The organism is Pantoea sp. B9002, from assembly GCF_013385945.1.
Classification (GTDB): Bacteria; Pseudomonadota; Gammaproteobacteria; order Enterobacterales; family Enterobacteriaceae; genus Pantoea.
The window spans coordinates 57,082-113,852 of the sequence record NZ_JACAPA010000017.1; the positions used below are offsets into that span (position 1 = coordinate 57,082).

At 54.9% G+C, this 56,771-nt stretch carries 57 protein-coding genes (2 of these 57 only partly in view); 21 read left to right on the top strand and 36 right to left on the bottom strand.

Features of this window, described 5'->3' with window-relative positions:
- Positions 1-1,806: the 5' portion of a threonine--tRNA ligase gene (gene thrS, locus HX773_RS11290; RefSeq protein WP_007892653.1), read on the bottom strand. 132 nt of this gene lie to the left of the window's left edge; the window shows 1,806 of its 1,938 coding nt (coding positions 1-1,806); the start codon lies at positions 1,804-1,806; its stop codon lies beyond the left edge, outside the window.
- A 246-nt stretch (positions 1,807-2,052) separates the two neighbouring features.
- Positions 2,053-2,814 carry a YdiY family protein gene (locus HX773_RS11295; protein ID WP_176971565.1) on the bottom strand — a complete coding sequence of 254 codons (762 nt, stop codon included), beginning with the start codon at positions 2,812-2,814 and terminating at the stop codon, positions 2,053-2,055.
- Between the two features lie 331 nt (positions 2,815-3,145).
- Here HX773_RS11295 and ghoS point away from each other — a divergent pair, with 331 nt between their 5' ends.
- Positions 3,146-3,436 carry a type V toxin-antitoxin system endoribonuclease antitoxin GhoS gene (gene ghoS, locus HX773_RS11300; protein WP_176971566.1) on the top strand — a complete coding sequence of 97 codons (291 nt, stop codon included), beginning with the start codon at positions 3,146-3,148 and terminating at the stop codon, positions 3,434-3,436.
- 89 nt (positions 3,437-3,525) lie between these two features.
- Complete coding sequence (locus HX773_RS11305) at positions 3,526-4,419, top strand: fructosamine kinase family protein (RefSeq protein WP_176971567.1); 894 nt, start codon at positions 3,526-3,528, stop codon at positions 4,417-4,419.
- 4 nt (positions 4,420-4,423) lie between these two features.
- Here HX773_RS11305 and HX773_RS11310 read toward each other — a convergent pair whose 3' ends face one another.
- Positions 4,424-4,960, bottom strand: coding sequence for a YniB family protein (locus tag HX773_RS11310; RefSeq protein ID WP_110866012.1), 537 nt, complete (start codon positions 4,958-4,960; stop codon positions 4,424-4,426).
- A gap of 142 nt (positions 4,961-5,102) precedes the next feature.
- Here HX773_RS11310 and hxpB point away from each other — a divergent pair, with 142 nt between their 5' ends.
- From hxpB to HX773_RS11340, 6 genes are all read left to right on the top strand, one after another.
- Positions 5,103-5,771: a hexitol phosphatase HxpB gene (hxpB, locus tag HX773_RS11315; RefSeq protein ID WP_176971568.1), complete on the top strand. Its 669-nt coding sequence runs from the start codon at positions 5,103-5,105 to the stop codon at positions 5,769-5,771.
- A gap of 157 nt (positions 5,772-5,928) precedes the next feature.
- On the top strand, positions 5,929-6,765 hold the full coding sequence (kduI, locus tag HX773_RS11320) for a 5-dehydro-4-deoxy-D-glucuronate isomerase (RefSeq protein WP_176971569.1): 837 nt from the start codon (positions 5,929-5,931) through the stop codon (positions 6,763-6,765).
- A 13-nt stretch (positions 6,766-6,778) separates the two neighbouring features.
- Entirely contained in the window at positions 6,779-7,540 is a 762-nt protein-coding gene (gene kduD / locus HX773_RS11325; protein ID WP_176971570.1) for a 2-dehydro-3-deoxy-D-gluconate 5-dehydrogenase KduD, read from the top strand.
- Between the two features lie 140 nt (positions 7,541-7,680).
- Complete coding sequence (locus HX773_RS11330) at positions 7,681-8,271, top strand: metal-dependent hydrolase (protein WP_154152509.1); 591 nt, start codon at positions 7,681-7,683, stop codon at positions 8,269-8,271.
- A gap of 153 nt (positions 8,272-8,424) precedes the next feature.
- Positions 8,425-9,816 carry an L-cystine transporter gene (locus tag HX773_RS11335; RefSeq protein ID WP_176971571.1) on the top strand — a complete coding sequence of 464 codons (1,392 nt, stop codon included), beginning with the start codon at positions 8,425-8,427 and terminating at the stop codon, positions 9,814-9,816.
- A gap of 381 nt (positions 9,817-10,197) precedes the next feature.
- The gene (locus tag HX773_RS11340; protein WP_064741014.1) at positions 10,198-10,581 is read left to right on the top strand and encodes a DUF6515 family protein; all 384 of its coding nucleotides are present in this window, start codon (positions 10,198-10,200) and stop codon (positions 10,579-10,581) included.
- Between the two features lie 55 nt (positions 10,582-10,636).
- On the opposite strand, the gene osmE is transcribed toward HX773_RS11340, so the two are convergent.
- Positions 10,637-10,972, bottom strand: coding sequence for an osmotically-inducible lipoprotein OsmE (gene osmE, locus HX773_RS11345; protein ID WP_007892614.1), 336 nt, complete (start codon positions 10,970-10,972; stop codon positions 10,637-10,639).
- Between the two features lie 192 nt (positions 10,973-11,164).
- On the opposite strand from osmE, the gene HX773_RS11350 reads away from it, so the two are divergent.
- From HX773_RS11350 to cho, 3 genes are all read left to right on the top strand, one after another.
- On the top strand, positions 11,165-12,355 hold the full coding sequence (locus HX773_RS11350; RefSeq protein WP_176971572.1) for a multidrug effflux MFS transporter: 1,191 nt from the start codon (positions 11,165-11,167) through the stop codon (positions 12,353-12,355).
- A gap of 117 nt (positions 12,356-12,472) precedes the next feature.
- Positions 12,473-13,300, top strand: a complete 828-nt coding sequence (gene nadE / locus HX773_RS11355; protein ID WP_008102906.1) for an ammonia-dependent NAD(+) synthetase — start codon at positions 12,473-12,475, stop codon at positions 13,298-13,300.
- 153 nt (positions 13,301-13,453) lie between these two features.
- Positions 13,454-14,314, top strand: coding sequence for an excinuclease Cho (gene cho / locus HX773_RS11360; RefSeq protein WP_176971573.1), 861 nt, complete (start codon positions 13,454-13,456; stop codon positions 14,312-14,314).
- Between the two features lie 79 nt (positions 14,315-14,393).
- On the opposite strand, the gene spy is transcribed toward cho, so the two are convergent.
- From spy to HX773_RS11390, 6 genes are all read right to left on the bottom strand, one after another.
- The gene (gene spy / locus HX773_RS11365; RefSeq protein ID WP_137385657.1) at positions 14,394-14,891 is read right to left on the bottom strand and encodes an ATP-independent periplasmic protein-refolding chaperone Spy; all 498 of its coding nucleotides are present in this window, start codon (positions 14,889-14,891) and stop codon (positions 14,394-14,396) included.
- A gap of 385 nt (positions 14,892-15,276) precedes the next feature.
- On the bottom strand, positions 15,277-16,272 hold the full coding sequence (gene astE, locus HX773_RS11370) for a succinylglutamate desuccinylase (RefSeq protein ID WP_176971574.1): 996 nt from the start codon (positions 16,270-16,272) through the stop codon (positions 15,277-15,279).
- Between the two features lie 45 nt (positions 16,273-16,317).
- Positions 16,318-17,646 (bottom strand): N-succinylarginine dihydrolase, encoded by a 1,329-nt coding sequence (astB, locus tag HX773_RS11375; RefSeq protein WP_176971575.1) that lies wholly within the window; start codon positions 17,644-17,646, stop codon positions 16,318-16,320.
- The gene (astD, locus tag HX773_RS11380) at positions 17,646-19,112 is read right to left on the bottom strand and encodes a succinylglutamate-semialdehyde dehydrogenase (protein WP_176971576.1); all 1,467 of its coding nucleotides are present in this window, start codon (positions 19,110-19,112) and stop codon (positions 17,646-17,648) included. Before astD ends, astB begins: the two co-directional genes overlap by 1 nt.
- Entirely contained in the window at positions 19,109-20,140 is a 1,032-nt protein-coding gene (gene astA, locus HX773_RS11385) for an arginine N-succinyltransferase (RefSeq protein WP_176971577.1), read from the bottom strand. The genes astD and astA overlap by 4 nt, the downstream gene beginning before the upstream one ends.
- Entirely contained in the window at positions 20,137-21,357 is a 1,221-nt protein-coding gene (locus tag HX773_RS11390; RefSeq protein ID WP_176971578.1) for an aspartate aminotransferase family protein, read from the bottom strand. The genes astA and HX773_RS11390 overlap by 4 nt, the downstream gene beginning before the upstream one ends.
- A gap of 876 nt (positions 21,358-22,233) precedes the next feature.
- Here HX773_RS11390 and HX773_RS11395 point away from each other — a divergent pair.
- Positions 22,234-23,307, top strand: a complete 1,074-nt coding sequence (locus HX773_RS11395; protein WP_277975544.1) for a porin — start codon at positions 22,234-22,236, stop codon at positions 23,305-23,307.
- A 90-nt stretch (positions 23,308-23,397) separates the two neighbouring features.
- On the opposite strand, the gene HX773_RS11400 is transcribed toward HX773_RS11395, so the two are convergent.
- The 7 genes from HX773_RS11400 to HX773_RS11430 all read right to left on the bottom strand — a co-directional run bounded on the left by HX773_RS11400 (position 23,398) and on the right by HX773_RS11430 (position 30,912).
- On the bottom strand, positions 23,398-24,834 hold the full coding sequence (locus HX773_RS11400; RefSeq protein WP_176971579.1) for a YchO/YchP family invasin: 1,437 nt from the start codon (positions 24,832-24,834) through the stop codon (positions 23,398-23,400).
- 187 nt (positions 24,835-25,021) lie between these two features.
- A complete protein-coding gene (locus HX773_RS11405; RefSeq protein WP_176971580.1) occupies positions 25,022-25,819 on the bottom strand; it encodes a glucose 1-dehydrogenase in 798 nt (265 codons plus the stop codon).
- Between the two features lie 11 nt (positions 25,820-25,830).
- The gene (locus HX773_RS11410) at positions 25,831-26,898 is read right to left on the bottom strand and encodes an ABC transporter permease (protein ID WP_101764597.1); all 1,068 of its coding nucleotides are present in this window, start codon (positions 26,896-26,898) and stop codon (positions 25,831-25,833) included.
- A gap of 20 nt (positions 26,899-26,918) precedes the next feature.
- Positions 26,919-28,451, bottom strand: coding sequence for a sugar ABC transporter ATP-binding protein (locus HX773_RS11415; RefSeq protein ID WP_176971581.1), 1,533 nt, complete (start codon positions 28,449-28,451; stop codon positions 26,919-26,921).
- Positions 28,452-28,461: 10 nt separating this feature from the next.
- Entirely contained in the window at positions 28,462-29,073 is a 612-nt protein-coding gene (locus tag HX773_RS11420) for a DUF2291 family protein (protein ID WP_176971582.1), read from the bottom strand.
- Positions 29,074-29,115: 42 nt separating this feature from the next.
- Positions 29,116-30,051: a D-ribose ABC transporter substrate-binding protein gene (locus HX773_RS11425; protein ID WP_101764600.1), complete on the bottom strand. Its 936-nt coding sequence runs from the start codon at positions 30,049-30,051 to the stop codon at positions 29,116-29,118.
- A 63-nt stretch (positions 30,052-30,114) separates the two neighbouring features.
- Positions 30,115-30,912, bottom strand: a complete 798-nt coding sequence (locus tag HX773_RS11430) for a GolD/DthD family dehydrogenase (RefSeq protein ID WP_176971583.1) — start codon at positions 30,910-30,912, stop codon at positions 30,115-30,117.
- Positions 30,913-31,288: 376 nt separating this feature from the next.
- Between HX773_RS11430 and HX773_RS11435 the strand changes: the two genes are divergently transcribed.
- Entirely contained in the window at positions 31,289-32,107 is an 819-nt protein-coding gene (locus tag HX773_RS11435) for a DeoR/GlpR family DNA-binding transcription regulator (RefSeq protein ID WP_176971584.1), read from the top strand.
- A gap of 135 nt (positions 32,108-32,242) precedes the next feature.
- Here HX773_RS11435 and cheZ read toward each other — a convergent pair whose 3' ends face one another.
- The 15 genes from cheZ to otsB all read right to left on the bottom strand — a co-directional run bounded on the left by cheZ (position 32,243) and on the right by otsB (position 49,839).
- The gene (gene cheZ / locus HX773_RS11440; RefSeq protein ID WP_008102872.1) at positions 32,243-32,884 is read right to left on the bottom strand and encodes a protein phosphatase CheZ; all 642 of its coding nucleotides are present in this window, start codon (positions 32,882-32,884) and stop codon (positions 32,243-32,245) included.
- A 9-nt stretch (positions 32,885-32,893) separates the two neighbouring features.
- The gene (gene cheY / locus HX773_RS11445; protein WP_008102871.1) at positions 32,894-33,283 is read right to left on the bottom strand and encodes a chemotaxis response regulator CheY; all 390 of its coding nucleotides are present in this window, start codon (positions 33,281-33,283) and stop codon (positions 32,894-32,896) included.
- Between the two features lie 39 nt (positions 33,284-33,322).
- Positions 33,323-34,372 carry a chemotaxis response regulator protein-glutamate methylesterase gene (locus tag HX773_RS11450; protein WP_008102868.1) on the bottom strand — a complete coding sequence of 350 codons (1,050 nt, stop codon included), beginning with the start codon at positions 34,370-34,372 and terminating at the stop codon, positions 33,323-33,325.
- Positions 34,369-35,244 (bottom strand): protein-glutamate O-methyltransferase CheR, encoded by an 876-nt coding sequence (gene cheR / locus HX773_RS11455; protein WP_008102867.1) that lies wholly within the window; start codon positions 35,242-35,244, stop codon positions 34,369-34,371. The genes HX773_RS11450 and cheR overlap by 4 nt, the downstream gene beginning before the upstream one ends.
- Before the next feature lie 103 nt (positions 35,245-35,347).
- Complete coding sequence (locus HX773_RS11460; RefSeq protein WP_176971585.1) at positions 35,348-37,024, bottom strand: methyl-accepting chemotaxis protein; 1,677 nt, start codon at positions 37,022-37,024, stop codon at positions 35,348-35,350.
- Between the two features lie 226 nt (positions 37,025-37,250).
- Positions 37,251-38,912 carry a methyl-accepting chemotaxis protein gene (locus HX773_RS11465; RefSeq protein WP_176971586.1) on the bottom strand — a complete coding sequence of 554 codons (1,662 nt, stop codon included), beginning with the start codon at positions 38,910-38,912 and terminating at the stop codon, positions 37,251-37,253.
- Between the two features lie 317 nt (positions 38,913-39,229).
- Positions 39,230-40,909, bottom strand: a complete 1,680-nt coding sequence (locus tag HX773_RS11470; protein ID WP_176971587.1) for a methyl-accepting chemotaxis protein — start codon at positions 40,907-40,909, stop codon at positions 39,230-39,232.
- Between the two features lie 169 nt (positions 40,910-41,078).
- On the bottom strand, positions 41,079-41,576 hold the full coding sequence (gene cheW, locus HX773_RS11475; RefSeq protein ID WP_008102858.1) for a chemotaxis protein CheW: 498 nt from the start codon (positions 41,574-41,576) through the stop codon (positions 41,079-41,081).
- Positions 41,577-41,598: 22 nt separating this feature from the next.
- Positions 41,599-43,569, bottom strand: a complete 1,971-nt coding sequence (gene cheA, locus HX773_RS11480) for a chemotaxis protein CheA (protein ID WP_176971588.1) — start codon at positions 43,567-43,569, stop codon at positions 41,599-41,601.
- Between the two features lie 10 nt (positions 43,570-43,579).
- Positions 43,580-44,611 (bottom strand): flagellar motor protein MotB, encoded by a 1,032-nt coding sequence (gene motB / locus HX773_RS11485; protein ID WP_176971589.1) that lies wholly within the window; start codon positions 44,609-44,611, stop codon positions 43,580-43,582.
- Positions 44,608-45,495 carry a flagellar motor stator protein MotA gene (gene motA, locus HX773_RS11490; RefSeq protein WP_007891047.1) on the bottom strand — a complete coding sequence of 296 codons (888 nt, stop codon included), beginning with the start codon at positions 45,493-45,495 and terminating at the stop codon, positions 44,608-44,610. The genes motB and motA overlap by 4 nt, the downstream gene beginning before the upstream one ends.
- A gap of 132 nt (positions 45,496-45,627) precedes the next feature.
- Positions 45,628-46,206 (bottom strand): flagellar transcriptional regulator FlhC, encoded by a 579-nt coding sequence (flhC, locus tag HX773_RS11495; protein ID WP_008102852.1) that lies wholly within the window; start codon positions 46,204-46,206, stop codon positions 45,628-45,630.
- Complete coding sequence (gene flhD / locus HX773_RS11500) at positions 46,206-46,556, bottom strand: flagellar transcriptional regulator FlhD (RefSeq protein WP_008102850.1); 351 nt, start codon at positions 46,554-46,556, stop codon at positions 46,206-46,208. The genes flhC and flhD overlap by 1 nt, the downstream gene beginning before the upstream one ends.
- A 1,058-nt stretch (positions 46,557-47,614) precedes the next feature.
- Positions 47,615-49,054 (bottom strand): alpha,alpha-trehalose-phosphate synthase, encoded by a 1,440-nt coding sequence (otsA, locus tag HX773_RS11505; RefSeq protein ID WP_176971590.1) that lies wholly within the window; start codon positions 49,052-49,054, stop codon positions 47,615-47,617.
- A complete protein-coding gene (otsB, locus tag HX773_RS11510) occupies positions 49,051-49,839 on the bottom strand; it encodes a trehalose-phosphatase (RefSeq protein WP_176971591.1) in 789 nt (262 codons plus the stop codon). The genes otsA and otsB overlap by 4 nt, the downstream gene beginning before the upstream one ends.
- A 537-nt stretch (positions 49,840-50,376) precedes the next feature.
- On the opposite strand from otsB, the gene HX773_RS11515 reads away from it, so the two are divergent.
- From HX773_RS11515 to HX773_RS11540, 6 genes are all read left to right on the top strand, one after another.
- Positions 50,377-50,670 (top strand): hypothetical protein, encoded by a 294-nt coding sequence (locus HX773_RS11515; protein ID WP_218168224.1) that lies wholly within the window; start codon positions 50,377-50,379, stop codon positions 50,668-50,670.
- A 153-nt stretch (positions 50,671-50,823) separates the two neighbouring features.
- Positions 50,824-51,507 carry an outer membrane protein gene (locus HX773_RS11520; RefSeq protein ID WP_176971592.1) on the top strand — a complete coding sequence of 228 codons (684 nt, stop codon included), beginning with the start codon at positions 50,824-50,826 and terminating at the stop codon, positions 51,505-51,507.
- Positions 51,508-51,712: 205 nt separating this feature from the next.
- Positions 51,713-52,864, top strand: coding sequence for a lactaldehyde reductase (gene fucO, locus HX773_RS11525; protein ID WP_176971593.1), 1,152 nt, complete (start codon positions 51,713-51,715; stop codon positions 52,862-52,864).
- Positions 52,865-53,016: 152 nt separating this feature from the next.
- Positions 53,017-53,214 (top strand): hypothetical protein, encoded by a 198-nt coding sequence (locus HX773_RS11530; protein ID WP_101761030.1) that lies wholly within the window; start codon positions 53,017-53,019, stop codon positions 53,212-53,214.
- Positions 53,215-54,024, top strand: coding sequence for a hypothetical protein (locus HX773_RS11535; protein ID WP_176971594.1), 810 nt, complete (start codon positions 53,215-53,217; stop codon positions 54,022-54,024).
- 26 nt (positions 54,025-54,050) lie between these two features.
- On the top strand, positions 54,051-54,380 hold the full coding sequence (locus tag HX773_RS11540) for a hypothetical protein (RefSeq protein WP_255433206.1): 330 nt from the start codon (positions 54,051-54,053) through the stop codon (positions 54,378-54,380).
- Positions 54,381-54,414: 34 nt separating this feature from the next.
- Here HX773_RS11540 and HX773_RS11545 read toward each other — a convergent pair whose 3' ends face one another.
- From HX773_RS11545 to HX773_RS11560, 4 genes are all read right to left on the bottom strand, one after another.
- The gene (locus HX773_RS11545) at positions 54,415-54,681 is read right to left on the bottom strand and encodes a biofilm development regulator YmgB/AriR family protein (RefSeq protein ID WP_176971595.1); all 267 of its coding nucleotides are present in this window, start codon (positions 54,679-54,681) and stop codon (positions 54,415-54,417) included.
- Positions 54,682-54,743: 62 nt separating this feature from the next.
- Positions 54,744-55,034 carry a hypothetical protein gene (locus HX773_RS11550; protein WP_176971596.1) on the bottom strand — a complete coding sequence of 97 codons (291 nt, stop codon included), beginning with the start codon at positions 55,032-55,034 and terminating at the stop codon, positions 54,744-54,746.
- A gap of 120 nt (positions 55,035-55,154) precedes the next feature.
- Positions 55,155-55,400, bottom strand: coding sequence for a regulatory protein YcgZ (ycgZ, locus tag HX773_RS11555; protein WP_007891089.1), 246 nt, complete (start codon positions 55,398-55,400; stop codon positions 55,155-55,157).
- Between the two features lie 213 nt (positions 55,401-55,613).
- Entirely contained in the window at positions 55,614-55,892 is a 279-nt protein-coding gene (locus HX773_RS11560; protein WP_176971597.1) for a hypothetical protein, read from the bottom strand.
- Between the two features lie 194 nt (positions 55,893-56,086).
- Between HX773_RS11560 and HX773_RS11565 the strand changes: the two genes are divergently transcribed.
- Positions 56,087-56,599, top strand: coding sequence for a GNAT family N-acetyltransferase (locus HX773_RS11565; protein ID WP_176971598.1), 513 nt, complete (start codon positions 56,087-56,089; stop codon positions 56,597-56,599).
- 140 nt (positions 56,600-56,739) lie between these two features.
- On the top strand, positions 56,740-56,771 hold the beginning of the coding sequence (gene umuD / locus HX773_RS11570; protein ID WP_061716746.1) for a translesion error-prone DNA polymerase V autoproteolytic subunit. It continues 391 nt past the right edge of the window; 32 of the gene's 423 nt are visible here — the first part of the coding sequence; it begins with the start codon at positions 56,740-56,742; its stop codon lies off the right edge, out of view.

Genomic DNA, 56,771 nt, shown 5'->3' on the forward strand with positions numbered 1-56,771 from the left:
TTCCACCTCTTTGTCACCGCAAACCAGCATATAAGGGACGCGACGTAATGTGTGCTCGCGGATTTTAAAGCCTATCTTCTCGTTTCTCAAGTCTGCTTTGACACGAATGCCAGCATTCTGCAATTTCTTCGTCAATTCACTGACGTATTCTGACTGACTGTCGGTGATATTCATCACCACAGCCTGCACCGGCGCCAACCAACTCGGGAAGAATCCAGCGAACTCTTCGGTCAGGATGCCGATAAAGCGCTCCATTGAACCGAGAATTGCGCGGTGGATCATTACCGGTGTCTGGCGGTCGTTGTTTTCACCGACAAAAGTCGCGTCCAGACGCTTCGGCAGGGAGAAGTCTAGCTGAACGGTACCACACTGCCAGGCGCGGTCGAGACAATCGTACAGGGTAAACTCAATTTTAGGGCCGTAGAAGGCACCTTCTCCCGGCTGATATTCGAATGGAATGTCATTCTCTTTCAGCGCTTCTGCCAAATCCACTTCCGCACGATCCCACATTTCGTCGGTACCGATACGTTTTTCCGGACGGGTCGACAGTTTCACCACGATTTTTTCAAAACCGAAGGTGCTGTACATGTCGTATACCATGCGGATACAGCTGTTCACCTCATCACGTACCTGATCTTCGGTACAGAAGACGTGAGCATCATCCTGGGTAAAGCCGCGCACGCGCATCAGACCATGCAAGGCACCTGATGGCTCGTTACGATGGCAGCTACCAAACTCTGCCATACGCAGCGGCAGGTCGCGGTAGGATTTCAGACCCTGATTAAAGATCTGAACGTGGCCTGGGCAGTTCATCGGCTTGATGCAATATTCACGGTTCTCTGAAGAAGTGGTGAACATCGCTTCTTTATAGTTCTCCCAGTGCCCGGTTTTCTCCCACAGCACACGGTCCATCATGAACGGACCTTTCACTTCCTGATAGTCGTACTCTTTCAGCTTGGTACGCACAAACACTTCCAGCTCGCGGAAGATGGTCCAGCCGTCATTGTGCCAGAACACCATGCCCGGTGCTTCTTCCTGCATGTGGTAGAGATCAAGCTGCTTACCGATTTTACGGTGATCGCGCTTCGCCGCTTCTTCCAGACGCTGCAGATAGGCAGCCAGCTGCTTTTTATCCGCCCAGGCCGTACCGTAAATACGCTGCAGCATTTTGTTATCGCTGTTGCCGCGCCAGTAAGCCCCGGAGATTTTCTGCAGTTTGAAGTGATGGCAGAAACGCATATTCGGCACGTGCGGACCGCGGCACATGTCGATGTATTCTTCATGGTGATACAGGCCAGGACGATCGTCGTGGCTGATGTTCTCGTCAAGAATGGTGGTTTTGTAGCTTTCGCCACGCTCAGCAAACACGTCACGTGCTTCCTGCCAGCTCACCTTTTTCTTCACCACATCGTAATTGCTTTCAGCCAGCTGGTGCATACGCTTTTCCAGCAGCTCAAGATCTTCCTGGGTTAAGGTATGTTCCAGGTCAACGTCATAATAGAAACCGTTATCAATCACCGGGCCGATAGCCATCTTGGTGTTTGGCCACAGCTGCTTAATCGCATGCCCTAACAGGTGCGCGCAAGAGTGACGAATGATTTCTAAACCGGCGTCGTCTTTAGCGGTAATAATCGCGACCTGAGCGTCTTCGGTGATCGGATCAACCGCATCAACCAACTCGCCATTCACGCGACCCGCGATACAGGCTTTCGCCAAACCCGGTCCAATATCCAACGCAATATCCATCACGCTGACCGGACGGTCAAAGCTGCGCTGGCTGCCATCAGGAAGAGTAATTACTGGCATTTCATATCCTTAATTGCAGTGGTAAGCCACACGAAAGCCTACATGCAAAAATGAGTTTCGTAGTGTGTAACCCGGCGTGATGTCAGACCCACGTTGTCGGAATGACGCCAGGAATGTAAAGCGGCGATGATAATAGCAGCTTTCGCCGCCGATCAAAACCCGTGCAGAGATTCGCTAAGCTAAAGAGAAATAAAAAAAACCGCTGCGAGGCACAGGCCTGGCAGCGGTGATTCACATCCGTCTCGCTTACATTGAGTATGAGAGCTGGATCGTGGTTTTAGTATCGGTACGATCCGGCGCAGATTCTGGCGGATTGTTGTTCCAGGTCACGTTGTAGCCCAGCTTCAGCGCGAAGTGGGCATTGATGGCCACCTGCAGCGCGGTTTCTGAGTTCAGCGTAGTGTCTTCACCGAAGCTGCTCAGCACTGAAACACCCTGGATAAATTTGGTGGTATCTGTCAGCTGCCATTGATAGCTCACTGCACCATAACCCAATGCTTTGGTTTCATGGCCGCCATCATGGAAATCGTCGTAACGCACACCCGGACCGACTTCAGCACGCAGTGAGTGAACGGGACCGTTGAGGAGCTGACGACCGTAACCGGCGGTCAGCACATCGCGTGAGTCATAACCGTTGAAACGGTCGCTCAACCAGCTCGCCTGACCAAACAGGTAATCGGCGCTGTTGAGGTTATAACGGCTACGGCCACCGATGTTGTAAGTCTCAGATGAACGCTCATCGTTTGAGGAGTTGTTTGCGGCGTTGCCCCACAGACTCAATGCGGTATTGGTTTGATACCACGTCATATTGGTAGACGCACTCAGCGAAGAACTGGTGGTGTTACCGGTTTGAGCCAGGTAACCCGCTGACGCACTGCCTTCAAACGGTTTTTTCGCCGTTGAAGGGTCATCCATGGAGGTAAAAACGGCGTTATCTGCAAATGCCTGGTGACAAAATGCTCCAGCAGAGAGCAATAAAACAGCGGACAGCTTGTTAAAGGCTTTCATTAAAAGTAACCCGTACGACAGTTTAAAAAACGAAGAGTCTGAAGCGTTTCTCCGGCCAATCAATGCAATTTACCGTAAGTTTTGTAAAAAAGTATGTACCCGAAAAAAAAGCCAGGAAAGTCGCTGGACCGCTCTTTTAATGGGACTTTTCCCATTTTCGCTGCGCATTATAGGGGGCAATTACTCAAATAGCAGCCCAAAGGCTACAAGAATTTTCTGAACTTTTTTGACACGGCTTTACCTGCCAATTCTACTGATAGACTGCCTAAAATTCGCTCTATCCTGCCCGCTGGTCTACGCTGAAATCTGTTCGATAACAATGAGGTGAATAATGAGTGACCACGATGTCAAACGTTACATTGTCACGTTAAAGTATCAGGAAAATGGACTCGGTGACTTGCAGTCAGTTAACAGCGCCATGATCAATGGCGGATACAGCACCACGTTAAGCGATGATGAAGGTCATCCGCATGAGCTGGGCACCAATAGCTTCGGCATTGTCAGCGCGTTAGAGGAGCATGAAGTGGCGGAGCAAGCCGCGGGATATGCCCAAATCGCGCTCGATCATAAACCTGAAGTCACCGTCATCACGCTAGAGGCATTTCTGAAACAACAATCCTGACGCAGTGCAAAAAACGGCATCGACGCCAGGTTTGCTCAGGTTTTGCGCGTTACAATCGAACTTACGCAGCGAACAAAGAGGATTACCCGATGTGGTCAGCCATTAGTCGTCTGTTAAGCGAGTACGCCGGTGATGCTGAAATCACCGACCGTCAGGAACTTCCCGGTGGCGATGTCCATCCCGCCTGGCGCATCCGCTATGGGGAGTTAGATGTGTTCGTCAAATGTAACACCCGCGACATGCTCACCTTGTTCAGCTGGGAAGCCGATCAACTCGACCTGCTGGCGCGCACGCAAACCGTTCGCGTACCGAAAGTGTATGGCGTCGGCAACGATCGTGATACCAGCTTCCTGCTGCTGGAGTATATTCCGCCTCAACCCTTTACCGCACAGAGTGCTTTCCAGCTCGGTCAGCAGTTAGCGCATCTGCACCAATGGAGCGAGCAACCGCAATTTGGTCTCGATTTCGACAACAACATCACCACCTCACCTCAGCCGAATAGCTGGTTACGCCGCTGGTCGGTGTTCTTCGCTGAGCAGCGCATCGGCTGGCAGCTGCAACTGGCCACGGAAAAAGGCGTGCATTATGGCGATACCGAATTGATTGTCGATTGTGTGCAGCGCACGTTAGCCAACCACCATCCGCAACCTTCTTTATTACACGGCGATTTGTGGCCCGCCAACTGCGCTGGCAGCGCAACCGGTCCGTGGCTGTTCGATCCCGCTTGCTATTGGGGCGACCGCGAATGCGATCTGGCGATGCTGAGTTACTACGCCGATTTACCGCGCCAGATCTATGATGGCTACCATGCGGTTTGGCCACTGGAAGACGGATTCTCGCAGCGTCAGCCGGTCTATCAGCTCTATTACTTACTCAATCGCGCCAATGTTTTCGGTGGCAACTGGACGGGCGAAGCACAGTTCGCCATCGGCCAGTTGTTAGATGAAGATGTATTGGGAGAACGTCAGGCCAGACCGGCCTGACGCTTTACAGCATGCCGAGCAGCTTCAGCACAAAGTAGCCCGCGATAGCGATAATGATCGGCAGGATATAGAGCGGGAAAATCTGCAAGAAAATGGTGTGACGCGGGATGTGGATTTTCTCTTCCAGCTGCGCTCGCGTGCGCCCTTCACTGCCTTTCGCCTGTTCCATGATCAGCTGATCTTCAATGCCCTCTTTAATATGCCGCGACTGACGCCACATGCGCGCACCCGAAGCCTGCAGCGCAATGCCGACAAAAATCAGGATGTAGATCAGCCAAAAGCCGATATTCGCGCCGCCGTTGAATTCCGGCACCGGAGAGTTCTGCCAAAACACATTGAGGAACGGCGTATTGAACTTGACCATGTCGACCATGACATGCACAAAATCGAGCATCACGGCATCAATGCCCGGCTGCTTTTCACTGTGCTTAAACATAAAGCCCAGCAGCGAAATAATCGTGGATAACAATGCTGGTATAAAAATCACCCAGCCAGCCACTCGCTTAAGGATGGCGATGCGGCCAGCCTGTTGGTAAGTCATGGTGTCTCCCTGAACCAAAAATAGTTTTGCCTAAGTCTACCTGCACTACTGCAATTTTTCCTGAAAAATGCGTGGCCTGCCGCAAGTCGGCTTTATCCGGCTCTCGTGCTATGGTAAGCCAAATTTCTAAGGGAGCAGTTGTATGTCATATCGTCGTCCTGTATTGGCCGCCATCTTTGATATGGACGGATTGTTGATCGACTCAGAACCGCTGTGGGATCGCGCGGAACTGGATATTTTCGCCAGCCTTGGCGTGGACATCACCCGTCGTCACGAATTGCCCGATACGCTGGGTCTGCGCATCGATCAAACCGTGCGCATGTGGTTTGAAGCGCTGCCGTGGAGCGGCCCGGATCAGCAGGAAGTGACGCAACGCATCATCGCCCGCGCGCTGGCGCTGGTAGAAGAGACGCGTCCGCTGCTGCCTGGCGTGGAGCAGGCGCTGCAACTGTGCCAGCAGCAAGGTTTAAAAATCGGCCTCGCCTCCGCCTCACCGCTGCACATGCTGGAGCGCGTGCTGGAGATGTTTGACCTGCGCAAATACTTTGATGTGCTGGCGTCTGCGGAAGCGCTGCCGTACAGCAAACCGCACCCGCAGGTTTATCTCGACGCCGCAGCCAAACTGGGCATCGATCCGCTTAACTGCGTCACGCTGGAAGATTCATTTAACGGCATGATTGCCACTAAAGCCGCACGCATGCGCTCGATTGTGGTGCCGGCGGCCGACCATCGCGATGATGCGAGTTGGGCGCTAGCCAATGTGATTCTTGATGATTTAACCCAGCTCAAACCCGAACATCTGCACGGTTAACCGCAGCCCGCTTATCGCGGGCTTTTTTATGCAACTTGATCGCGCACACAAATAAATAAAACATTGTTTCATTTTTATTGAATTCACATCCCATCCTGCCTAAGATGCCCAAAGACCCGCATCGGGACCACTTCCTTTGACTCTTGAGAGGCCTGAGATGGACATTCGTCAAAGCATTCATAGCGAGCATGCCAAAACCCTGGACACTGACGGTTTACGCCGTGAGTTTCTGATCGACAAGATTTTCGACCCCGATAATTACACCCTCACTTACAGCCATATCGATCGCATCATTATCGGTGGCGTGATGCCGGTGCAGAAATCGGTGACCATCGGCCATGAAGTGGGTAAGCAACTGGGCGTCAGTTACTTCCTCGAACGCCGCGAGCTCGGCGTGATCAACATCGGTGGGCCGGGACTGATTGAAGTGGATGGCAAAACCTGGGAGATCGGTCAGCAGGAAGCGTTGTATGTCGGACAAGGCGCGCAGAGCGTGATTTTCCGCAGTAGCGATGCCAGCCGCCCAGCGAAGTTTTACTACAACAGTGCGCCGGCACACACCCATTATCCGGACAAAAAAATCACCCTCGACGAAGCAGTGAAAGCCACGCTCGGCGATGCCGCCACCTCGAACCGCCGCACCATCAACAAATTCATCGTGCCCGACGTGTTGCCAACCTGCCAGTTAACCATGGGATTAACCCGCCTCGATGACGGCAACTTGTGGAACACCATGCCGTGTCACACCCACGAACGCCGCATGGAAGTCTATTTCTACTTCGATATGGCCGACGACAGCGCCGTGTTCCACATGATGGGCCAGCCGCAGGAGACGCGTCATCTATTGGTACATAACGAGCAGGCGGTGATTTCACCGAGCTGGTCGATTCACGCGGGCGTGGGAACGCAACGCTATACCTTTATCTGGGGCATGGTGGGCGAAAACCAGGTATTTGATGACATGGACCACGTCAACATCAGCGCGCTGCGCTAACAAGGAGCGAATCATGATTCTCAACGCATTTAATCTTGAAGGCAAAATCGCGCTGGTCACCGGCTGCAATACCGGTTTAGGACAAGGCATGGCGCTGGGTCTGGCGCAGGCAGGATGTGACATTATTGGCGTCAATCGCGCCGGACCGGACGATACGCAGGCCAAAGTGGAGGCGTTAGGCCGCCGTTTTTGGTCGATACAGGCCGATCTGACCAAACCGTCCATCGTGCCGCAAATTGTTGAACAGGCGGTGGCGCATGCCGGTCGCATCGACATTCTGGTGAATAACGCCGGCATCATTCGCCGCGAGGATGCGCTCAACTTCAGCGAGCAGGATTGGGATGATGTGATGAACATCAACAGCAAAAGCCTGTTCTTCCTGTCACAGCAGGTTGCGCGGCAGTTTATCGCGCAAGGCAATGGCGGCAAGATCATCAATATCGCCTCGATGCTGTCGTTCCAGGGCGGCATTCGCGTGCCTTCTTATACCGCGTCAAAAAGCGCGGTGATGGGGTTAACCCGCTTGATGGCCAACGAATGGGCGAAGCACGGCATCAACGTTAACGCCATTGCGCCGGGCTACATGGCCACCAATAACACGGAACAGCTGCGCAGCGATGAGTCACGCAACGAAGAGATTTTAGGCCGCATTCCATCGGGTCGCTGGGGCATTCCGGACGACATGATGGGCCCGATCGTGTTCCTCGCCTCCAGCGCCTCCGATTATGTACAAGGCTATACATTGGCCGTCGATGGCGGATGGTTAGCGCGCTAAGCTAACCCGTTCTTTTCCCGCGTCATTGTGACGCGGGAAAGTGAAAAATATTAACGCTTCGTTACAGCGTCACCATTCTCATTCACTGGATAAATCCCTATACTGGATGCATCGACAGTTTTATGCAGCCAGGTTTCATCATGACGGCCGAAGGCCATATCATTTTTGCCATTGCCAGCGCCATTTTTGCCAAGCGCGCGGAGCTGACGCCAGTCCTGGCCAGCGCCGACTGGTGGCATTTAGTGCCTGCTGCGCTGTTAACCTGCCTGCTGCCCGATATCGATCACCCTAAATCCGTGTTAGGCCAGCGCTTAAGGTGGCTGTCGCATCCCATCGCCCGCGCCTTTGGTCATCGCGGTTTTACCCACAGTTTGCTGGCGGTGGCGGTAAGTTTGTGGCTATTCCAGATCAATGTGCCCGCCGACTGGTTTCTTCCCGCCGATGTGCTGCAAGGCATGACGCTCGGCTATCTCAGCCATATTGTCGCCGATATGCTAACACCCGCCGGCGTGCCGCTGCTGTGGCCGTGCCGCTGGCGCTTCCGCTTGCCGATCCTGAATAGTCAGAAAGGTAACCAGCTGGAACGAGCACTTTGCCTGGCGCTGGTCGGTTATGCGTTGTGGTTTCCGCCCGGCATGCCCTCTTTTGGTGCCAACGGCTGGCCGGAACAACTGTTTAATACGCTACAAAATGGCGTCGGTCGGTTGGTTAATGGTCAAAACGGTCAATAACCGGTCGAATCAAGCGATAAAGTTATAAAACATTCTTTTTGGGTATAAGCCCGCCCCACGCTGAACTGATAACATTCCAAATATTCCCTAACGGGGACTTACTGTTTTTCGTGCCATCCCAAGACGATGGCGCGTCACACTCTGGAGTTGAGCATGGATTTTCCCCTAATCATTAATATCGTGGCGTTTATTGCGCTGCTGATTCTGCTGAATCGCATTGGCAACCAAAGCTGGAGCCTGTCTAAGCGCGTGCTGACCGGTTTGGTTCTCGGTGTGGCCTTTGGTCTGGCGCTGCAAACCATCTATGGCGAAAACAGCCCAACCGTGAAAGCGTCGATTGGCTGGTTCAACATTGTCGGTAACGGCTACGTGCAACTGTTGCAGATGATCGTGATGCCGCTGGTGTTCGCCTCGATCCTGAGCGCGGTCGCGCGTCTGCACAATGCCTCATCGCTGGGTAAAATCAGCGTGCTGACCATTGGCGTGCTGCTGTTTACCACCGCAATCTCCGCGCTGGTCGGCGTGCTGGTGACCGGCCTGTTTGGCCTGAGCGCTGAAGGTCTGGTGCAAGGTGCGCAGGAAACCGCACGTCTGAGCGCGATTCAGAGCAACTACGTGGGCAAAGTGGCTGATCTCAGCACGCCGCAGCTGCTGCTCTCCTTCATTCCGAAAAACCCGTTTGCCGATCTGGCGGGCGCCAATCCAACCTCGATCATCAGCGTAGTGATTTTCGCCGCCTTCCTCGGCGTGGCGGCGCTGCAACTGCTAAAAGATGACAAGGTAAAAGGCGAGCGCGTACTGGTGGCGATCGATACCCTGCAATCCTGGGTGATGAAGCTGGTACGTTTAATCATGAAGCTGACGCCGTACGGTGTGCTGGCGCTGATGACCAAAGTGGTGGCCGGTTCCAACCTGCAGGACATCATCAAGCTGGGTGGCTTCGTGGTGGCCTCTTATCTCGGTCTGGCGATCATGTTTGCCGTGCACGCGCTGCTGCTGTCGGTTAACGGTATCAACCCAATGCGCTTCTTCCGTAAAGTGTGGCCGGTAATTACCTTCGCCTTCACCAGCCGCTCCAGCGCGGCCAGTATTCCACTGAACGTGGAAACCCAAACGCGTCGCCTGGGCGTGCCGGAATCGATCGCCAGCTTCTCAGCATCGTTTGGTGCCACCATCGGTCAGAACGGCTGTGCCGGTCTCTATCCCACCATGCTGGCGGTGATGGTTGCGCCAACCGTGGGCATCAATCCGTTTGATCCAATGTGGATTGCGACGCTGGTGGGTATCGTGACGCTGAGTTCTGCCGGTGTAGCTGGCGTTGGCGGCGGTGCTACCTTCGCCGCGCTGATTGTGCTGCCGGCGATGGGCCTGCCGGTGACATTGGTCGCGCTGCTGATCTCCATCGAACCGCTGATCGATATGGGCCGTACCGCACTCAACGTAAATGGTTCAATGACCGCCGGTTCACTCACCAGCCGCTGGCTCGGATTGACCGATAAGAAAGTGCTGGAGAGCGACGAGCACGCCGAACTGGCACACCGCTAAATTAATGAGTTCCAATAACGGCAGATCGCAAGGTCTGCCGTTTTTTTATGCCTGTAGGGTCGCCATTTATGACGTAATGCTCGTCAGTTAAGACATGAATCCCCTCATAACCGAGAGCATACATTGTAGCGGCGCAATTCATTGCGCGATAAATCGCGCCGCTACGGAAGGTGCGGTGATTTGATACGGCGCTTAACTGATCGGCATTACGCCATTCATGGCGACCTTCCCCCCCGCTTTCCTCCCCAATTCCACCCAATCATGGCGCTAGCGTCAGGAAAGCGTTAAGCATGGTAAACAGAGGAAAAATCAGCCGCTTTTCGCTTGAGTTTTCGCTCAGGAAGGCCAATTCTGCTGTTAATCACAGCAGGAGAATCACCGATGAAAACAGTTATCGCCTCGGTGCTGGCGTTAACCTTATTGACACCAGCCATCAGTTTCGCCCATCCCGGCGGTTGGGGCCCCGGTCCAGGCCCGCATTGGGGTGGCGGTCCACATTGGGGCGGTCCCGGCCCGCTGCGTTTCTTGCCAGAAGCGGCAACCGCAGTTTTGCTGGGCGGCCTGACTTATTACATGCTGAACGGCAACTACTATCAGCGCCAGGGCGACACATATGTGGTGGTGCAGCCGCCTGAAGCCCCGCCGGGCGGCGGTATGCGCGTGCTGGATTTCAACGGCAAGCGCTATTACGTGCAGGAAGGTCACTACTACCAGCGCGAGATCGGCGGCGAGTATATCGAAGTGCCGCGCCCTTACGGTTTATAAACGCCACAACGAAAAACGGCCCGTCAATGACGGGCCGTTTCTTATTCTGCTGCGATTACTGAGCCGCTTGCGGATCGGTATCGTAGTCTTTACAGCTCTGGAAACCGTAGTTCATCACGCGACCGGTATCGTTATAGCTCACGAAGTAAGTCTGCGGTTTACCGTCGCGCTCGCCAATCACGTAAGTCTGGCAAGTACCGCGGGCGTGAACCATAGTGATTTCAGTAGAAGCTGGGCCGGCAATCTGGCGAACCTGATCGCGCGTCATGCCTTTCTTCACATCCTTCACGACCGGCTTGGTTACGTAGCTTTCAGCTTTGTCATAAGTCGTACAACCAGACAGGGCTGCCAGCGTCATAGCGGCAGCGATACATCCCATCACTTTATTCATGTTGTTGTTCCTCGTTTTTTTGTCCATGTGGAGTAAGCCTGGAACATAAACCCAGATTTATCAACTTTATGGGATAAATTTAGCCAAATTCCGAAGCGTTAGGATTTGGTAAAAATGCTGTGTTGATGCGCGACGGTTCGTATAATCACCCGCGAAAAAATACCTATAGCAATGAATAAAGACAGAGGATTAATGACACCTGCACCTTCTAATCGGCTGGTTTATGCCATCACGCTGGGCCTGCTCGCTGCGCTCGGGCCACTTTGTATCGATCTTTACCTGCCGGCACTGCCAGAACTGGCGCGCGATCTGCACACCGAAACCGCCACGGCGCAGTTGAGCCTCACCGCTGGCTTACTGGGTTTAGGCGCGGGTCAGTTGCTGTTTGGGCCAATGAGCGACAAGTTTGGTCGCCTCCGTCCGCTGCTGTTATCGCTGGTGCTGCTGTTTATTGCCTCGATTGGCTGTGCGCTGGCAAAAGATATCAACTCGCTGCTGGTGGCGCGTCTGTTTGAAGGCCTGGCGGGCGCCGGCGGCGCGGTGCTGTCGCGTGCGATTGCCCGTGATATGTATAGCGGCCATGAACTGACGCGTTTCTTTGCACTGCTGATGCTGGTCAACGGTTTAGCGCCGATTGGTGCGCCGGTGCTGGGCGGCGCCTTGATGACGGTGCTCAACTGGCGCGGCATTTTCGTGGTGCTCGGCTGCATCGCCGTCGTGCTGATCTTCCTTGCCCGCTGGAAATTGCATGAAACCTTACCGCCAGAGCGCCGCAGTCAGGGCTCGATTTTTTCCGCCTGGGCGGCGCTCGGCCAGGTCGTCACGCATCGGCAGTTTATGGGCTTCTGCCTGACGCAAGGTTTTATGATGTCCGGCATGTTTGCCTACATCGGTGCCTCGCCGTTTGTGCTGCAACAGCTGTATGGCCTGACGCCGCAAGCCTTCAGCTTCTGCTTCGCTGCCAACGGGCTCGGCCTGATTATTGCATCACAAACCAGTGCGCGCCTCTGTCCGCTATGGGGTGAATACCGCGTACTGAAAGGTGGCCTGACGCTGGCGTTTGTTGCGTCGAGCTGTTTGCTACTGGCGGGACTTACCGGCGCTGCGCTGCCCATTCTGCTGGTCGCGCTGTTCTTCACCATTGCCAGCAACGGCGTGATCGCCACCACCGCCTCTTCGCTAGCGATGCAAAGCCAGGGCCAGCGCGCGGGCAGCGCCTCGGCGGTGATTGGCGTCGGCATGTTCACCTTTGGTGCCATCAGCGTGCCGATCACCGGCCTGGGTGGCACCTCGGTGGCGAGCATGACTGGCACCATCTTTGGCTGCTTTATGCTGGCGATTGTGTCGTTCAATCTGCTGGTGCAGAAGGCAAAAAACGTCTGATTTGCCAGCAAATAACCTGAACAACCAGCCGTGCGGCTTGTTGTTTGTGGGGAGAGGCGTTAGCTTTAGCAGATGATTCGCATTGTGCCGTCAGGCTACTGACTTGAGGAGAGGTTCATGTCATTGCAACAGGAAATCATTGAAGCCCTTGGTGTAAAACCGGTTATCGACCCGCAGCAGGAGATCCGCGTCAGCGTTGATTTTTTGAAGTCTTACCTGAAAGCCCATCCCTTTTTGAAAACGCTGGTGCTCGGCATCAGCGGCGGCCAGGATTCAACGCTGACCGGCATTTTGTCGCAAACCGCGATTCGCGAACTGCGTGAAGAGAGCGGCGATAACGATTACACCTTTATCGCCGTGCGCTTGCCGTATGGCGTGCAGGCCGATGAGCAGGATTGTCAGGATGCGCTGGCGTTTATCCAGCCGGACCGCACGCTGGTGGTGAACATCAAAGAAGCGATTCTGGCCAGCGAACGTGCGTTGAAAGACGCGGGTATCACGGTGTCGGATTTCGTGCGCGGCAATGAAAAAGCGCGCGAGCGCATGAAAGCACAGTACAGCATCGCCGGCATGACCAAAGGCGTGGTGGTCGGTACTGACCATGCGGCAGAAGCGATCACCGGATTCTTCACCAAGTACGGTGACGGCGGCAGCGACATCAATCCCATCTTCCGTCTGCACAAAGGCCAGGGCAAACAACTGCTGAAAACGCTGGGCTGCCCGGAGCACCTCTATCTCAAGCATCCCACCGCCGATTTGGAAGATGATCGTCCCGGCTTGCAGGATGAAGTGGCGCTCGGTGTGACTTATCAGCAAATCGATGCCTATCTGGAAGGCAAAACCATCGATGCCGCCGCGGCGAAAACCATCGAAGGCTGGTATCTGAAAACCGAGCACAAACGCCGCCCGCCGATCACCGTGTTCGACGACTTCTGGAAACCGTAATTTGCCTGTAAGTTAAGCAGGTGCGCATAAATGCGTCCCGCCAAATCACCGTAGGGTCGCCATTCATGGCGACCGATGCAAATCACAACCTGAAGTGGCGAGAAAAAGCACAGTTTGATACACTGGATGGACAACCAGTAATTGGAGTGTGCTTTGGTCAGACGTGCAGCCAGCCATCGCCTCGATTTCGATGCGGCAGCTATCTATCAATATCCCGAACATTTACGTCAGTGGCTGGAAGGTTTACCCAACCAGCCGGGCGTCTATACCTTTCACGGTGAAAGCGAAAATCTGCCGCTGTATATCGGCAAAAGCGTCAACCTGCGCAGTCGGGTGATGGCGCATTTCCGTGCGCCGGATGAAGCCAAAATGCTGCGTCAGGCGCGGCGCGTCACCTGGATCCCCACCGCTGGCGACGTCGGCGCGCAGCTGCTGGAAGCGCAGATGATCAAAACGCAACAGCCGCTGTTTAACAAGCGCCTGCGTAAGAACCGCCAGCTCTGTTCTCTGCAGCTCGGAGACGGTGCGCCGCAGGTGGTGTATGCAAAGGATCTCGACTTCTCCCGCTCGCCCAATCTTTATGGCTTGTTTCGCAGTCGCTTTGCCGCGCTAGAGAAGCTAAAAGCCATCGCCGATGAGCAGCGCCTATGCCACGGCTTGCTTGGGCTGGAGTCATTGCGCCCGGGACGCGGCTGTTTTCGCGCCGCACTAAAACGCTGCGCCGGTGCCTGCTGCGGCAACGAATCGGTTGCTGAGCATCAGCAGCGCTTGCATGCGGCATTAGAGCAGATGCGCATCCAGTGCTGGCCGTGGCAAGGCCCGGTTGGCATGGTGGAAACGGGCACAGAGATTACGCAAATCCATGTGATCGATCACTGGTTCTGGCTGGGATCGGTCAGCAGCGAAGCCGAAGCGCGCCAGCTGCAGCGCGCCTCGCACGGCTTCGATCATGACGGCTATAAAATCCTCTGCCGTCCGCTGCTTTCTGGCGTGTTCCCGCTGATTGAGCTGTAAAAACAAAACCGCCGAGGTTGCCCAAAGCATCAGATGCGATGGACAACCCCGGCGGTCTCTATTCAGTTAGCGAAAGAACTTATTCAGCATCAGCCGGCGGTGGTGGCGTTTTGCCATCGTGCGGGCCTTTCTCAGTTAAGCGCTTCTCAAAGTTCGCGTTGTACTGTTTCTTCTGCTCTGGTGTCAGCACGTTGTAGATCTTGTTCTGGGTTTCCATCATCTGCAGCGCACGATCTTTGGCATTCGCCGTCATCTTCTCGGCCTGCGCTTCGGCTTTCGCACGGTCAAAGGTATCGGAAGCGATGATGGCATGGTCGGCACGACGCTCTTCCAGCGACGGGCGTTTCATCTCTTTATGTCCATCACGCAGAATCGTTTTAATCTGCGCTTTCTGCGCATCGGTCAGGTTCAGACCTTTAAACATCATCTCCATACCGTGATGGCGCATCGGCGGCTTGTGCATCGGTTTTTCGCTGCCTGCTGGCGGCGGAGTCAGGTTGTCTGCCGCTGCATGGACGATATTTGCAGCACCAAAAGCCATTGCGGTAGCCAGGAACACAGAAGTTAATTTACGCATAATATTGTCCTTACTTATCAGTTTAATGACGACAGCCTGTGTCGCGTCTTCGGAAACAAGCATACGACGCCGAACGTCAACTACTCAGAGGCTGAGTAAAGCCCTGAAAGCATAAAAGACAGAGATCAGGCAATCATGGAGAGAAAGAGAAGAAATGCGTGAGGAATTGAAAAAGTTTATGACAATCAAGGGAAAAACGCAGGAATTAAGGAGGAGTGTAACGGTATTGTCGGTTTTCAGGAAGGGAAATGTCGACGGTTTTAACGCCTCTGCGCTTTGATGCCCTCACCCTGGCCCTCTCCCACCGGGAGAGGGAAACGCTGCCACATGTTAGCTCGATCGGTTCCCTCTCCCGCCTGCGGGAGAGGGTTAGGGTGAGGGAAAATCACAACGCCAGCGCCTGCGTCTGTTCATTCTCCTCCACCAGCATCAGCCCCGCGCGCATTCCCGGCGCGACATTCGGATTGGGAAACAGCACATACTCACGCGCCTGCTGCACGTAGTAGCGCCGGTCACCCTCTTCCGCCAGCAGCGTGCCCTGCGGGAAAGCGGTGAAGTTCAGCGTCTCCGGCCCCATGTGCAACACAAACTTATCGCCGTGCCGGGTCAGCTGCTGCGCCACGCGATAATGTCGCGGCTGTTCACACACCTCCGGCAAGGCATCGCCATACAGCAACGCCGCCAGCGCTCGCTGCACGCCGGCAAACTGACTTAAATCGTTCTCACCAAACGGCAAAGCCTTGCCCAGCTCCAGCGTGCAGCTCGCCGCATTATGGTGCTCGCAGCTGTAATGGGTGAAGGTGCCGCCCGGTGAACGATGGAACACCAGCGCCTCCATTTCTGCCGCCGCCAGCCAGTGCATAAACTCCTCAGGCCACGGATTGGGATTCAGCGGCATCACGCCAAAACGCGCATGATACGAGCTGCGAATCGCGGTATGCAGATCGAGGTGCCAGCGCACTTCATGATCGAGACAGGCGCGCCAGAAACTCTCCAGCTCCTGTTCCAGCTGCAGCACGCGCTGCGCTTCGGGCACATCGGCCACTTGCTGCCAGCGTCCACCAAACAGGCGGTTGATATCATGTTGCTGATAGCGCTTGCCGCTGCGCAATGCAGCGGGATTACCCAGAATCACCAGTAAGCGCACCGCCAGCGGCTTCTCGCCTTTTAACAGTGGCGTCAGCAACAGATTGAGAATCTCAACCGGCGCGGTTTCATTGCCGTGAATGCCCGCAGAGAGCACCAGCGCCTGCTGCGTGGGCGTATGCGGCGTAAGGGACATCAGTCCCTCGTTATGCCATTGCCAACTGAGATGATCGTTGCTGCCCTCTCTTTGCTGTGGCGGCTCACCAGACAAGGTCTGCTGTAAAAAATCCTGCATGTTCACTCCTTTTTAACGACGTGGGGCGAACCTCTCACCCCGGCGTTAACGCTGAAACGCGTAGACACTGCCTAAGTCTAGCAGCTTCGTCAGCTCATCCAGCGCGGCGCGCCCTTCACGCAGCAGTTGCGGGTCGGCTAAATCGGCCTGGGTTAAGCGATCGCGGTAGTGGCGATCCACCCAATCATTGAGCGTGGCAAACAGGCGATCGTTCATCAGCACCGCCGGATTCAGCGCCTGACGCTCGGTTTCGGTTAACACCACGCGCAGACGTAAACAGGCCGGACCGCCGCCGTTAAACATGCTTTCACGCAGATCGAAAACTTTCAGTTCACGAATCGGCCCGCCGCTCTCCACCAGCTCGGTGAGATAACGCCACACGCCCGCATGCTGGCGCGACTCTTCTGGCAGCACCAGCAGCATACCGCCGTCGGCGCGTTGCAACAGCTGGCTGTTAAACAGATAGGTATTAACCGCATCGGTTACCGACACTTTATCGCGCGGCACTTCAATCGGCTGGAAACCGCTAACGCGGGCGGCGATGTCACTCAGCAACTGCGGCTGGTTCACAAAGGCATCCTGATGGCAGAACAGCACCTGCTGATTGCTCACTGCAATCACATCGTTATGGAACACGCCCTGATCGATCACCGCTGGATTTTGCTGGGCAAATAGCGTGCGCTGCGCATCGAGTTGATGCAAGCGCGCCACCGCTTCGCTGGCTTCCCGCGTTTGGCGTGCCGGATAACGTGCTGGCGTTGCGCCCTGCTGCTGCCCATCACGGCCATAAACAAACAGCTGCACGCCCACATCACCGTAATCACTGCCGAAGCGATTGTGATTGGCCGCGCCCTCATCCCCAAACTGCGCCACCTGCGGCAGCGCATCGTGCACGCTGAAGTGCTGCGGATGACGGAAAATGGCGCGCAGCAGATCGGCGGTTTCAGGTGCCTCAATGGCGCGATGGAATTTGTTATTCAGATTGGCGACGGTGAAATGCACCCGACCATCGGCGCTGTCCGCCGACGGCGACACTGTGGCGGCATTCGCCACCCACATCGCCGAGGCTGAGCTGGCCGCCGACAGCAGCTGCGGCGCGTGCTTCGCTGCCTGCGCCAGCACCTGCTCATCGCTGCCGCTAAAACCGAGCTGGCGCAGCAGCGGCAGATTAGGACGTTCGTGCGGCGGGATCACGCCTTGCACGTAGCCCATATCCGCCAGCGCTTTCATCTTCAGCAAGCCCTGCTTCGCCGCCAGACGCGGGTTCGAGGGCTGCAGCTGATTGCGCGTCGAGGCTTCGTTACCAAACGACAATCCCGCGTAATGATGTGTCAGGCCGACCAGCCCATCAAAGTTCGCTTCAAACGCTTTCATTATTTCGCTCCCTGCGCGGAGAAATCGAGGCCCGGCGATAAGCTGCCCGGCAGCGCCAGACTTGGGCTCTCCAGCGACGCCATTGGCCACGCGCAGTAATCAGCGGCGTACCACGCGCTGGCACGATGATTTCCCGAGGCGCCAATGCCACCAAAAGGTGCGGTGCTGGCCGCGCCGGTCAGCGGTTTGTTCCAGTTAACGATACCGGCGCGCGCCTCCAGCAACAGCTGATCAAACTGCGCGCGCTGCGGCGAAATCAGACCGCACGACAAGCCATAGCGCGTGTTATTGGCGATGGCAATCGCCTGCTCGAAGCTGTCGTAGCGAATCACCTGCAGCAGCGGGCCAAAAACTTCTTCATCATCTAAATCATGCACTTCGGTAACATCAATGATGCCCGGCGTGATGATGGCGCTGTCGCGATCCGGCCAGTGCATGCCGAGCAACACTTTCCCACCCTTTTCCACCTGCTGCTGCCAGGCGGCAAAAATATGCCCGGCGGCAGCGGGTGAAATCACGCTGCCCATAAACGGCTGCGGCTCGGCATTCCACGCGCCAGGCTGCAAGCGCGCACTGACCTCAACCAAACGCTGCAGGAAGGCATCGCCCGCCGCACCGCGTTTCACCAGCAGACGACGCGCGCAGGTGCAGCGCTGTCCAGCGGTAATAAAGGCCGATTGAATGGCGATATGTACCGCGCCATCGAGATCCGCAGGATCTTCAACAATCAACGCATTGTTGCCGCCCATCTCCAGCGCCAGCATTTTTTCTGGTTGTCCGGCGAACTGACGATGCAGGTGATAGCCGGTAGCGGCGCTGCCGGTAAACAGCAGACCATCAATTTGCGACACATTGGCCAGCGCCTGGCCAGTTTCACGACCGCCCTGCAGCAGCGCCATTACGCCCGCCGGTAAACCCGCTTGCTGCCACAGCTGCACGGTTTTCTCCGCCGTCAGCGGCGTCAGTTCGCTCGGCTTAAACACCACGCAGTTTCCCGCCAGCAGAGCCGGCACAATATGGCCGTTCGGCAGATGACCAGGGAAATTATAGGGACCAAACACCGCCAGCACGCCGTGCGGACGATGGCGCAACGAACTCTCGCCGTCGGCCTGTTCGCCGGTGCGGCTGTGGTAGGCCTTAATCGAAATGGCGATTTTGTTGATCATCGCCTGCACTTCGGTCAGCGTTTCCCAGCGCGGCTTGCCCGTTTCCTGGGCGATGGTTTCCGCCAGCGCGGTTTTGTGGCTTTCAAGCAGACGGGCAAACCCTTCCACCAGCGCCTGACGCTCCGCAAACGGTTTTCTCGCCCACTGCGGGAACGCCGCGCGCGCCGCTTCGCAGGCCGCAGCCACTTGTGCTGCCGATGCCGCTTTGCCCTGCCACAGCGTTTCGCCGCTAACCGGATTCTGTTTGCTCAGGGCGTCAGCGCCGCCGGTCACCCATTGACCTTGAATAAAATGCGTCATGCTTTTTTCTCCTCGCGACACAGCGTGACCACACGCAGTTGATCGCCAATGTTGCAATGCAGCGCCACGCGCTGGCTTTCAGTCAGTTTTACCGTGCCGGATGCCATATCCACCGGCAGCAGCGCCACGCGGAAATGCTGGTAATCCGCGTTGGCCACCAGACACAGCGGCCAGCTTTCATCGGCTTCACCGCTCTCAGCGGTTAACTGGCGACTCTTGCGAATGGCACGGATGCGATCGATTTCGCACTCCAGCGTCGGGCCGCCGTCGAAGATGTCGACATAGTTGAGATAGCGGAAACCTTCCGCCTCCAGCACCGCCCGCGCGGGCGCGGTTTTCGGATGGACTTCGCCAATCACTTTTTGCGCCGCTTCAGACAGGTAATGAATGTAGAGCGGATGTTTTGGCATCAGCTCGGCGATAAAGGCTTTCTGCCCGGTGCCGCTGAGGAAATCAGCTTTGCTGAACTCCATCGAGAAGAAGCGGCTGCCAACGCTGTCCCAGAAAGGCGAGTGGCCGCTGTCATCGCTGACGCCACGCATCTCCGCCACCACGTGTTTCATAAAGCGGTCGCGGAAGTTGGCCATAAACAGAAAGCGCGATTTCGACAGCAGATGGCCGTTTTTGCCATCGCGGTAATCGGGATCGAGGAACAGCGTGCACAGTTCGCTGCTGCCGGTGTGATCGTTGCTGAGCGACAGCGTTGGCAGGCTGGCGTAAACATTCAGCTCTTTCGAGGCGTGCACCTGCGTGCCGACGCGGAAGTTGTACCAGGGATCCTGCAAACCCACCGCTGCTTCAATGGCGCAAATGCCGACGGCGCGATTGTCCTCGCTATCGGCCAGCACAAACACATAGCCTTGCTCGGCAGGCGGCAATGCGCCTTGCCAGGTGAGCAGCGAACGCTCAATACGGGCTTTGAGCGTTTCGCTATCCGCGGGCAGCGAGGTTAAGCCGCCCCCGGTTTTGCCCGCCAGCGACAACAACTGCGAGAGATCGTCACGTTCGACGGGGCGAATCACCATCATGATGTGGCTCCTTTGAGCACGCGTTCACAGGCACGTTCGAAGCGCGCCAAACCTTCTTTTACTTCGCGCTCGCTGATGTTCAGCGCGGGCGCGAAACGTACGACGTTGGCGCCTGCTATCAGCACCATCACGCCCTCTTCGGCCGCGGTGAGGTTGAACTGTTTGGCTTTACCGGCGAAATCGTCGTTTAGCACTGCGCCAATCAGCAGCCCCAATCCGCGCACTTCTTTGAATACCGGCAGACGCCTGTTCAGTTCCTGCAACGCAGTAACAAACCATTGATGACGCTCGGCAACACCGGCCATAAATTCCGGCTGATTAATCAGCTCCATCACTTTGCCCGCGACTGCGCCCGCCAGCGGGTTGCCGCCGTAGGTAGTGCCGTGCGTGCCAACGCCCATTACCTGCGCCAAATCTTCACGCGTCAGCATTGCGCCAATCGGGAAGCCGCCACCCAGCGCTTTGGCGGTGGTCAATACATCCGGCGTCACGCCGTAATGCATATAGGCATACAGCGAACCGGTGCGACCCACGCCGCTCTGCACTTCATCAAAAATAAGCACCGCATGATGTTTATCGCAGAGTTCACGCAGTCCGCGCAGGAAAGCGGGATCGGCTGGCAGGACGCCGCCTTCACCCTGAATCGGCTCGACGATCACCGCGCAGGTTTGGTCATTGATCAGCGCGGCCGCCGAGGCCAGATCGTTGAAATTAGCGTGTTCGACCGCTGGCGGCAGCGGCGCAAAATCACGGGAATAGGCCGGTTGTCCGCCCGCTGTCACGGTAAACAGCGTGCGACCGTGGAAAGCATTATTAAAAGCAACGATGCCATTTTTCTCGGCACCGAAACGGTCGTGTGCGGTTTTACGTGCCAGCTTCAGCGCCGCTTCATTCGCTTCAGCGCCGGAGTTACAGAAGAACACGCGATCGGCAAAGGTGGCATCAATCAACTGTTTGGCGAGACGCAGGATCGGCTCATTGGTGTAGCCGTTACCGGTATGCCACAGTTTGCCGGCCTGTTCGATCAGCGCCTGCTGCAAGGCGGGATGCGCATGACCCAATGCGTTAACCGCAATGCCACCGGCAAAATCGATATACTCTTTGCCTTGCTGATCCCACAGCGTTGAACCTTCCGCACGAACCGGAACAAAAGCCGCGGGTGCATAAACTGGCATCATCCATTGATCGAAATTCTGACGTGAAACCTGCAGTGACATAGCCCTTTCTCCTGCTCCACACCCAGTGAAGCCTTTGTTTTGAAATTGTTAAAAATGTTAAGTGGCAGCTCTACTGTATCTTGCAGATAGCGTGCCAGCCAGCCGCAAAAATGCATAACCGTCTTATCACTACGGAATATCAATAACTTAACAGGTGCTGATATTCACTTTAATTGCATAAAAAGTGAATATCAGTCTGATGCGGGCTGAATAGCAGCAATTTATTTAGCGGATTTATGCATCGGCAAAATGAAATATTGCTTTTGTGATCGGGCAGGAAATATTTCGCCAAATTAATGCGATAACCGCACTTTTTTGGGGCGCAATGTGCCTGATTGGTGCAGGAAAGTGTTAGCGCGGTGCAAATTTAGCATGGAGTGAATTAATCGGGTTTTAACATTTGCCTCACTGAATTGAATATTATTTCGCCAGTTCATTGTTAAGCGAAAAGCTAAATAACATTTTGTGACCAAGGTTATTATCAGAACAGAAATAAACAGACACAAAGCCATGAAGCCGATAATTACTCTGCTAATGATTAGTTGGATTCAGATATTTGCTATTGAACAATAATGCATAGGCTTGTGCTATTTCACGAACAAGCTACTTACTTTATTTACTCATCTTTAATTTTAAAATTATTCAATAAAATCATATCAATAAATATTAAATCCATCATCTTCCCTTTTGCTATATGGATAAGTTTAACCAATACAAAATTCCACATAATGGAATTTAAGATTAAAAATCACACAAAAAGTTAACGAGAAATATTTGGTTACATATATTGCACTGTCGATCTTGAACCTTTTGTGTCATTTTCTTTTCACCCCAACAAGGGGACAAAATTAAAAAATATCACAGGGTAAAAATTAAATGATGAAGCGCTCCTTACTGGCAGCAGTGATGCCTTTACTGCTGGGACTTTCTTCGGCTCAGGCCGCCGAAATCTATAACAAAGATGGCAACAAGCTGGATCTGACCGGCAAAATTAACGTTTCACATCTGTTCTCCGATAACGAAGCGTCAAATGGTGATACCTCGTCTTATACCCGTATTGGTTTTAAAGGCGAAACCAAGATCAACGACCAACTGACCGGTTACGGTCAGTGGCAGTATCAGTACAGCCTGAGCAACTCAGAAGGCAGCGATGCCAACACCGGTAACAAAACCCGTCTGGGCTTTGCTGGCTTGAAATTTGGTCAGTTCGGTTCTATCGATTACGGTCGTAACTACGGCCTGATTTATGACGTGCTGGGCGTTACCGATATGCTGCCATTCTTCGGCGGTGATTCCGGTTATACCGATGCGTTCCTGTCTGGCCGCTCTGGTGGCGTGCTGACCTGGCGCAACAAAGATTTCTTCGGTCTGGTGAAAGGCTGGAATTTTGCAGCGCAGTATGAAGGTAAAAACGATCGTAGCGATGCAAGCGTTGCAGTACGCCGTTCGAATGGTGATGGCTATGCGCTGTCAACCTCCTACGACTTCGATTTCGGTCTGAGCGTGTTGGCGGCCTACGCCAGCCTGGATCGTACCAATACCCAGAACCTGGCAGCGCGCGGTGACGGTGACAAAGCGCAGCACTGGACCGCAGGTCTGAAATACGATGCGAACCAGATTTACCTGGCAACCATCTATGGCGAAACGCAGAACGCCACGCCAATCACCGGTGGCTTTGCTAACAAAGCGGTTAACTTTGAAGCAGTTGCACAGTACCAGTTCCTGAACGGTCTGCGCCCATCTGTTGGTTACGTCTCTTCTAAAGGCAAAGATATTGAAGGTATCGGCGACGCTGACATCTTCAAATACGTTGGCGTTGGCGGTACCTACTACTTCAACAAAAACATGTCTGTGTATGCTGAATACAAGATTAACCTGCTGAAAGATAACAATGCGCTGAACATCCCAACTGATGATGTCACCGCTGTGGGTCTGGTTTACCAGTTCTAAGTTGCAATACCCTCATGGCTATTCGGCTAGTGTCGGCTGAATATGCGCAAAGGGCAGCGAAAGCTGCCCTTTTTTAGTGCCGCGCGGTAATTACGGCGCCATCAAATCAAAACGGTTATCCACATCCTGATCCAGTGAGAACGGTGGCTGCAATTGCAGGACGATCTCGTTCGAGGTGACGCGGTTCTGTTTACTGTCTTCTAACACCACCGACAAGCGATAACTGTTATGTGCACCCGGCGAGCTATCCCACGCGGGCAGGATCACGCTCCAACCCTGCGGATCGTTGGGGTTGGCACCCGGCGTCAGGCTCAGCGCCTGGGTATCGCCCTGCCACATCACTTTAGCGATCGGATTGGTACTGCGGATTTGCAGTTTCAGCGGCAGACTTTCCCCGCCATTCAGCTGCCACGGCGGCGTCGCGAGAAATACCGCCAGCGTTTTACGCTGGCGATATTCCAGCACCGGCGTATAGCTGCGCGTCACGTTATCGTAGCGACTGCCGCGCAGCGAGTGCGCCGCCGCTACATTATCCGGACTCAACTGCTGGCTGAGCGCCACGCCAAAGCGATAGTTGAGGCGCAAGCCGAGCTGATCCTGGCTCTCACCGCTGTCGCTGGTTTTGTGGCTGGCGGATAAGGTCACCAGCGGCACCGGCGTGTAGGTGACGCCAAAGGTTAATGCTGACGGATTATGGTAGCGATTGCCGGAGCTAAACAGATCGACGTTATCGCCCAGATATTGCTGCCAGCTCAGCGACGCACCGAGTTGACGATACTGCGGCAAATAGCCTTGGGTGGTGAAATCGTAGCCGCGCGCCATTCGCTGCTGCTGGAAAGGATTGCGATCCTGCCAGCCTGATAGCGGCGTGTAATAGTTGGCGGAGAAGCGCAGATAGTCGCCCCACGCTTCGGTACCGAGCGAGGCGCGCTGCTGGCCGCTGCTGAACATGCGATCGACAAAGCCGTTATAGCCCAGTTGCCATTTGCCCGCCATCCAGCGTTGGCCGAGGCCGAAATTGCCTACCAGCCCATCATCGGTTTGATGAAATCCGACCTGACTAAAAGTCAGATAGCGATAGTTATCCGCCCAAGGCGTCAACAACGAGGCGCCGCTGCCGGTAAAGTTGCCGTCGAGATCCACGTTGAAGTCGATCTGTGCGTTGCCATACGGCGACAGCAGCGACTGCCCTTCATTAACCAGTCGATTTCCCACTTCGTCGCGGAAATGATTAAAGGCCCACAGACCGGCTTGCTGACTTAATGAATTGTCTTCAGTGCTGTTCTGGCTGGCTTCGCCAATGCTTTTGGCAATGGTCGCCAGTTTTTTGTTGAACGCTTCCGTTTCATCCTGGTAACCCAAAGCAGGCAACTGATCGGCCATTTTCTGAAAACGTGTGGGATCGCTAAACGGCGCATCGGCGAGTTTAGTATCAGAAATCAACGCCAGCGCAGGCGCGGATGCGGCAAGTAGTGAAAAACCAGAGAGATAACGCACGCTTTTGAGTGATAACAAAGTAGATAACATAGCTAAAAGTAGGGTTCGATCCGGTTCAGAATTAGAGGTGGCTCACAAAACTGCATAAGTCTACCCTAGCATATTCTGACGTTAAGCCGGACCCGTCTTGTTTTGATTAAGACAATGATTAGAAAGTGCTGCTCTGAATAAAGGGTAAAACCGGGCGCAGGTCAGGCACCCGGAACTGCGAGGAATATCAGGAGAAGATTAACCCGCCATCCACATTGATGGTCTGCCCGGTGATATAACGCGCATCGTCAGAGGCGAGGAAAGCCACTAAACCGGCGACATCTTCCGGCTGTCCTGCGCGTTTCAGCGGGATGTTTTCCACCCACTCGGCCATCAGTTCACCTTTGCCATACTGCTTTTTATCACTGCTGAGGATCTCGCCCCAAACGCGATCGTTGTAGTCCCACATTTCACTCTCGATAATGCCCGGACAGAAAGCATTCACCGTGATATGCCACGGCGCCAGCTCCAGCGCCAGGCTCTGGGTAATACCGATCACGCCCATTTTGCTGGCGGCATAGTGCGGTGTATAAATGAAACCCTGCCGTCCCTGACCGGACGAGGTGTTGATCAGGCTTCCGCTGCCCTGCTTCACCATATATTTCGCCGCTTCGCGGCAGCACAGCCACACGCCCGTGGTGTTCACCGCGAGGATCTTCTCGAAGTCGCTTTTGGGCATCGAATCGAAACGATCGATGGTAATCACGCCGGCATTTTGAATCGACACATCAATGCTGCCAAAGCGCTCAGCTGCCTTTTGATAGAGCTGCTGCACCTCAGTTTCATCGGTAACATCGACCTGCAGCGCCAGAACCTCACTGCCAAACTGCTGCTCGATGGCCTGCGCGGTAGTGAAGACGCGTTCCGAATTCGACACCATCACCAGGCGCGCCCCGTCGCGGGCAAAGCGCGCCGCAATGCCCGCGCCAATCCCGCGGCATGCGCCGGTAATCACCACCGTCTTTCCACTAAAATCGCGTGTCATATTGCCTCCTGTTATCCATGTGTCGCTTCAGGCAGGGCGGCCGATTGCTGCTTTTTTTCATGTCTGCGCAGCAGCACCACCTTACTTTGTAATTTTTGCTGGAACTGGTCGATCACCACCGCAGTGACAATCACTAAGCCTTTAATCACCATTTGCCAGAAATCGCTGACGCCCATCATCACCATGCCATCGGCGAGGAATACGATGACAAAAGCGCCGATAATCGAGCCTGAAACGCGACCGCGTCCGCCCGCCAGCGCCGTGCCGCCCAGCACCGTGGCTCCGATGGCGTCCATCTCGAACATGTTGCCGGTCATCGGGTGCGCGGTTTGCAGCTGCGACGCCACAATCAAACCGACCAGCGCGGCGCACAAGCCGGAAAAGGCGTAGACAAACACTTTGACCTTGATAATCGGCACACCCGCCAGGCGCGCCGCCGATTCGTTGCCGCCGGTGGCGTAGATATATCGACCAAGCGGCGTTTTGCGCGTCAGATACAAACCCAGCAACAGGAAGCCGAGCATCATCCATATCGGGATATACACGCCCAATATCGAACCCGAACCGAGCAAGGCGAAGCCGGTGTTGCCGAGTGCTGGCGTGCCGACGAGGTTGGCGTAGGTACTGCCGTCGTTGAACAGCAGCGCGGCGCCGCGTGCCACGTACATCATGCCAAGCGTACAGATAAACGGCGCTACACCGAGTCGCGTCACCACCGCGCCATTAATCAATCCCAGCGCTACGCCGAACAGCGCCACCACCAGAATCACCTCAGGCACATTGAAGAACAGCACGTTGCCGCCCCACAGCGGTACGCCGTTGGTGAGCAGCGCACCCGCCACCATGCCGCATATGCCCGCTACCGCCCCGACCGAAAGATCGATGCCGCCAGTCAAAATCACCAGCGTCATGCCGATCGCCAGCAAGCCGGTGATCGCCACATGCTGCGTCATGATCAGCAGGTTGGAGGTGGTGAGAAAGTTAGGCACCATAAAGCTGAAGAAACTCACCACGATCAGTAAGGCAATAAAGGTGCGCGCCTTAAGCAGGTACATGTAGATCAGGTATTTTTGATTCATCGTTTTACTCTCCAGCGGGCTCAATCATGTGGCGTTGAGGCGCTAATCAGGGCTTCGCGCGTGGCCGCCGCGCGCGGTAAATCGGCGGTGATGCGACCATCCGCCATCACCAGTATGCGGTCAGCCAGCGCCATCACTTCATCCAGTTCGGAGGAGGAGAACATCACCGCTAATCCCTGCTGCGCCAGGTTGCCAATCAGGTGATAAACGTCGGTTTTGGCGCCCACATCAATGCCGCGCGTTGGCTCATCCAGCAGCACCACCTGCGGCCCGGTCATCAGGGCTTTGCCCAGCACCACTTTTTGCTGATTGCCGCCGCTCAAGGAGGTGATTGGCAGTTCGGGATCGCTGACCTTAATGGCGAGATGGCCAATCATTTCATCCACGCGCCGCTGCTCGTTGTGCGGATTGAGTTTGCGCCAGCAGCGGCGGAAACCCCGCAGACTGAGATCGCTAAGCGTCATGTTGGCGGTGATCGACATCAGCTGTACCACGCCTTCGGTTTGACGATCTTCCGGCACCAGCGCGATACCTTTTTTCAGTCGCTGCTGGAAGCTGCGTTTCTCCAGCGCTTCGCCGTTCAGACTGACGCTGCCCGACTGACAGTGCATCATGCCAATCAGCCCTTTAAACAACTCGGTGCGCCCGGCGCCCAGCAAGCCGTAGATACCAATCACTTCGCCTTTGCGCAGCGAGAAAGAGACATCATTGAGCTTGTAGCCGCCGTTTTGATGCAGCGCGGTCAGCCCGTTGACGCTGAGTACCGTTTCGCCCTGCGTCGCCGGTTGGTAATCGAAATGTTTCTTCTTGTCGCCCACCATCTGCTCGATGATCCACGGAATCGAGGCGTCGCGGACTTCGCGTTCACTGATAAAGCGTCCGTCGCGGAAGATGGTGATGTGATCGCCAATCTCCATCAGCTCTTCCAGCCGATGTGAGATATAGATAATGGTGACGCCACGCCGTTTAAGCTGGTCGATGACGTTGAACAGCACTTTCACTTCTGATTGGCTGAGTGCGCTGGTCGGTTCATCCATGATCAGCACGCGCGTGTCTTTTGACAGCGCGCGGGCGATCTCCACCAGCTGCTGATGGCCGATACCGAGTTCAGCCAGCGGTGCGTAGGGATCGACATCCAGCTCCAGCCGTTCCAGCAACGCTTTGGCGAGCGAATATTGATACTTCTCGTTGATCACCCCGCGCTGGAAAAACTCATTGGCCATGAAGATGTTGTCCATCACATTCATGTTGGGAAACAGGTTCAGCTCCTGAAAAATAATGCTGATGCCCTGTTTTTCCGCCTGATGCGTGGAGCTCAGCGACACCGCTACGCCGTCCAGCAGAATCTCGCCGGATGAGGGGATCTCCACGCCAGCCAGCATTTTCATCATGGTGGATTTGCCGGCACCGTTTTCGCCGATCAACACGTTAACTTTGTTGCGATAGACGCGGTAGTTGACCTGATCCAGCGCGGTGACGCCGGGATAGATGCGCGACACGTTGCGGGTTTCAATAATCACATCCAGCGGCCCGTCGGGCGGGATTTGCGACATAGCCCTCTCCTTATTGCCGGGTGATTTGCGCCGGAGTGATATCAGGCGCCTGCTGCGGAATGTCCCAACTGCTGAACACGCCAGCAATCACCACTTTGTCGCCCACTTTCGGCTTGAACGCCTGCATCATGTCGGATGCCTGCTGATTGATGGTGCGGCCAAAATCGCCAAACATCACCTGATCGTTGAAGTCCTGATAGCTGGCGCCTTTATAAGCATCACGCAACGCCGTGCCGCGAATAATCGGCCCGGTTTGCACCGTGACGCTGGCACCGGACGCCTCTTTCAGCGTCATCTTGCCGCTGCGCGACGTGGTATTTACCGCCGTGATTTCGCCGTTCAGGCTGACGCTGAATACGCAGGGATTCTCTTCCTGGCTGCGATAGCCGTAGGTTTTACAGGCGCTGTCAAAATCTTTTGCCGACTGCAGCGACTTCATCAGTTCTGCCAGCGGTTTGGCTTCATGAGCAACTTGCGGCACCAGCTTTTGCTGCCACATCTGCGCGATGTTGCCCATGTTGGCGTTGGGAGGATTTTTCAGGTCGGCCAGCTCCTGCTGCGACACAATGCGGCAACCGCTAAGGATCACGACAGGAAGCAGTAACCAGAGTCGTCTGTGCATCACATTCTCCTGGGCGCCCGATAAACGGGCGCACCGCATTGATTACGACTTGAAGTTAAAGTCCTGCACGCCTTTGGCGTTGTCTGGCGTGATGAGAATGCCGCGGAACATCACGCGCTGCTTCTCAGGCTTGGTGCCTTTCTGAATAAAGTTGTCGAGGTCGGTCACGCCCTGCGCGGCGATGGCTTGCGCCTGCAGCATCACCGTGGCTTTCAGGTCGCCTTTTTCCACCGCGTCACGTTCATCATTGCTGCCATCAATGCCGACCACGATGACGTCGTTACGGCCCGCGGCTTTCAGTGCCGCGATGGCGCCCAGCGCAACGGGACCGTTACCGCAGATCACGCCTTTCACATCCGGATGCGCCTGCAGAATGCTGTCCATGATACGTTTGCCGTCAATCAGCGTACCTTTGGCATCCTGACGCGCCACGCTTTTCATGTCGGAATATTGATCGAGCACCTGGTGGAAGGATTTGGAGCGCGTAACACAGTTGTTGTCGGCGAGGTTACAGGTGAGTTCCGCGTAGCTGCCCTTTTCCCCCATTTTCTCGACAAACACGTTTGCCACGTCGGAACCGGCCTGGAAGTTGTTGTGGGTGATCTGCGCCAGCGCCACGTCATCCACCGGGATTTCGCGGTTGATCAGCACCACCGGAATGCCGGCATCTTTGGCTTTTTTAATCGCGGCGACGCTGGCGGTGGAGTCGGCGTTATCCAGCACGATGCCCTGCACTTTTTTGCCGATGGCGGCATCAATCAGTTCACTTTGCTTTTTCACATCTTCGCCATGCGACAGCACGCTGGTTTTATAGCCCAGCTCCTGCGCTTTGAGGTTGGCACCTTTGGCTTCGGAGGCGTAATACGGGTTATCCAGCGAGTTCACCAGAATCATGATGGTGCCTTTATCGGCAGCGAAACTGGCTTGGGAGATCAGGCAACTGGCAATGGCAGTTAACAGCAGGGTACGTTTTTTCATGGTGAGGTTCTCTCATTGTTATATTGGGTCACGCAGGGTCAGCCGTTCTGGTGTTGGCGCGGCTTACCAGATGGTAAAGCCACCGTCGATCATCAAATCTGCGCCGGTGATCATGTCGCTGCCGTTGCTGGCGAAGAACAGCACCGCGGCGGCGATTTCGTCGGTATAGGCAAAGCGTCCCAGCGGGATCAGCTTTTTCATCTGCTCGCCCTTCTCGCCGCGCCAGGCTTTTTCACCCATCGGCGTCAGCACCACGGTGGGCGATAAGGTATTGACGTTGATGCGATAGGGAGCGAACTCTTTGGCCATCACTTTGGTCATGCCGAGCAGACCGGCTTTGGCGGAGGTGTAGGCAACGTGGTTATCAATAGCGATGGAAGCGGCCTGCGATGCGATGTTGATGATCTTGCCGCCGTTACCGGCGCGCACCATGCGTTTTCCGGCCGCCTGCGAGCAGAGGAAAGGACCGGTGAGATTGACGTCGATCTGCTTTTGCCACTCGGCAAAATCGGTTTCTAACACCGGTTGCAACATCACGTAGCCCGCGCAGTTCACCAGGATATTAATCTGACCGTAATGCTGTTCGACGCGATCAAATGCCGCTTCAACCGACGCCGGATCGGTCACGTCGCAGCACACCAGCAGCACGCGATCGGCAGCAAACTGATCCTGCACGCCAGCCACTTTGTCGCTTTCGAATGGCGGATAGAGCAGCGCCAGCCGTGCGCCCTTCTCCAGCAGCATGGCGTTACTGGCCATCGCAATCCCGCCCAGCCCGCCGGTGACCACCGCCACTTTGCCGGTTAAATCCTGCTCAATGTTCACGCCGTAGCGCAGGTTAACGTCATATTCCCCACTCATCGTCTCTCTCCATAATGGTGTACGGTGGCGCTGGTTACTGCTGGCCGGGTTATCGTTTTTGCAAATATCATTTTCGAACAAAAATATAAGCTATCGATTAATAATGGTTTGTGGAGGAGATCAAATTTCATACAAATCGCAGCAATAAAAATTATCATCATGATTTTATTAACTTTGCATAAATACATGAATTCAGAATATGGAGAGAGCTGCTGAGCGCTCTCTGCGAAATCAATCGCATAGCGGATGATGATTTTCATTCGAAAATGATTGTTTCTGGAAGCTGCCTCGCAAATGCCCAAAACGCAGAGTAAAATCAGCTCGGGTTTCCTTTTTGGCGAAACCAGACCGTGATTGGAAAAAGGGAGCATTTCGATTGAAAAGCAAAACTGAGCAGCTGGCAGATATGCAGCAGCGCCGTGAGAAGATTCTGGAGATGATCCGCGAAGACGGCACCGTCACGGTTAAAGCGCTGACCGATACTTTCGGCCTGACCGAAGCCACCATTCGCACCGACCTGCGCATGTTGCAGCAAGAGGGGCACGTGCAGCGTTATCACGGCGGCGCCACGCTGATGACCGGCAAGCAGAATACCGGCGCGATGTTGCTGGAGCGTCAAACACATCTTGAAGAAAAACAGGCAATAGGCCGCCTTGCCGCGCAGCATGTGGAAAATGGCGACACGGTGATTTTCGATTCCGGTACCACCACCACGGCGATTGCCGAGGCGATCAGCCATATTCGTCGTTTATCGGTGATCACCACGGCGGTGAATATTGCGCTGAAGCTGGGCGGTGAGCCGGGCATCAACATTTTGCTGACCGGCGGCACTTTTAAATTCCCGACGCTTTCGACTTCGGGTGAGAAAGCCGCCTCGTTTTTCGAAAACGTACTGGCGGAGAAGCTGTTTCTTGCCACGGCCTGTATCTCGCCGCGTCTCGGTTTGAGCTTTCCCAGCGAGACCGATATCAAGGTGAAAATGGCGATGATCAAGTCAGCCAACAGCGTGTATGTGGTGGCGGATTCCAGCAAGATCGATAAGGTGTCGATGTTCGCGCTGCCGTGCGACTGGAGCCATATTCACTATCTGATTACCGATAGCGGCATTTCTCCGGCGCAGGTCGCGGCGTTTGAGGCGTTAGGTGTGCAGGTGTTGGTGGCGCAATTGGCGTTGGCGCAGAAGCGCGCGGTGTAGGTGCGGTGCGCGCTGTCCCTCACCCCGGCCCTCTCCCGCAAGCGGGCGAGGGGGAAAACCGTGCAATATTCACATATTCTGCGAACGGTTCCCTCTCCCACGTGTGGGAGAGGGTTAGGGTGAGGGCAAACGTGTTTAAAACCCTAAGCTATCCAGCAGGTCATCAACCTGATCCTGGTTCGCCACCACGCCGGGTGCATTGGCGTGGATCTGCGGACCGTTCAGCAGGCTGTTGCCCTCTTTACGCGCCGCGGCGTTGGCTTCTGGCATATTCTCCAGCAGCACCATCAACAGCTGACGCTCGATCTCCTGGATCACGTCCATCATGCGCTTGATTACCTGACCGGTCAGGTCCTGGAAATCCTGCGCCATCATGATTTCGAGCAACTGCTTATTGGTGTACGACGTGTGTCCCGGAACGTCAGTCAGGAACTGGCGCGTATCCGAAACCAACTCGCGCGCATCTGTCAGTTCAATCGGATTTTCAAACCACGCATCCCAACGGCCTTTCAGCTGGTTGGCGCCGGCTTCCATTTGGTCCTGGTGTGGCTGCGCTGCATCAACGCAGTTCAACGCACGTTCTGCCGCTTGCGCCGTCATTTGCACAACATAATCCAGACGATCACGCGCATCAGGAATGGCTTCCGCCGCTTCAGCAATCGCCTGGTCTAACCCCAGCTCACGCAGACTGTCACGCAACATGCGCGTCAGTGAGCCGATGCGGGTAATAATGTCGTGTGCCGAGGCTTCTTCGGTTGATTTCGGAAGGTCGCTCATCACATCTCCTTACATACCCAGTTTTTCGAATATTTTGCCTAACTTCTCTTCCAGCGTGGCCGCCGTGAACGGTTTCACCACGTAGCCACTGGCGCCCGCCTGCGCGGCCGCGATGATGTTCTCTTTCTTCGCTTCCGCGGTCACCATCAGCACCGGCAGTTTGTTCAGCGTGGCGTCAGCACGAATGGTTTGCAGCAGCTCCAGACCGTCCATGTTTGGCATGTTCCAGTCGGAGACCACGAAATCAAAGCCACCCGCACGCAGTTTGGTCAGGGCATCGACGCCATCTTCTGCTTCTTCGACGTTATTGAATCCAAGCTCTTTCAGCAGGTTACGGACGATACGACGCATCGTATTGAAGTCATCCACCACCAAAAAGCGCATATTTTTATCAGCCATATCTACTCCCGTGTTGTCTCGTCCAGCAGGACGGGCTCGTTAAATTCGCAATGCCTGTCCGGCGCTAATTTTCGCCAGCATGTGCTGACTGATGTGGCCTAAATCGACCACTTCACTGGTGCCGCCCATCGCAATCGCTTCGCGCGGCATACCAAATACCACACAGCTGGCTTCATCCTGCGCGATGGTCCAGGCGCCCGCGCGATGCATTTCCAGCATCCCGGCCGCGCCGTCGTTACCCATCCCGGTCAGGATCACACCCACCGCATTTCGTCCTGCGTGCACTGCCACCGAACGGAACAGCACATCCACCGATGGCTTGTGTCGGTTCACTGGCGGACCGTCATTCAGTTTCACCACATAGTTAGCCCCGCTACGGCCCAGCTCCATATGCATGGCGCCCGGCGCGATATAGGCGTGGCCTGGCAGGATACGCTCGCCGTCTTCCGCTTCTTTCACGGTGATCTGGCACAGCTTGTTCAGTCGCTCGGCAAACGAGCGGGTAAAGCCTGGCGGCATATGCTGGGTAATCAGCAGCGCCGGGCTGGTGGCTGGCAACGGCTGTAATACATGGCGAATCGCTTCGGTGCCGCCGGTGGACGAGCCGATGGCGATCAGCTTTTCACTGCTCAGCAGCGGACCCGCTTTCAGCGTGACCGGCATCGGCGTGGAGGCACGCACATGCAGCTTGGCGCGCGCGGCGGCGCGGATCTTGTCGGCAATCATCTGGCTATACGCCAGCATGCCTTCGCGGATGCCGAGCTGCGGCTTGGTGACAAAATCCACCGCACCCAACTCCAGCGCGCGCAGCGTCACTTCTGAACCTTTACCGGTCAGCGAGGAGACCATCACCACCGGCATCGGACGCAGGCGCATCAGCTTCTCGAGGAAATCGAGGCCATCCATGCGCGGCATCTCCACATCCAGCGTCAATACCTGCGGGTTGTACTGTTTGATTAAATCCCGCGCCACCAACGGATCTGGCGCACTCGCGACCATCTCCATATCGGGATGGCTGTTGATGATTTCGGTCATCAACTGTCGCATTAGCGCAGAGTCATCCACGCACATCACGGTGATTTTGCTCATCGTCTTTCCTTGCTCAGTCCATAGACTGTCTGTCCACGCAGCCAGAACTCTTTGCTGATCTGACTAAAGTTCTCTGAATGCCCGGCAAACAGCAGACCGCCGGGTTTCAGCAGGGGCACGAAACGGCGCAGAATCTGTTCCTGCGTCTCTTTATCGAAATAGATCATCACGTTGCGACAGAAAATCGCGTCGAACGGACCCGGCAACGCCCAGTCGTTAGCCAGTAAATTCAGTTGCGTATAGTTCACCATGTTGGCGAGGTCGGAACGCACGCGCACCATGCCTTCGTGCGGACCGGTGCCGCGCAGGAAAAAGCGCTGCAGCTGTGACTGCGACAAGGTACGTAGCTCTTCCTGGCGATACACGCCCGCCACGGCTTTCTCTAACACCTGCGTATCGATATCGCTGGCATGGACCTGGAATTTACCCGGACCGGTGCCCAGCGTTTCCGCCAGCGTCATGGCGATGGAGTACGGCTCTTCGCCGGTTGAGGCGGCGGTGCTCCACACGCTGTAATTACCCGTGCGCTTACGCGCATGATCCGCGAGGATCGGGAAGTGATGCGCCTCGCGGAAGAAAGAGGTCAGGTTGGTGGTCAGCGCGTTAATAAACGCCTGCCACTCCGCACTATTTTGGTCTTGCTCCAGCAGCGCCAGATAGCGGCCAAAGTCATCAATATTCAGCATGCGCAAACGACGCACTAACCGGTTGTAAACCATCTCGCGTTTGTGGTCGGCCAGCACAATGCCCGCGCGCTGATAGATCAGCTGGCTAATGCGACGAAAATGCGTATCTGAGAGCGGTAACCGCTGCACCATTTGCGAGAGCAGCGTGGTCGCTTCACTTTGATCCAATAACGTCGATTTCTTCATTTCAGGTCACCCGGCAACAAACTGTTTAAATTGTGATACTGCGGTTGCTACTGTGCTGCCAGTCGCGCCATTCTCATGGGCCGCCTTGCGGCGGCCACAAGGATTAAAAGGTTTCCCAGTTATCGTCAGTGCTACGTGCGCCTGCCGGTGCCAGTGCTTTTGGCGTGCCGGAACGCAAATTTTTTGCCGCTGTAGATACGTTAACGGCCTGAACGACAAATTCTTTACCTATATTGAACACCGCAACCGACTGTTTCAGTCGGCTCGCCTGATCTTCCAGCGCGGCCGCCGCAGTCGCCGACTCTTCGACCAGCGCGGCGTTCTGCTGCGTTACGCGATCCATCTCGTTCACCGCCAGACCGACCTGATCGATACCACGGCTCTGCTCGTCCGACGCCGAGGCGATTTCGCCCATGATGTCGGTGACGCGCGTGACCGCATTCACGATGTTGGTCATGGTTTCCCCGGCGCTCTCCACCAGCACGGAACCGGTGTTGACGCGGCTGACCGAATCTTCGATCAATCCTTTAATCTCTTTCGCCGCCTGCGCGCTGCGCTGTGCCAGACTGCGCACCTCGCCCGCTACCACGGCAAATCCACGGCCCTGCTCACCGGCGCGCGCCGCTTCTACCGCGGCGTTCAGTGCGAGGATATTGGTCTGGAAGGCAATGCCATCGATCACGCTAATGATGTCAGCGATTTTCTTCGAACTGCCAGTGATCTCTTTCATGGTGGTCACCACGCCATCCACCACTTTGCCGCCCTGCTGCGCGGTTTCCGAGGCGGTGAGCGCCAGCTGCGACGCCTGACGGGCGTTTTCGGCGTTCTGCTTCACGGTGGCGGTTAACTGCTCCATGCTGGCAGCGGTCTCTTCCAGCGAAGCCGCTTGCTGCTCGGTACGCGAAGAGAGATCGTTGTTGCCCATGGCGATTTCACTGGCACCGGTGTAGATCGCATCGGAACCGTCACGCACGGTACGCACCGTCCGCGCCAGCTCTTGCTGCATCTCTTGCACCGAGGTGAGCAGCTCGCCCATCTCGTTGCGCACCGTGATCTCCACCTGCTGCGTCAAATCACCGCGTGCGATGTGACGAATGTGCTCGATGCTCTGCTTCAGCGGACGGATCAGCACCGTACGCATGCCGTTCCACACCAGCGCAATCACCAGCAAGGTCACCAGCAGCGTGCCGACCACCAGCATGATGGATTTGCTATACGCCGCGTCATTGGCTTCAATGCCCTGATTGGCGAGCACAATGTTGTAGCTCAGCCATGCGTTGTAATCCCTGGCAAATTTGTCCTGGAATCCCTGCGTCGGCTGATCGACAAATCCTTTGAAATTTCCGCTACCGAGGAAATCGATCAACTCACCCAATGCACCCCGATAGGCGTTGTAGTTGGCTTGCAGCGTCAGCACGTTTTCCGCCGATTTGCCCTTTTCAGACAGATTGGCGTTAAATTCGGCAAACCCTACGTCAGCGTTCTTCAACTCCTCGCTCGCCAGCGCCACCAGATCTTTCACGGTTGCGCCCGAGCCAGCCTGCTGACTGTCCAGCAGATAACGGATCCCTGCACGGTTCAGCGTGTTACGCGCCTGAACCAGCGATACCCATGAGGTGCCCATCGCCCGTTGCAGCGTGCTAAGGCGCTGGTTATAGGCAAAATTATCTTTATCGGCTTTCACCGTGGAATAAAAAACTCCCCCGGAGAACAGCTGCAGTAAGGCAAACAGCGCCAGCACGCACAGCAGGCCGGATACAACACGAATACGACTAAACATAAACACCTCATTGGTTGGCGGATCGCTCCAGTTATCGGCGTTCCTGAGGGGATCTTTATGTGTGTTCGCAGGGGTTGGACCAGCGGGGGGTTGATGGGTGCTCGCTGTCCCTCACCCCGGCCCTCTCCCGCAGGCGGGAGAGGGAGACGCTGCCACATGCAGGCTCGGACAGTTCCCTCTCCCACTTGTGGGAGAGGGTTAGGGTGAGGGGCAAACGACTCAAAACTCAAAACGTCTCCCAGTTCCCCTCACTCACCGGCGTGGCCGCCGCTTTGCGCGGTGCGCTGGCGGTCTGACGCACCATGCTCGCCTTCGGTTGCGCCTGTGAGGCGCGCGGAATGCGGAACACCGATACCGACTGGCTCAGGCGGCTCGCCTGCTCTTCCAGGGATGCGGCGGCGGCAGCGGACTCTTCCACCAGCGAGGCGTTCTGCTGGGTGACGCGGTCCATCTCGGTCACCGCTTGTCCCACCTGATCGATACCCCGGCTCTGCTCATCCGACGCCGAGGCGATTTCGCCCATAATATCGGTGACGCGCGTGACGGCGCCGACGATATCATTCATGGTTTCTCCGGCGGTGCCGACCAGCTGAGAACCGTTGTTAACGCGGTTCACTGAGTCTTCGATCAAGCCTTTGATCTCTTTCGCCGCCTGCGCACTGCGCTGCGCCAGGTTACGCACTTCACCGGCCACCACGGCAAAACCACGGCCCTGTTCACCGGCACGCGCCGCTTCTACCGCCGCGTTCAGCGCCAGGATATTGGTCTGGAAGGCGATGCCGTCGATCACGCTAATAATGTCGGCGATCTTCTTCGAGCTGCCGGCGATATCCTGCATGGTACGCACCACACCATCGACCACCTCGCCGCCTTTACGCGCGGTATCCGACGCGCTCAGCGCCAGCTGCGATGCCTGACGCGCATTCTCGGCGTTCTGTTTCACCGTGGCGGTGAGCTGCTCCATGCTGGCCGCCGTCTGCTCCAGCGAGGCGGCCTGCTCTTCGGTACGCGCCGACAGATCGTTATTCCCGGCGGCGATTTCGCTGGCACCGGTGAAAATCGCATCGGAACCGTCACGCACATTGCCCACGGTGCTGACCAGCGACTGCTGCATCTCATGCAGGCTACCCGCCAGCTGGCTCATCTCATTGCGCCCTTCCACCACAATATTTTGTGTGAGATCGCCCGCGGCGATATGGCGAATATGCGCCAGCAGCTGATGCAGCGGCTGAATCAGCACGCTACGCAGGCCGAACCAGCAGCCAACGATCACCGCAATCACCACCAGCGCCACCGACGCCAGCAGCCACATCATGGTGTGGAAGGCGCGCTGATTCTGCGCCACGCCTTCTGCCGCCAATGTGCTTTGCTCAGTCCGCCACTCTTCGTAAGTGGCTTTCATCGCGACCTGTTTAGCTTCGATGTTCTGCGCAAACATGCCCTGCAGATCGTTGGCTTTCAGGCGATCCAGCATCGCTTTCAGCCCGTCGTTAAAGGCGGCGTAGTTCGCTTCCAGCTTATCGCGCAGCGCATCCGGCAAGCCCGGCGTGGCCGGCAAGTCGTAGTAGCGCTGATAGTGACCGGCAGCCACATTGAGCTGTTTTTCCGTCTGGGCGATTAAGGCACTCAGCTGGCCGCCATTCGACTGCGCGGCCATGGTGCCCTGCATACGCAACATGGCGCGGTTGAGCACGGTGCGGGTTTGGTTCAGTTCAATCCAGGCATCGGACATGGCGCCAACGTTGTTGGAGGAGATCTGCGCTACCGCAAACGCCTCTTTATCTTTTTGTAAGGCGGACCAGAACAGGCCACCCGACAGTAATTGTAAAGCGCCAAACACCAGCAATACGGCGATTAAACTGGTCACTACATTGATTCGTTTTAACATGGGATCTCCAGGGATGCGTTTCGGCTTCCCCAGTTATCGACCGGCAATCTGAATTTTTCAGGGTGCTTAAGCTACTTTACGAATTAAAATTCTGCGTTTGAGCATGATTGCAGTGTTTTATAACTAAAGAAATTAACAGTAAAAAAAATGCGCCTTTATCGGGTGAGCGATAAAGGCGCATTGGGTGGTGCGGTTTGTCCCTCACCCTAACCCTCTCCCACAAGTGGGAGAGGGAACCGATCGAGCCTACATGTGGCAGCGTCTCCCTCTCCCGCCTGCGGGAGAGGGCCGGGGTGAGGGACCGACCACTCCGAGCGTTAAAACGTTTCCCAGTTGCTGTCCCCCGCCGCCGCAGTCAGCGCTTTACGCGGTGCGCCGAGGGTGGGTGGTGCGATCTGCGGATGACGCACGCCGCTTCTGGCCTGCGGCTGCGCTTGTGCCGCACGCGGTACGCGGAACACTGCTACCGACTGGCTCAGGCGACTCGCCTGCTCTTCCAGCGAGGCCGCCGCCGCCGCAGACTCTTCCACCAGCGAGGCGTTCTGCTGCGTCACGCGATCCATCTCCGTCACCGCCTGGCCAACCTGATCGATACCACGGCTCTGCTCATCCGACGCCGAGGCAATTTCGCCCATGATGTCGGTGACGCGCGTGACCGCATTAACGATATCGCTCATGGTTTCACCGGCGGTGCCGACCAGTTCAGATCCGCTGTTGACGCGGCTGACGGAATCTTCAATCAGCCCTTTAATCTCTTTCGCCGCCTGCGCACTGCGCTGGGCCAGATTACGCACTTCACCCGCGACCACCGCAAATCCACGGCCTTGCTCACCGGCGCGCGCCGCTTCTACCGCTGCGTTCAGCGCCAGAATATTGGTCTGGAAAGCGATGCCATCGATAACACTGGTGATGTCGGCGATCTTCTTCGAACTGCCAGCGATGTCGCTCATGGTGCGCACCACGCCTTGCACCACGTCACCGCCCTTCTGCGCGGTTTCGGAGGCACTCAACGCCAGCTGCGACGCCTGACGCGCGTTTTCGGCGTTCTGCTTCACGGTGGCGGTCAGCTGCTCCATGCTGGCGGCGGTCTGCTCCAGTGAAGCCGCCTGCTCTTCGGTACGTGCCGAGAGATCGTTGTTGCCCGCAGAGATTTCGCTCGCTCCGGTAAAGATGGCATCCGAACCGTCACGCACATCACTTACCGTGCGCACCAGCGACTGCTGCATCTCATGCAGGCTTTCCGCCAGCTGGCTCATTTCATTGCGTCCCTCGACCGCGATGCTCTGCGTCAAATCGCCCTGCGCAATGTGCTGAATATGCTGAATGTTGTCGTTCAGCGGTTTGATGAGGATGTTGCGCATGCCAAACCAGCACAGCACAATCACCGCCACCACAATCGCCAGCACTGCCGCTAACAGCCAGATCATGTGATCGTAGGCTGAGCTGTTGGCTTCGACGCCCGCCGCGGTCAGGCGATCCTGATCGGCACGCCATTGGCGATACTCTTTCAGGAAGGCGTTTTGACTCGGCGCAACCGGCACTTTGGCCGCCTGATCGAGATCTTTTGCCACCAGCGCATCCTGCATCTGGCCTAGCGCACTGGCATAGGCGGAATAGGTTTCATCGAGACGTTTGTTGAGCGCGGCATCCTGTCCCGGCGTGTCCGGCGTGGCTTTAAACAGCTGGTAGTTATCGGCGGCATCTTTCTGGAAAGATTTGCTGTCGTCATACAAGCCGGCAATATCGGCTTCGCTGCCGGTCAGTTTGCTGGTTGCCATGCGCAGCTGAATGCGGGTTAACACCACACGGCTCTGATTGAGGCTCATGTAGGCGTCGTTGATGGCGGCGGTGTTTTTGCTCGCCAGTTGTGAAACGTTAAAACTGTTTTTGTCATCGCTCAGCGCTTTGAAAAACAGTGAGCCGGATGCCAGCTGTAAAAAGCCAAACACCAACAACACCAGCAATAAGCTGGTGACAACGCGGATTCTCGTAAACATAGTTTGCCCTGGAAAATGAAGAAAAAATCGTACCGATCAGTTATCGACCAAAGGCAGAGAAGATTGAGGGATATTGCAGAAGTTTTTTGCGGCTTTATTGTTGATTTGTAAGGAATTAATTCACGCAGGTGATGATAACGGGCCGCAGCAGCGCGGCCCGTTGCGGGGATTATGCGGTACGCAGGTTGTCCACCAGCGCCATCTCTTCGCTGCTCAGCAGCTTTTCGATGTCGACCAGAATCAGCATGCGTTCACCCAGCGCGCCCAGACCAGTCAGGTACTCGGTGGACATGGTGACCGCGAACTCCGGTGAAGGACGAATCTGCTCTTGCGTCAGCGACAGCACGTCAGAAACGCCATCAACGACGATACCCACCACGCGATGCTCAAGATTCAGCACGATCACCACGGTGTTCTCGTTGTACACCACATCCGGCTGCGAGAACTTCACGCGCAGGTCGATGATCGGCACGATCACGCCGCGCAGGTTGGTGACGCCTTTGATGAATTCCGGCGTGTTGGCGATGCGGGTTACCTGATCGTAACCGCGAATCTCCTGCACTTTCAGAATGTCGATGCCGTACTCTTCGTCACCCAGTGTGAAAACTAAGAATTCCTGGCCCACGGTTTCGCCAGCGATTTTGGTCACGGTTGCCATGTCAGTCATTTTTTTACCCTTTCGTTATCTATTACGCTGCGGCACCGGCCACACGCTTTTCACGGTTCAACGATTGCAGTGCTGAGACATCCACAATCAGCGCCACGCTACCATCGCCCAAAATGGTGGCGGCAGAGATGCCCGGCACTTTGCGATAGTTGCTTTCCAGGTTTTTCACTACCACCTGATGCTGACCAATCAGCTGATCAACCAGCAGCGCATAGCGACGGCCTGCGCTCTGCAGAATCACCACGATGCCTTGCGTGGCGTCGGTTTTGGCGTTCTGCACCTCAAACACATTCCACAGTTCTACCAGCGGCAGATATTCGCCACGCACTTCCAGCACGCGCTCGCCACCGGCCAGCGGTTTCAGCTCTTCTGCGGTTGGCTGCAGCGATTCCATCACCGCGTTAAGCGGCAGAATGAACACTTCGTTAGCCACGCGCACTGACATGCCGTCGAGGATCGCCAGCGTCAGCGGCAGCAGGATGCGAATGGTGGTGCCTTTGCCCTGCTTCGAGGAGATTTCGACGTGACCGCCCATCTCCTGAATATTACGTTTCACCACGTCCATGCCCACGCCGCGGCCCGACACGTCGGTAACCTGCTCAGCGGTGGAGAAGCCCGGCGCGAAGATCAGCATGCCGACTTCTTCATCGCTCATGCTTTCGCTGACCGGCAGGCCAGACGACAGCGCTTTAGCCAGAATACGTTCGCGGTTCAGACCGGCACCGTCATCGATCACTTCGATGCAGATGTTGCCGCCCTGATGTTCCGCCGACAGCGTCAGGTTGCCGACGGCGGTTTTATTCGCGGCCAGACGTTTTTCCGGGGTTTCGATACCGTGATCGAGGCTGTTACGCACCAGATGCGTTAACGGATCGATGATGCGTTCAATCAGGCTCTTATCCAGTTCGGTTGAGCTGCCGAGCAGCGTCAGTTCCACTTCTTTGCCCAGCTTGCTGGCCAGATCGCGTACCAGACGCGGGAAGCGGCTGAAGACATACTCCATCGGCATCATACGAATCGACATCACCGATTCCTGCAGATCGCGGGCGTTACGCTCCAGCTGACCCATGCTGTTGAGCAGGTCGCCATGCGCCACCGGATCCAGCGCGCCGGAGCGCTGCGCCAGCATCGATTGGGTGATCACCAGTTCGCCAACCAGGTTAATCAGCTGGTCAACTTTCTCAACGGCAACACGGATGCTGCTGGATTCGCTGCCTTTGGCCGGTGCGGCAGCACGTTTAGGTTCGCGCTTCACCGCTGGCGTGATATCGGTGACGGTGGCGGTTTGCACCGGTTCAGCAGCCACTTCAGCTACCGGGGCTTCGGCAACGGCCGTCGCGCCTGTCGGGAAGTGAATCTGTGCTTCATCCAGCACAAAACAGAGCACCGCGACGATGTCATCTTTGCCGACGCCATCAATGGTGACTTCCAGCGAATTGGCGCCTTTCACCACATTGCTGACGGTGCCGAGGTTGCCGAGCTCTTCCAGCATCAGCTCCGGCTCTTTTTCTTTCAGGTCAACCAGTTGCAGGCGCAGACCTGCGGCTGCCGCCGGTGCAGCAATCTCAACCACTTCGGCGACTTTGGGCGTTTCAGGCGCAATGCCTTTCGCTTCAAGTGCCAGCTGACGCAGCGCTTCGCAGATGTATTTAAAGCTTTCTGCATTCGGCTCCTGCGCCGTTTTATAGGCATCGAGCTGTTCTTGCATAATATCTTTGGTTTCCAAAAACAGGTTGATGATATCGGTGCTGAGCTGCATCTCGCCGCGGCGCGCACCATCCAGAATGTTTTCCAGGATGTGGGTGGTTTCCTGTAAAACCGTAAAGCCAAACGTACCGGCTCCGCCCTTGATGGAGTGGGCGGCGCGGAAGATGGCATTCAACTGCTCGGAATCGGGCTCCTGGGGATCAAGTCCCAACAGGTGTTGCTCCATATCCGCTAACAGCTCATCGGCTTCATCGAAAAACGTCTGGTAAAAATCGCTGATGTCCATGCTCACGGGATCACCTCGGCTGTGAGGGTTGGTCTGGTGTCACCACGCTCGCCGTGGGCGCCGCCGCTGCCGCAGGGGCCGTTGCAGCAGCCGGCGCAGCCGGTGTTGCAGTGGAACCTGTTGGGGCAGTCGACGCAGCCGGTACAGCGGGTGCGGTAATGTCGGGAATAATTTGCGCCGGGTCGCTCACCTGAACGGCATCGCTCTCGGCATTCTCTTTTTCAATCGCCGCTTCGGTGTCGTGATTCAACACCAGCAGGCTAATGCGGCGGTTGACTGCATCATTAGCACCACGGTTTTTCAGCTTCATGGTGTCGGCCATGCCGACCACACGCAGCATTTTGGCGCCGTCGAGGCCACCAATCACCAGCTCGCGCCGTGAGGCATTGGCACGATCCGCCGACAGTTCCCAGTTGCTGTAGCCACGATCGCCGTTGGCATATTGGAAATCATCGGTGTGACCCGCGAGGCTGATTTTGTTCGGAATATCATTCAGTACCGGCGCGATAGTGCGCAGGATGTCGCGCATGTAAGGCTCCACGTCCGCGCTGCCGGTTTTAAACATCGGGCGGTTCTGGCTATCGATAATCTGAATGCGCAGTCCCTCTTCGACCATGTTGATGATCAGGTGCGGACGCAGCGCTTTCAGACGCGGATCGGCTTCAATCAGTTGGTCGAGCTTTTCACGCAGGCGATTCAGGCGGATCTCCTCCAGCTTCTTCTTCTGCGCATCCATATCGACAATCTTCTTCACTTCCCCCTTCTGCTGCGTCGGATCGTCGCCGCCGCCGGGGATCGGACTTTCGCTGTCGCTGCTGCGCTGACCGCCGGTCAACGCCACTTTCAGCGGCGTTTTAAAGTATTCCGCAATCTGGACCAACTCTTTGGGGCTGGAGATGGAGAGCAACCACATCACCATAAAGAACGCCATCATCGCCGTCATAAAGTCGGCATAGGCAATCTTCCACGAACCGTGGCTCCCATGGTGACCTTTATGTTTGCGCTTTTTAACCAGCACAATGGGGCGATTGCCTGCTTTCATGAATTCTCATCCGAAGTTTGTTTCGCCGGGTTCTTGGCGTTACGCACGTGCTCTTCCAGCTCCGAGAACGATGGACGTTCTGCGGAGTACAGCGTTTTACGACCAAATTCCACCGCGATTTGCGGCGCGTAACCGTTGAGGCTGGAGAGCAACGTCACCTTCACGCACTGCATCATCTTGGTGGTTTCGGCACATTTCTGACGCAATACCGACGCCAGCGGAGAGATAAAGCCGTAGGCCAGCAAAATCCCGAGGAAAGTACCGACCATCGCGTGCGCCACTAACGCACCCAGTTCGGCCGCCGGACGGTCGGCTGACGCCAGTGCGTGCACCACGCCCATTACCGCCGCGACAATGCCGAACGCCGGTAAGCCATCACCCACCGCCGAGATACTTTGCGCGGGGACTTCGCACTCGTGCTCGTAGGTCTCAATCTCTTCATCCATCAACGCTTCAATTTCGAAGGCGTTCATATTTCCGCTGACCATTAAACGCAAATAATCGGTAATAAAATCGACTAACTGTTTATCGGACAAAATACGCGGATAGTTAGCGAAAATTTCACTCTGGCTGGGATCTTCAATGTCACGTTCTAATGACAACATGCCTTGCTGACGGGATTTCGCCATCAGGCGATAAAGCAGCGCCATTAAATCCATGTATACCGCTTTGTTATATTTCGAGCCGCGCATTAACAATGGCAGCGCTTTTAATGTTTTCTTAATCGATTTGCCATTATTGCCGACTAAAAAGGCACCAATACCGGCACCGCCGATAATGATCAGCTCCGCCGGTTGATATAGCGCGCCTAAATGTCCGCCGACCATCGCGTAGCCGCCCAACACGGAGCCGACGACCACGATATAACCCAGAATTATCAGCACAAAAAATCCTTACGTCCGTAACGTGTTGATGGAAGTTAAGCCAGAGAGCCGCAGGTGTTATTCGTTTATCGCAGGCAAAAAAAAAGCAGCGGTATTAACCGCTGCTGGATGTTTTCCACGATGCGAACAAACTTAAACGGCGCGTTTAACCTGTTCATCCAGCAGTTGTGGAAAGGTATCGGCAGAATCTGCAGAAAGTTTACGTCTTTTTACGGCACGTGATGGCGGCTGGCACAGGCTGCAGACAAAGCTGCCAACGGGCTGATGAGCGTGGTTAATAAAGCTTCCACCACAGCACTTACAGTCAGACAGTTCCAGCATGCCACTTTCAACGAATCGCACCAGGGTCCATGCACGCGTTAGCGCCAACAGCGGGCCCTCGTCCGATTGCGGACACTGCTCAAGATACAAGCGATAAGCTTTGATTACCGCTTCAACGCCACTGTTCAAGCCGGTTTTCAGCAGGAACTGCCAGGCGTTACAGAACATAGAAGAGTGGATGTTTTGTTCCCAGGTCATGAACCAATCGGTGGAGAATGGCAGCATGCCTTTCGGTGGTGGCGCACCACGCAGCTCTTTATAGAGTTTAATCAGGCGACCACGGCTCAGCTGCGTTTCACTCTCCAGCATTTGCAGTCGTGCGCCCAATGTAATCAGCTCCATTGCCAGCTGAATATCACGCGCTTCCTGAACAATACTTTTTTCGGTCATTAAACGGCCCTCTTCTTCGCAGAGACGTCATCTTTAGACGCATTCCGCAGTAGGCGGCTGGATAATAAAATACCGGTGTGGATTTGCTGCAAGTCATCCACGCGTGACTCTTGAGTCAGACGATTAATATGGTTGTGATCGGTAAATCGGAACTGGCAAACCAGTTGGTTGGTTTCCGCTAATTTTACCATCTCAGGTAAGGTTAATTGCGACAATGCATCGGCCATCGATTCATCGATGCCTAAACGAAACATTGCTGAAGCTTTTTCCTGGTTAATTAAACGCTGAGCAAGAAGCAAATATGACAAATTGATGTCATATATATGTTTTAGTAATTCTGATGTACCCATTTTTTTCCATCCTGATAGACGCGACACATATACGGCCACAGAATTAAATTGTTCTATGGTTCGGGCTGCTGGTTGGTAAATCTAAAGATGGCAAAAAATAATCAGGCTTGAGCCAACGTGCTCCTGACTGTTGCTCTTTTAGTCAGGACACTGATCTGTAGTAATCAAAACTCCAGGCCATTCTTTGCTTGAGTTGTAACCATCTTCCGTGACGTCTGCTTACAGTTTTTTAAGACTAATCTGAAAACAAGGCAAATCTATATCGTCTGATTTCCACATACAACGTGAGTGGCGCGAAATTTTAGATAAAGTGTGATCTACGTCACACTTTTAAGGCAAATTTTTTCTCTAAACCTTCAGCAGCGCTTTTCTGTTGTCTATTTTTTGCGCAATTTCTGAATATTTCTTTAATATTTTGCTGAAGTAAGGCGGATTTTAGGCTGTGCGGAAGATTGTCATTACAACGCGATCAGTTATCTGTTTTGTTGGAATTAGAGTGCTATAACGCGCCATATAAAGAATTATATGCAGCATAATACTCTGAATTAGCGTGAAACTATTCGCTTCTAAATTAATCACTTACAGGGAATATTGCCGACGTGCCGTAAAGCGAGACGCTAGCGAAGCGTGAAGTCTGGGCGTAGAGCGCCTGGGAACTGTTAGTGGATTGTAGGGAGTGTTTAGCGCACGGCAGGGGATGTAACAGAGCGTTACATTAGAGAAATGAATGAATAGCCATTTTTTCGGTTTGCTTCGCGATTACTATCGGCGTACCACCTGAGATCTTTAGGGTTGCGAAGAAAAAAAGCTTTTTTTGCCTTTCGGTTGTGTGCTTTTTAACCAAATCGTGCGCTTTTCGCTGATGAGTCAGCGCATTAGCGCTTAAAGAAATGAAATCGATTTCGTGAGGTTACAGTGGCGCGTGAAAACGCTGTGCAGCGAAGCGTAAATTCAAAGACGCGCGATAAATCGCGCCGCTACGGAAGTGTGCGATGAGTGAGCAAAGGACCCAATGTTAGCATTTACCGTAGCGGCGCAATTTATTGCGCAATTGAGCGTTACGCTAATTTCGGAAAGGTAGCGACTTTATTTACCGTGCCGTGGTCGTCACTACGAACCGGCAAAGTATTTAAATCTTTCAGGAAACATTCGCGCCAGTGCGAAATATCCTGTTTGCGCAACACCGCCATCATGTCGTTATAACGCGAAATACGTTCGGTACGCGGCATGGTCAACGCGCGATCGAGCGCCGCTGCCACTTCATCACGATCGTACGGATTGACGATCAGCGCGGAAGTCAGCTCATTGGCCGCACCGGCAAAGCGTGACAACACCAAGACGCCTGGATTATCCGGGTCCTGCGCCGCCACATACTCTTTCGCCACCAGATTCATGCCGTCACGCAGCGGCGTAATCAAGCCCACATTGGTGAGACGGAAGATCTTCATTAACAGGCGACGATCAAAGTGCTGATTGAGGTAATAGAGCGGCGTCCAGCCCAGCGTGCCGTATTTCCCGTTGATGCGCCCCGCTTCCGTTTCCAGCTGATGACGGATGTCCTGATAAGCCTGCACGTCGCCGCGCGAGGTGGGCGCAATTTGCGAGTAGCGAATTTTGCCGCGGTGCTGCGGGAAATTCTCCAGCAGGGCTTCGAAGGCCAGGAAACGCTCCGGCAATCCTTTGGAGTAATCCAGGCGCTCACAGGCGATGATGTTCTGCAGATCGCCCAAATCGCGTTTCATTGCCGCCATTTTCGGTGGCAACGGTCCTTCCGCCATCTCTTTAATGGTGTCCGGCTCAATACCAATCGGATATACCTCAGTCATAAAGGTGTTGCCGAAGGCACGATGCTTCTTCTCACCTTTATTCTGCAGCTGCGTCAGCTGGCTCAGGCTATCAAGGAAGGCGACGCGGTCAGATTCTGTCTGGAAGCCCAGCAAATCGTAGTCGCACAGCATCTCCAGCAGCTCCTGATGCGGCGGCAAGGCATTGAAGATCTCTGGCGTCGGGAACGGAATATGCAGGAAGAATCCGATGCGGTTATTAATGCCCTGTTTGCGCAGTTCGGCGGCAAACGGCAGCAGATGGTAATCGTGGATCCACAGAATATCGTCGGGCTGCAGCAACGGTTTAAGGCGCTGCGCCAGCAAGGTATTGACGCGGCAGTAGCCATCCCAGGCTTCGCGCTGATACTGCACCAGATCGAGGCGATAGTGGAACGCCGGCCAAATCACGGTATTGGAGAACTGGAGATAATATTGATCGTAATCGTTTTGATTCAGCGGCAGTGACGCGTAGGTAATGCCGTCTTTTTCGATCTGCGTAAGTTCTTCATCTTCATCTTCACCCGAGAATTCGCTGATCTCTCCGTTCCAGCCAAACCATAATCCTCCGGTATCTCGCAGTGCATCCAAAATACCGACAGCAAGCCCGCCTGCGCTGGCCTTGCTACCATCGGGAATCGCGATACGGTTAGATACGACGACTAAACGACTCATAACCTAAACTCCTTACCCACATTGTCATGTTCTAGTTGTAATAATAGTTGTTCAAGCCATTGCCATACGGCCTCAACGCTGTTGAGGCGATAGCGTGCATGGCTGGCCCCTTCACCGACTTTGACAGAGATCCCCTGCATGGCGTTTACCGCGAGGAATCCTTTTTCGTCCGTCAGGTCGTCTCCCACAAATACCGGAATGCGTCCGGCAAAGGGCGCTTCCTGCATAAACTCATGTACCGCGGCGCCTTTATCGATGCCTTGCGGCTTCAGTTCCACCACGCATTTACCCGGCTGAAGCGCCAGCTCGGGAAAGCGTGCAACGGCGTCTTCGGCCAGCTGCATGATGGCGTTTTCGTACTGCGGCGCATTGCGATAGTGCAGCGCAAACGCCATGCCTTTCACTTCTAATAGCGTATCGGGCCATTGATCCAGCGTCTGCTGCAGTTCAGTTTGCAGCGTTTGCGCAATATCACCCGGCAAGCTGTGGCGATGCACGCGGCCCGCCGCATCGCGGCGTTCTGCACCGTGCACGCCCGCGGCGGGGGCTTCGAGTGGCGCCACTAAGGCGTCGAGTTGCGCAATCGGACGGCCGGAAACCAGCGCTAAGGCGCCGTGGCTGAGATTGGAAATTTGTTGCAGGAGCTGGCGTACCGAGGCGGGAATGGAGACCGACTCGGGCTGCGACTGAATCGCTGCCAGCGTGCCGTCGACATCAAAAAAGAAGGCATAGAGTCCGCCACTTAACGACGGCAAGGTGCTGTTCTGATTAACCGCGGGGGTCACGACTCTTCTCCTGTCTGGTGGAATTTGTCATTACAGGATGTTCGGAGGCTGGCTGGGCGATCGAGGCGGTTACTACCGCCGAAGTGTGTGCGAGGAGGTTTTGCAGATAACACGGAATTTCGATAGATAACTCTCCACAAACAAACATCATTTAAACTCACTCGCCAGGCTGACTGCGAACATCGTCAGTATTAAGTGTAGACACAGATCACGATATTGCCAGATACGCGCGGCTTCGCTATAGGATAAGTGGCCGTTTTAAGCCTTATGCCGCAAAAGAATCGCCTCACTGCTTTTTCAACCGCTTCGCTTGTTTTTGGCGCGTTTGACGCCCTTCTTCCGCCTCAATTCCCGGATTATGCCGACTTGCATCCGCCGCGAGGATTATCATATGGTGCGTTTACCGTGCGGCCACAGCGCGGAAATAGCGCCCTGATCGGCATTGATCACGGCGTTTAGACCCATTCAGGCAGGAATCCGGATGATGGAAAACCGATCGACATCACATTTTTCACTTGTCACGGCAGGTGAGCGAAGATGATCCCGCAAAGCTACAGCCAACGCGTTCACTTCTATTACTGCATTCTGGTCGCCCTGAAAATCAACGCCAAAACGAAGAAATCTGGCGGCGTGCGCGGCAAGAACAACTTCCTGCTGAAATGGCTGCGTAATGCGCAGAACAACACCATTTTCCCGCCGGATATCACCAGCGAGATTGAGTGGCTGCGCGCCAAGATCATCAGCTCCGGGCCCGACACCGATCTGGAACCGATGCTGCAATATGTCTACGACACCGCGAAGCGTGCTGAGACTATGCGTTTAGGTTCGTGATTGTCGCGCCGGTTCTCCGGCGCGTTGCCTGCGTAGTTCTACCTATTCTCCTGCGTATTCAACCGCATTTTTTCCCGTCTGAGCGTTGCATATGATTCGTCATCAGGAACAGTCACGTTCCTCCTTTCCACCTGACGAAGAGAATGGATTCAGATGAAATTAAAAACATTATGTTGCGCTCTGCCTTTGATGATCATCGCCGGTTCGGCCGTTGCGGCGGAGGTGAATCAAGGCTATTACGGTTCAGCGAAATATCTGCAAAACCAACAGAATGCTAAAGAGATGAACACCAGCGCGCGTCCGGGCGTCGGTCAGTTTGTTGCGGGTAACGAGAAAGCACATCAGGCCACCGCCGCGCTGGCGCTCGGTTATCAATGGGGCAACGGCTGGCGCACCGAAGGTGAATACACCTTTGGCCAAAGCGCGGAGTTCACCAGCGGTTCATCCACCTTCGCCACCAGCTATAACCACCTGCAAACCGATGTGCAGCGCCTGATGTTCAACGTCTATCGTGATATCGAACTCGGCTATAACGTTTCGCTGTACGGCACCGCCGGTGTGGGCGTGAGCAAAATCAAAGCGGGCGGCTGGCAAGGCATGCCATCGCGTGAGTACGCTTCAAGCACGCAAAACAATCTGACTTACAGCCTTGGTGCCGGTTTGAGCTACGCCCCAATTGAGCGCATCGCCATCGACGTCGGCTATCGCTACGTGGATATGGGCAAAATTGAGAGCGGCTATAACAACTTCGTCAATGCCCGTGGTTTAAAGGATGAGCAAATGAAAGCCCATCTGGTTGAGAACCAGTTCACGCTGGGCGCACGCTACCTGTTCTGATGCGTTAATTTCTCCCTTTCCCCTGACCCCGCGTTAGGGGAAATTTATCAGCGATATTCCAGCCATCCGGAAACAACGTTTTTATTGAGAAATCTCAATACCTGCCCGCCCGTTACCCCGTAGATCTAGACAAGGTTAAATCTTCTTATCTTGATGAATTTAATCGAAAAAAATTAAATCTGGCATCTACGCGAAGGTAATTAACATGATTAACAGAATGATCCTCAATGAGACCGCCTATTTCGGTGCGGGCGCCATTAATTCTATTGTCGATGAGATTCACAAACGCGGTTTTAACAAAGCGTTGGTGGTGACCGACAAGGATTTGATCAAGTTTTCTGTCGCCACCCGCATCACCGATCTGCTGGCGCAGCACGACCTCAGTTTCGCAATCTATGATGAGGTGATCCCCAATCCTACCGTTGAGGTGGTGCATGCGGGCGTCGAGGCTTTTCGTCGTTCGGGTGCCGATTATCTGATCGCCGTGGGCGGCGGCTCGCCGCAGGATACCTGTAAAGCCATCGGCATGATGATTGCCAATCCCGAGTTCAATGACGTACGCATGCTGGAAGGCGGAGCCGCCACGCGCAATCCTTCCGTACCGATCATTGCGGTGCCGACCACTTCCGGTACCGCTGCGGAAGTGACCATCAATTACGTCATCACCGATGAAGAGAAGAAGCGCAAGTTCGTCTGTTACGACCCGCACGATATCCCGGCGATTGCCATTATCGATCCCGACATGATGGCCAGCATGCCCGCCAGCCTGAAAGCGGCGACCGGCGTCGATGCGCTGACGCACGCCATTGAAGGCTACATCACGCGCGGCGCGTGGGAACTTACCGACATGTTCCATCTTAAGGCGATTGAAATTATTGGCCGCTCGCTGCGTGACTCGGTCAAAGGCGTGCCGGCGGGCGTCGCGGATATGGCGCTCGGCCAGTACATCGCCGGGATGGGCTTCTCGAATGTTGGTTTGGGTTTGGTGCACGGTATGGCGCATCCGCTGGGCGCGTTTTATGGCACGCCGCACGGCATCGCCAATGCGGTCCTGCTGCCGCATATTATGGCGTTCAATGCCGAGCATACCGGCGAGAAGTACCGCGATATCGCCCATGCGCTGGGCATGGAAGGTGCTTATAGCTGTTCATTAGCCGATGCCCGTGCGCTGGCCATTGATGCGGTGATTACCCTGAACCACGATATCGGCATTCCGCTCAGACTGCGTGATATCGGCATGCAGGAGCAGGATGTGGATGCACTCGCTGCCGCGGCTTTCGCCGATGTGTGTACGCCAGGCAATCCGCGTGAGTGCAGCGTGGCGATGATCGCTGCGCTGTATCGTGAGTTGTTCTGATTAGGCGTTAACCAGGTCGCCATTAATGGCGACCCTATATCCAACCTGGCAGATTAATCCGGAAAGCGCCCTTTCATTTCAGTTACGCAGCTGGGTTGTTGAGCCATGTGCCATAGTTGATGCAGGTATAAATAATTAAGGATTGTTCGACTATGTTTGGTTTTTTAACTTCCCTGTTCGGTAGCCCGGAGTCATTAGTGCAAGTCATGACGCGCCAGGACATTCAGGAATCGATTGAGGAAGGCGACAGAATTATTATTGATGAAGATGGTAACGCTTCGGTTAATGCTTTGAGTCCTGAAGTGCAGCGCGATTTTGCCCATCATGTCAGCACATTAAAGGATATTTAAATGGGCACGGCGATATTTATGGTGATGATGGTGTGCGGCTATTGGTATACCAGCCGCGACATGTCGAGCCGTTTAAAGATTAAGCGCTCCTTTGGCTGGGATGTCTATTTTCTCATTGCGCTCTATGGCTGCATATTTGTGCTGCAAGGCGTGCTGGCGACCGCCATTATCTGGCTGATTTTGCTGGCCGCATCGGGCGTGAACAATGCCTTCGCGCTGACGTCGGCAGAGAATGTGCACTGGAACGTCGATTTCATGACGTGGAGCTTTTTAGGCATCCAGGCGCCGGTGGTTCTGATGCTGGCCTTTGCCATCCTGTTCTGCATGTATCGCTCCAACTGGGCGGTCAGCGCCCGGCTCAACGCCGGCGGACGCAAGGAGCTGTATCAGCGCCTTTCACGCTCCAACGGCATTGAACAGTTGCTGCTGCAGTGTATGGAAGAAGGCGAGCTGGCGTGGGTCACGCTGAAATCGCGCCGTATCTATATCGGCATGATTCATGCGGCAACCTTTGAGTATCCGAACACCGCCAATATTGTGTTGATCCCAATGCTGAGCGGCTATCGTGATTCACGCACGCTCAACCTGGCCATCGAGCATAATTACAGTTTGTGGTACCACAATCACAATATTGATTTCTCTTCCGCACCTAAAAGTGCCCTTGAGTTTCGCAAAGTGATTATGGTGCATCAAATAGAGAGTTTGTCGCTGTTTGACCCAGCCAGCGCCAGCGCATTAGCGATGGATAAGCAAAGCGGTAATAAACGCAAATGGATTAGAAAATCCGCGTTTAAGCGTAACTATCCCTAAGTTTAATATTCAACGATGCTGGCTTAATGGCGCAATTGCTTTATGTTGCACGCAGCCAGCAACACTCCACAATAAGTCAAAATAATAAGGGCATCATGATGGACTTTAAAAAGTTCGAGGCCACTCTTCAGCTGTGGGGGAATTTACACTTCACGGGAATTGAACTACAACAGCGTGATAATAAAAGCGAAATTTACGCTACCGGCACTAATAATCATACCCAGAGTCAGCTTTATATTTGCACGCTTTCTACTGAAATCGCTTCACACATTCAGCTAAAACAATTTCGGACCTGGTTGCACAGAATTAATATTGGCAAAGCGAAGCGCCGGTTGGGTCCCGAACAGAAGGATTAATTGAATTGTCCCCGCATGGGGGACAGAGGGAATATCAGGCGTCGTCAGGCGTATAACCCACCACAATTTCCAACGTTTTGCGCAGCACATCGGCTTCAGCATCACTTGCTGCGGTTTCCAGCGCCATAATCAGACAGAGAATAATCGATTTATTACTGACGCGCCCTTCCGTGGCCAGCACGTGGCGGATAACCCTATCCAATACGGCAGCTTCGTTTCTTAACGTACTGTCTGCATTGCGAAAATGCTCTGCCAGCTCGGTATCAGGCAGTGCAGCGTAGAGGTTGTGATTTTCCGACATGATTCCAGTCCCGTGATTGTGTATACGCTCGAATTTAGATGTCCTAAATGCGAGCCAATCGGTCAATGTTTACGATTGTTGCCAGACTGCTGGTTATGCCCAAACAGCTGAAGAACGTTGTCGCTTTGCGGCTGCTCATCGCGCAGCTTTTTCCCCGCCGAAATACTGTTGCGTACGTCGGTGATGGCGGCAGTAATCGCTGCACGCTGCTCTTCATCGCTGCTCTGCTGTTTCATCAGCAGCAGCTGATCCATCAGCGCCTGCGTATTGACCGGGCCCGTCCGCTGCAACAGCGCCAGCGCCGCTTCGCCAATAATTTCATCGATTATTTTCTGGTGTTCACTTCTATTCATAACGAATTTTCATAACGAATCTCTGATCGCCGCTTCGCCCCGGTGCGGGGCGAAGCCAGTGTGGGAGCGTATTCAGAGTAAAATTTTTATACTTGTACAAGTTTGACGTCTGACTGGCTCTCAGCTTTCGCGTTCGAATAATAAGCCAATCAGCTGATGATAGTGATGCTCTTCTTCGGCATTGGCGGCCAGTTCCAGTCTGCGCAGCAGCTTGGTGCACAGCGATTTGCGGTTGAGATTACGGCCTTCGCGTAAGATTTCCACCACGATCTGACCCAAGGTTTCCTGCTGCGATGGCAGCGACGCTTTGCTGAAATAGTTGGCAATGGCCTCGACTGAACTCGGCGTGTATCCGTTCTGACGCATAATTGACCCCAATAAATGAAAAAGTTAGGTCATTTGACCTAAGTAAAGTTGTACAGATAGCAAAAAGCTGTACAAGGAGCTTACTCAAGTTACCAGGCGGGTTTTGTTGCAAAAAGTGCTAAGAAGTGTGAATTAGGATAATTGGAAAGCTTTTATTTCCAAATCCGTGAGCTCCGCGCCGAAAGTCATCGACGCGTGAGCCCATTGGGATGGTCAACTATCGTCAGCATCGGCCGAAGGCATTCTGACGCTGCCTTCCTGACGACTCAATCCGCGCAACGCTGAATGGACGCGGTTATCGCTGCCCGCCGGTTGACGGTGCGTGAGCAACCAGTGCTGAGCCTGAGCAATGCGATGCTGCTGTTGACTGTTTTGCTCTTTTCTCGCCATGCGCGCGAGCTCTGCCAGCAGTGAGGAGACGCTGACTTCCTCACGGCGTACCAGTAACGCATAGGCGGCTTCGCCGATAATTTTAGGTTGCGAATCTGACATCTTCTACCTCCTGAGAATATGGGCTTACGCTTGGTTCTCACTCCTTACTATAGATCATCGGTGTTGCGCCTTGTTAACAGAAAGCTCTGGTTATCTTGGGTTTTTGTTACTAACACGTTATGGTAACTGCCCTTCGGTGGCCGTATCGCATCGACGACGTGATTAATAACAAGCATTAAGCAAGGAAATCTGGCATGGAGTTCACCATACGCAAAGCCACGGCAGAGGATGCAGAGCTGCTGCACCTGCTGGGCCGCATGACCTACAGTGCGCATTTCAAACATATGTGGGTTTCCGCAGACGAACTGGATGCCTTTATCGACAAGGAATACGGTCTGGCAGAGCTAAATAGCAGCCTGGCGGCGCCCAATGAGAGCTGGCTGATCGCCGAGACCGACAAGCCGATTGGCTTCGCCAAAGTTACCTGGAACACGCCGGTGCCGGATTCCGGCATGAGCGGCGCGTTGCTCAACAAGCTTTACCTCAATCCAGAAGAAACCGGCAAAAACTACGGCCGCTGGATGTTCGAAAGCATCATTAATGAGGCACGCGACAAACGGGAAGGCTATCTGTGGCTGGAAGTGTTAGGCGATAACGTGCGTGCGCGTAAGTTCTACGAAGCCTTTGGTATGCAGCACATCAAAGACATTCCGTTTGTCACCGCTTCACAGCAGAGCACTCTGCAGATCATGGGGATGATGATTTAAGCGCAGCGGCATGCCGTTTTGCACAAAATAAATTTCCTTTGTTGCCAACTGTTTTGCAAATCGTTGCCGGTTCTCACTTGATCAAACTGCCCATTCAACATTACTGTATACATATACAGTAATAATTTGAGATCGCAGCCATGCAGTTTTATCAGCCCGCGGAAATCCGCGC

Coding starts and splice junctions, on each gene's coding strand:
- HX773_RS11340 (WP_064741014.1), top strand. CDS start 10,198: ATGAAAACAGTTATCGCCTCGGTGCTGGCGTTAACCTTATTGACACCA.
- ycgZ (WP_007891089.1), bottom strand. CDS start 55,400: ATGCGTCAGAACGGATACACGCCGAGTTCAGTCGAGGCCATTGCCAAC.
- HX773_RS11425 (WP_101764600.1), bottom strand. CDS start 30,051: ATGAAAAAACGTACCCTGCTGTTAACTGCCATTGCCAGTTGCCTGATC.
- spy (WP_137385657.1), bottom strand. CDS start 14,891: ATGCGTAAATTAACTTCTGTGTTCCTGGCTACCGCAATGGCTTTTGGT.
- HX773_RS11330 (WP_154152509.1), top strand. CDS start 7,681: ATGACGGCCGAAGGCCATATCATTTTTGCCATTGCCAGCGCCATTTTT.
- HX773_RS11465 (WP_176971586.1), bottom strand. CDS start 38,912: ATGTTAAAACGAATCAATGTAGTGACCAGTTTAATCGCCGTATTGCTG.
- HX773_RS11550 (WP_176971596.1), bottom strand. CDS start 55,034: ATGAATAGAAGTGAACACCAGAAAATAATCGATGAAATTATTGGCGAA.
- cheZ (WP_008102872.1), bottom strand. CDS start 32,884: ATGAGCGACCTTCCGAAATCAACCGAAGAAGCCTCGGCACACGACATT.
- HX773_RS11405 (WP_176971580.1), bottom strand. CDS start 25,819: ATGACACGCGATTTTAGTGGAAAGACGGTGGTGATTACCGGCGCATGC.
- HX773_RS11395 (WP_277975544.1), top strand. CDS start 22,234: ATGATGAAGCGCTCCTTACTGGCAGCAGTGATGCCTTTACTGCTGGGA.
- HX773_RS11305 (WP_176971567.1), top strand. CDS start 3,526: ATGTGGTCAGCCATTAGTCGTCTGTTAAGCGAGTACGCCGGTGATGCT.
- HX773_RS11415 (WP_176971581.1), bottom strand. CDS start 28,451: ATGTCGCAAATCCCGCCCGACGGGCCGCTGGATGTGATTATTGAAACC.
- HX773_RS11420 (WP_176971582.1), bottom strand. CDS start 29,073: ATGCACAGACGACTCTGGTTACTGCTTCCTGTCGTGATCCTTAGCGGT.
- astE (WP_176971574.1), bottom strand. CDS start 16,272: ATGCAGGATTTTTTACAGCAGACCTTGTCTGGTGAGCCGCCACAGCAA.
- osmE (WP_007892614.1), bottom strand. CDS start 10,972: ATGAATAAAGTGATGGGATGTATCGCTGCCGCTATGACGCTGGCAGCC.
- fucO (WP_176971593.1), top strand. CDS start 51,713: ATGATTAACAGAATGATCCTCAATGAGACCGCCTATTTCGGTGCGGGC.
- HX773_RS11390 (WP_176971578.1), bottom strand. CDS start 21,357: ATGTCACTGCAGGTTTCACGTCAGAATTTCGATCAATGGATGATGCCA.
- HX773_RS11335 (WP_176971571.1), top strand. CDS start 8,425: ATGGATTTTCCCCTAATCATTAATATCGTGGCGTTTATTGCGCTGCTG.
- HX773_RS11430 (WP_176971583.1), bottom strand. CDS start 30,912: ATGAGTGGGGAATATGACGTTAACCTGCGCTACGGCGTGAACATTGAG.
- HX773_RS11545 (WP_176971595.1), bottom strand. CDS start 54,681: ATGTCGGAAAATCACAACCTCTACGCTGCACTGCCTGATACCGAGCTG.
- cheA (WP_176971588.1), bottom strand. CDS start 43,569: ATGGACATCAGCGATTTTTACCAGACGTTTTTCGATGAAGCCGATGAG.
- astB (WP_176971575.1), bottom strand. CDS start 17,646: ATGAAAGCGTTTGAAGCGAACTTTGATGGGCTGGTCGGCCTGACACAT.
- otsA (WP_176971590.1), bottom strand. CDS start 49,054: ATGAGTCGTTTAGTCGTCGTATCTAACCGTATCGCGATTCCCGATGGT.
- kduD (WP_176971570.1), top strand. CDS start 6,779: ATGATTCTCAACGCATTTAATCTTGAAGGCAAAATCGCGCTGGTCACC.
- hxpB (WP_176971568.1), top strand. CDS start 5,103: ATGTCATATCGTCGTCCTGTATTGGCCGCCATCTTTGATATGGACGGA.
- HX773_RS11520 (WP_176971592.1), top strand. CDS start 50,824: ATGAAATTAAAAACATTATGTTGCGCTCTGCCTTTGATGATCATCGCC.
- HX773_RS11350 (WP_176971572.1), top strand. CDS start 11,165: ATGACACCTGCACCTTCTAATCGGCTGGTTTATGCCATCACGCTGGGC.
- cheY (WP_008102871.1), bottom strand. CDS start 33,283: ATGGCTGATAAAAATATGCGCTTTTTGGTGGTGGATGACTTCAATACG.
- HX773_RS11470 (WP_176971587.1), bottom strand. CDS start 40,909: ATGTTTACGAGAATCCGCGTTGTCACCAGCTTATTGCTGGTGTTGTTG.
- cheR (WP_008102867.1), bottom strand. CDS start 35,244: ATGAAGAAATCGACGTTATTGGATCAAAGTGAAGCGACCACGCTGCTC.
- HX773_RS11450 (WP_008102868.1), bottom strand. CDS start 34,372: ATGAGCAAAATCACCGTGATGTGCGTGGATGACTCTGCGCTAATGCGA.
- ghoS (WP_176971566.1), top strand. CDS start 3,146: ATGAGTGACCACGATGTCAAACGTTACATTGTCACGTTAAAGTATCAG.
- cheW (WP_008102858.1), bottom strand. CDS start 41,576: ATGACTGACATGGCAACCGTGACCAAAATCGCTGGCGAAACCGTGGGC.
- HX773_RS11295 (WP_176971565.1), bottom strand. CDS start 2,814: ATGAAAGCCTTTAACAAGCTGTCCGCTGTTTTATTGCTCTCTGCTGGA.
- nadE (WP_008102906.1), top strand. CDS start 12,473: ATGTCATTGCAACAGGAAATCATTGAAGCCCTTGGTGTAAAACCGGTT.
- kduI (WP_176971569.1), top strand. CDS start 5,929: ATGGACATTCGTCAAAGCATTCATAGCGAGCATGCCAAAACCCTGGAC.
- HX773_RS11560 (WP_176971597.1), bottom strand. CDS start 55,892: ATGTCAGATTCGCAACCTAAAATTATCGGCGAAGCCGCCTATGCGTTA.
- motB (WP_176971589.1), bottom strand. CDS start 44,611: ATGAAAGCAGGCAATCGCCCCATTGTGCTGGTTAAAAAGCGCAAACAT.
- HX773_RS11535 (WP_176971594.1), top strand. CDS start 53,215: ATGGGCACGGCGATATTTATGGTGATGATGGTGTGCGGCTATTGGTAT.
- astD (WP_176971576.1), bottom strand. CDS start 19,112: ATGACGCATTTTATTCAAGGTCAATGGGTGACCGGCGGCGCTGACGCC.
- HX773_RS11515 (WP_218168224.1), top strand. CDS start 50,377: ATGATCCCGCAAAGCTACAGCCAACGCGTTCACTTCTATTACTGCATT.
- HX773_RS11310 (WP_110866012.1), bottom strand. CDS start 4,960: ATGACTTACCAACAGGCTGGCCGCATCGCCATCCTTAAGCGAGTGGCT.
- flhD (WP_008102850.1), bottom strand. CDS start 46,556: ATGGGTACATCAGAATTACTAAAACATATATATGACATCAATTTGTCA.
- astA (WP_176971577.1), bottom strand. CDS start 20,140: ATGATGGTGATTCGCCCCGTCGAACGTGACGATCTCTCGCAGTTGTTG.
- HX773_RS11540 (WP_255433206.1), top strand. CDS start 54,051: ATGGCGCAATTGCTTTATGTTGCACGCAGCCAGCAACACTCCACAATA.
- HX773_RS11410 (WP_101764597.1), bottom strand. CDS start 26,898: ATGAATCAAAAATACCTGATCTACATGTACCTGCTTAAGGCGCGCACC.
- HX773_RS11565 (WP_176971598.1), top strand. CDS start 56,087: ATGGAGTTCACCATACGCAAAGCCACGGCAGAGGATGCAGAGCTGCTG.
- HX773_RS11530 (WP_101761030.1), top strand. CDS start 53,017: ATGTTTGGTTTTTTAACTTCCCTGTTCGGTAGCCCGGAGTCATTAGTG.
- flhC (WP_008102852.1), bottom strand. CDS start 46,206: ATGACCGAAAAAAGTATTGTTCAGGAAGCGCGTGATATTCAGCTGGCA.
- HX773_RS11460 (WP_176971585.1), bottom strand. CDS start 37,024: ATGTTTAGTCGTATTCGTGTTGTATCCGGCCTGCTGTGCGTGCTGGCG.
- HX773_RS11400 (WP_176971579.1), bottom strand. CDS start 24,834: ATGTTATCTACTTTGTTATCACTCAAAAGCGTGCGTTATCTCTCTGGT.